At 41.0% G+C, this 57,311-nt stretch carries 58 protein-coding genes (2 of these 58 only partly in view); 41 read left to right on the plus strand and 17 right to left on the minus strand.

The window, feature by feature from the left end:
• The 9 genes from ABJG98_RS11325 to ABJG98_RS11365 all read left to right on the plus strand — a co-directional run.
• On the plus strand, positions 1 to 1,255 hold the 3' portion of the coding sequence (locus tag ABJG98_RS11325; protein ID WP_348279629.1) for a LytTR family transcriptional regulator DNA-binding domain-containing protein. 413 nt of this gene lie to the left of the window's left edge; the window shows 1,255 of its 1,668 coding nt (coding positions 414-1,668); its start codon lies beyond the left edge, outside the window; the stop codon is at positions 1,253 to 1,255.
• 119 nt (positions 1,256 to 1,374) lie between these two features.
• Positions 1,375 to 2,109, plus strand: coding sequence for a LamG domain-containing protein (locus ABJG98_RS11330; protein ID WP_348279630.1), 735 nt, complete (start codon positions 1,375 to 1,377; stop codon positions 2,107 to 2,109).
• A gap of 90 nt (positions 2,110 to 2,199) precedes the next feature.
• Positions 2,200 to 3,465 (plus strand): aminotransferase class V-fold PLP-dependent enzyme, encoded by a 1,266-nt coding sequence (locus ABJG98_RS11335; protein ID WP_348279631.1) that lies wholly within the window; start codon positions 2,200 to 2,202, stop codon positions 3,463 to 3,465.
• Positions 3,466 to 3,476: 11 nt separating this feature from the next.
• Positions 3,477 to 3,821 (plus strand): DUF4260 domain-containing protein, encoded by a 345-nt coding sequence (locus tag ABJG98_RS11340; RefSeq protein ID WP_348279632.1) that lies wholly within the window; start codon positions 3,477 to 3,479, stop codon positions 3,819 to 3,821.
• A 2-nt stretch (positions 3,822 to 3,823) separates the two neighbouring features.
• Positions 3,824 to 4,228, plus strand: a complete 405-nt coding sequence (locus tag ABJG98_RS11345; protein ID WP_348279633.1) for a VOC family protein — start codon at positions 3,824 to 3,826, stop codon at positions 4,226 to 4,228.
• A gap of 2 nt (positions 4,229 to 4,230) precedes the next feature.
• Positions 4,231 to 4,932 (plus strand): glycosyltransferase, encoded by a 702-nt coding sequence (locus ABJG98_RS11350; protein ID WP_348279634.1) that lies wholly within the window; start codon positions 4,231 to 4,233, stop codon positions 4,930 to 4,932.
• Positions 4,933 to 4,935: 3 nt separating this feature from the next.
• Entirely contained in the window at positions 4,936 to 5,946 is a 1,011-nt protein-coding gene (locus tag ABJG98_RS11355; RefSeq protein WP_348279635.1) for a glycosyltransferase family 2 protein, read from the plus strand.
• Positions 5,943 to 7,103: an MFS transporter gene (locus ABJG98_RS11360; protein ID WP_348279636.1), complete on the plus strand. Its 1,161-nt coding sequence runs from the start codon at positions 5,943 to 5,945 to the stop codon at positions 7,101 to 7,103. The genes ABJG98_RS11355 and ABJG98_RS11360 overlap by 4 nt, the downstream gene beginning before the upstream one ends.
• A gap of 73 nt (positions 7,104 to 7,176) precedes the next feature.
• Positions 7,177 to 10,422, plus strand: coding sequence for a PDZ domain-containing protein (locus ABJG98_RS11365; RefSeq protein WP_348279637.1), 3,246 nt, complete (start codon positions 7,177 to 7,179; stop codon positions 10,420 to 10,422).
• Between the two features lie 38 nt (positions 10,423 to 10,460).
• Here the strand turns inward: ABJG98_RS11365 and ABJG98_RS11370 are convergent, their stop codons facing one another.
• Positions 10,461 to 10,910, minus strand: coding sequence for a DUF6265 family protein (locus ABJG98_RS11370; RefSeq protein WP_348279638.1), 450 nt, complete (start codon positions 10,908 to 10,910; stop codon positions 10,461 to 10,463).
• A 27-nt stretch (positions 10,911 to 10,937) separates the two neighbouring features.
• The gene (locus ABJG98_RS11375) at positions 10,938 to 11,408 is read right to left on the minus strand and encodes a BLUF domain-containing protein (protein WP_348279639.1); all 471 of its coding nucleotides are present in this window, start codon (positions 11,406 to 11,408) and stop codon (positions 10,938 to 10,940) included.
• A 75-nt stretch (positions 11,409 to 11,483) separates the two neighbouring features.
• Here ABJG98_RS11375 and ABJG98_RS11380 point away from each other — a divergent pair, with 75 nt between their 5' ends.
• A complete protein-coding gene (locus tag ABJG98_RS11380) occupies positions 11,484 to 12,284 on the plus strand; it encodes a hypothetical protein (protein ID WP_348279640.1) in 801 nt (266 codons plus the stop codon).
• A complete protein-coding gene (locus ABJG98_RS11385) occupies positions 12,274 to 12,786 on the plus strand; it encodes a DUF350 domain-containing protein (RefSeq protein ID WP_348279641.1) in 513 nt (170 codons plus the stop codon). Before ABJG98_RS11380 ends, ABJG98_RS11385 begins: the two co-directional genes overlap by 11 nt.
• Here ABJG98_RS11385 and ABJG98_RS11390 read toward each other — a convergent pair.
• From ABJG98_RS11390 to ABJG98_RS11405, 4 genes are all read right to left on the minus strand, one after another.
• Complete coding sequence (locus ABJG98_RS11390) at positions 12,783 to 13,169, minus strand: DUF6768 family protein (RefSeq protein WP_348279642.1); 387 nt, start codon at positions 13,167 to 13,169, stop codon at positions 12,783 to 12,785. The two genes, ABJG98_RS11385 and ABJG98_RS11390, sit on opposite strands and share 4 nt — an antisense overlap.
• Complete coding sequence (locus ABJG98_RS11395) at positions 13,156 to 13,722, minus strand: sigma-70 family RNA polymerase sigma factor (protein ID WP_348279643.1); 567 nt, start codon at positions 13,720 to 13,722, stop codon at positions 13,156 to 13,158. The genes ABJG98_RS11390 and ABJG98_RS11395 overlap by 14 nt, the downstream gene beginning before the upstream one ends.
• 86 nt (positions 13,723 to 13,808) lie before the next feature.
• On the minus strand, positions 13,809 to 16,421 hold the full coding sequence (locus ABJG98_RS11400; RefSeq protein ID WP_348279644.1) for an ABC transporter permease: 2,613 nt from the start codon (positions 16,419 to 16,421) through the stop codon (positions 13,809 to 13,811).
• A 39-nt stretch (positions 16,422 to 16,460) separates the two neighbouring features.
• A complete protein-coding gene (locus ABJG98_RS11405; protein WP_348279645.1) occupies positions 16,461 to 16,781 on the minus strand; it encodes a PadR family transcriptional regulator in 321 nt (106 codons plus the stop codon).
• 124 nt (positions 16,782 to 16,905) lie between these two features.
• Here ABJG98_RS11405 and ABJG98_RS11410 point away from each other — a divergent pair, with 124 nt between their 5' ends.
• Complete coding sequence (locus ABJG98_RS11410) at positions 16,906 to 17,637, plus strand: DsbA family protein (RefSeq protein ID WP_348279646.1); 732 nt, start codon at positions 16,906 to 16,908, stop codon at positions 17,635 to 17,637.
• Positions 17,638 to 17,757: 120 nt separating this feature from the next.
• Positions 17,758 to 18,750, plus strand: a complete 993-nt coding sequence (locus ABJG98_RS11415) for a hypothetical protein (RefSeq protein WP_348279647.1) — start codon at positions 17,758 to 17,760, stop codon at positions 18,748 to 18,750.
• Positions 18,751 to 18,760: 10 nt separating this feature from the next.
• On the opposite strand, the gene ABJG98_RS11420 is transcribed toward ABJG98_RS11415, so the two are convergent.
• Positions 18,761 to 19,195: a YHS domain-containing (seleno)protein gene (locus ABJG98_RS11420; RefSeq protein ID WP_348279648.1), complete on the minus strand. Its 435-nt coding sequence runs from the start codon at positions 19,193 to 19,195 to the stop codon at positions 18,761 to 18,763.
• An 89-nt stretch (positions 19,196 to 19,284) separates the two neighbouring features.
• On the minus strand, positions 19,285 to 19,467 hold the full coding sequence (locus tag ABJG98_RS11425) for a hypothetical protein (protein ID WP_348279649.1): 183 nt from the start codon (positions 19,465 to 19,467) through the stop codon (positions 19,285 to 19,287).
• Between the two features lie 163 nt (positions 19,468 to 19,630).
• Between ABJG98_RS11425 and ABJG98_RS11430 the strand changes: the two genes are divergently transcribed.
• From ABJG98_RS11430 to ABJG98_RS11445, 4 genes are all read left to right on the plus strand, one after another.
• Positions 19,631 to 20,053 carry an SRPBCC family protein gene (locus ABJG98_RS11430; protein WP_348279650.1) on the plus strand — a complete coding sequence of 141 codons (423 nt, stop codon included), beginning with the start codon at positions 19,631 to 19,633 and terminating at the stop codon, positions 20,051 to 20,053.
• 89 nt (positions 20,054 to 20,142) lie between these two features.
• Positions 20,143 to 21,018, plus strand: a complete 876-nt coding sequence (locus ABJG98_RS11435) for an RNA polymerase sigma factor (protein ID WP_348279651.1) — start codon at positions 20,143 to 20,145, stop codon at positions 21,016 to 21,018.
• 117 nt (positions 21,019 to 21,135) lie between these two features.
• On the plus strand, positions 21,136 to 21,762 hold the full coding sequence (locus tag ABJG98_RS11440; protein ID WP_348279652.1) for an SRPBCC family protein: 627 nt from the start codon (positions 21,136 to 21,138) through the stop codon (positions 21,760 to 21,762).
• A gap of 235 nt (positions 21,763 to 21,997) precedes the next feature.
• Positions 21,998 to 22,786, plus strand: coding sequence for a PhzF family phenazine biosynthesis protein (locus tag ABJG98_RS11445; RefSeq protein ID WP_348279653.1), 789 nt, complete (start codon positions 21,998 to 22,000; stop codon positions 22,784 to 22,786).
• 72 nt (positions 22,787 to 22,858) lie between these two features.
• Here ABJG98_RS11445 and ABJG98_RS11450 read toward each other — a convergent pair whose 3' ends face one another.
• The 4 genes from ABJG98_RS11450 to ABJG98_RS11465 all read right to left on the minus strand — a co-directional run bounded on the left by ABJG98_RS11450 (position 22,859) and on the right by ABJG98_RS11465 (position 29,429).
• Entirely contained in the window at positions 22,859 to 23,479 is a 621-nt protein-coding gene (locus tag ABJG98_RS11450) for a DinB family protein (protein WP_348279654.1), read from the minus strand.
• A gap of 82 nt (positions 23,480 to 23,561) precedes the next feature.
• Positions 23,562 to 24,377: a LytTR family DNA-binding domain-containing protein gene (locus ABJG98_RS11455; protein ID WP_348279655.1), complete on the minus strand. Its 816-nt coding sequence runs from the start codon at positions 24,375 to 24,377 to the stop codon at positions 23,562 to 23,564.
• Between the two features lie 56 nt (positions 24,378 to 24,433).
• Positions 24,434 to 26,491, minus strand: coding sequence for a T9SS type A sorting domain-containing protein (locus ABJG98_RS11460; protein ID WP_348279656.1), 2,058 nt, complete (start codon positions 26,489 to 26,491; stop codon positions 24,434 to 24,436).
• A gap of 73 nt (positions 26,492 to 26,564) precedes the next feature.
• A complete protein-coding gene (locus tag ABJG98_RS11465) occupies positions 26,565 to 29,429 on the minus strand; it encodes an FAD-linked oxidase C-terminal domain-containing protein (protein ID WP_348279657.1) in 2,865 nt (954 codons plus the stop codon).
• A 192-nt stretch (positions 29,430 to 29,621) separates the two neighbouring features.
• Here ABJG98_RS11465 and ABJG98_RS11470 point away from each other — a divergent pair, with 192 nt between their 5' ends.
• The 14 genes from ABJG98_RS11470 to ispF all read left to right on the plus strand — a co-directional run bounded on the left by ABJG98_RS11470 (position 29,622) and on the right by ispF (position 40,897).
• Positions 29,622 to 30,173, plus strand: coding sequence for a sigma-70 family RNA polymerase sigma factor (locus tag ABJG98_RS11470; RefSeq protein WP_348279658.1), 552 nt, complete (start codon positions 29,622 to 29,624; stop codon positions 30,171 to 30,173).
• Positions 30,174 to 30,265: 92 nt separating this feature from the next.
• Positions 30,266 to 31,060, plus strand: a complete 795-nt coding sequence (locus ABJG98_RS11475) for a HEAT repeat domain-containing protein (RefSeq protein WP_348279659.1) — start codon at positions 30,266 to 30,268, stop codon at positions 31,058 to 31,060.
• 35 nt (positions 31,061 to 31,095) lie between these two features.
• Positions 31,096 to 31,902 (plus strand): DUF4097 family beta strand repeat-containing protein, encoded by an 807-nt coding sequence (locus ABJG98_RS11480; RefSeq protein WP_348279660.1) that lies wholly within the window; start codon positions 31,096 to 31,098, stop codon positions 31,900 to 31,902.
• Between the two features lie 29 nt (positions 31,903 to 31,931).
• Positions 31,932 to 32,747, plus strand: coding sequence for a DUF4097 family beta strand repeat-containing protein (locus ABJG98_RS11485; RefSeq protein WP_348279661.1), 816 nt, complete (start codon positions 31,932 to 31,934; stop codon positions 32,745 to 32,747).
• A gap of 73 nt (positions 32,748 to 32,820) precedes the next feature.
• Entirely contained in the window at positions 32,821 to 33,732 is a 912-nt protein-coding gene (locus tag ABJG98_RS11490; protein ID WP_348279662.1) for a bile acid:sodium symporter family protein, read from the plus strand.
• A 112-nt stretch (positions 33,733 to 33,844) separates the two neighbouring features.
• Positions 33,845 to 35,677 (plus strand): SurA N-terminal domain-containing protein, encoded by a 1,833-nt coding sequence (locus tag ABJG98_RS11495; protein ID WP_348279663.1) that lies wholly within the window; start codon positions 33,845 to 33,847, stop codon positions 35,675 to 35,677.
• Between the two features lie 89 nt (positions 35,678 to 35,766).
• On the plus strand, positions 35,767 to 36,027 hold the full coding sequence (locus ABJG98_RS11500) for a DUF493 family protein (RefSeq protein ID WP_348279664.1): 261 nt from the start codon (positions 35,767 to 35,769) through the stop codon (positions 36,025 to 36,027).
• Positions 36,028 to 36,039: 12 nt separating this feature from the next.
• Entirely contained in the window at positions 36,040 to 36,273 is a 234-nt protein-coding gene (locus ABJG98_RS11505) for a 4a-hydroxytetrahydrobiopterin dehydratase (RefSeq protein WP_348279665.1), read from the plus strand.
• A 176-nt stretch (positions 36,274 to 36,449) separates the two neighbouring features.
• Positions 36,450 to 37,130, plus strand: coding sequence for a 16S rRNA (cytidine(1402)-2'-O)-methyltransferase (rsmI, locus tag ABJG98_RS11510; protein WP_348279666.1), 681 nt, complete (start codon positions 36,450 to 36,452; stop codon positions 37,128 to 37,130).
• On the plus strand, positions 37,127 to 37,912 hold the full coding sequence (locus tag ABJG98_RS11515; protein ID WP_348279667.1) for an inositol monophosphatase family protein: 786 nt from the start codon (positions 37,127 to 37,129) through the stop codon (positions 37,910 to 37,912). The genes rsmI and ABJG98_RS11515 overlap by 4 nt, the downstream gene beginning before the upstream one ends.
• Positions 37,913 to 37,992: 80 nt before the next feature.
• Positions 37,993 to 38,724 carry a hypothetical protein gene (locus ABJG98_RS11520; RefSeq protein ID WP_348279668.1) on the plus strand — a complete coding sequence of 244 codons (732 nt, stop codon included), beginning with the start codon at positions 37,993 to 37,995 and terminating at the stop codon, positions 38,722 to 38,724.
• A 120-nt stretch (positions 38,725 to 38,844) separates the two neighbouring features.
• Positions 38,845 to 39,447 carry a helix-turn-helix domain-containing protein gene (locus ABJG98_RS11525; RefSeq protein ID WP_348279669.1) on the plus strand — a complete coding sequence of 201 codons (603 nt, stop codon included), beginning with the start codon at positions 38,845 to 38,847 and terminating at the stop codon, positions 39,445 to 39,447.
• Positions 39,448 to 39,492: 45 nt separating this feature from the next.
• The gene (locus ABJG98_RS11530) at positions 39,493 to 40,329 is read left to right on the plus strand and encodes a DUF4349 domain-containing protein (RefSeq protein ID WP_348279670.1); all 837 of its coding nucleotides are present in this window, start codon (positions 39,493 to 39,495) and stop codon (positions 40,327 to 40,329) included.
• Between the two features lie 79 nt (positions 40,330 to 40,408).
• Entirely contained in the window at positions 40,409 to 40,897 is a 489-nt protein-coding gene (gene ispF, locus ABJG98_RS11535) for a 2-C-methyl-D-erythritol 2,4-cyclodiphosphate synthase (protein ID WP_348279671.1), read from the plus strand.
• A gap of 4 nt (positions 40,898 to 40,901) precedes the next feature.
• Here ispF and ABJG98_RS11540 read toward each other — a convergent pair whose 3' ends face one another.
• Positions 40,902 to 41,399, minus strand: a complete 498-nt coding sequence (locus tag ABJG98_RS11540) for a DinB family protein (protein ID WP_348279672.1) — start codon at positions 41,397 to 41,399, stop codon at positions 40,902 to 40,904.
• A gap of 31 nt (positions 41,400 to 41,430) precedes the next feature.
• On the opposite strand from ABJG98_RS11540, the gene mnmD reads away from it, so the two are divergent.
• Together mnmD and ABJG98_RS11550 are read left to right on the plus strand one after the other, a co-directional pair.
• Positions 41,431 to 42,093: a tRNA (5-methylaminomethyl-2-thiouridine)(34)-methyltransferase MnmD gene (mnmD, locus tag ABJG98_RS11545; protein ID WP_348279673.1), complete on the plus strand. Its 663-nt coding sequence runs from the start codon at positions 41,431 to 41,433 to the stop codon at positions 42,091 to 42,093.
• A 61-nt stretch (positions 42,094 to 42,154) separates the two neighbouring features.
• Positions 42,155 to 43,801, plus strand: a complete 1,647-nt coding sequence (locus ABJG98_RS11550) for an AMP-binding protein (RefSeq protein WP_348279674.1) — start codon at positions 42,155 to 42,157, stop codon at positions 43,799 to 43,801.
• A 64-nt stretch (positions 43,802 to 43,865) separates the two neighbouring features.
• Here the strand turns inward: ABJG98_RS11550 and ABJG98_RS11555 are convergent, their stop codons facing one another.
• Complete coding sequence (locus tag ABJG98_RS11555; protein ID WP_348279675.1) at positions 43,866 to 44,177, minus strand: NIPSNAP family protein; 312 nt, start codon at positions 44,175 to 44,177, stop codon at positions 43,866 to 43,868.
• A 178-nt stretch (positions 44,178 to 44,355) separates the two neighbouring features.
• Here ABJG98_RS11555 and ABJG98_RS11560 point away from each other — a divergent pair, with 178 nt between their 5' ends.
• Positions 44,356 to 44,688, plus strand: a complete 333-nt coding sequence (locus ABJG98_RS11560; RefSeq protein WP_348279676.1) for a PadR family transcriptional regulator — start codon at positions 44,356 to 44,358, stop codon at positions 44,686 to 44,688.
• 22 nt (positions 44,689 to 44,710) lie between these two features.
• Positions 44,711 to 47,365, plus strand: coding sequence for an ABC transporter permease (locus ABJG98_RS11565; RefSeq protein WP_348279677.1), 2,655 nt, complete (start codon positions 44,711 to 44,713; stop codon positions 47,363 to 47,365).
• 39 nt (positions 47,366 to 47,404) lie between these two features.
• On the opposite strand, the gene ABJG98_RS11570 is transcribed toward ABJG98_RS11565, so the two are convergent.
• A complete protein-coding gene (locus ABJG98_RS11570) occupies positions 47,405 to 48,514 on the minus strand; it encodes a hypothetical protein (protein WP_348279678.1) in 1,110 nt (369 codons plus the stop codon).
• Between the two features lie 107 nt (positions 48,515 to 48,621).
• On the opposite strand from ABJG98_RS11570, the gene ABJG98_RS11575 reads away from it, so the two are divergent.
• The 5 genes from ABJG98_RS11575 to ABJG98_RS11595 all read left to right on the plus strand — a co-directional run bounded on the left by ABJG98_RS11575 (position 48,622) and on the right by ABJG98_RS11595 (position 54,171).
• Complete coding sequence (locus tag ABJG98_RS11575) at positions 48,622 to 49,875, plus strand: hypothetical protein (protein ID WP_348279679.1); 1,254 nt, start codon at positions 48,622 to 48,624, stop codon at positions 49,873 to 49,875.
• Positions 49,872 to 50,378: a hypothetical protein gene (locus ABJG98_RS11580; RefSeq protein WP_348279680.1), complete on the plus strand. Its 507-nt coding sequence runs from the start codon at positions 49,872 to 49,874 to the stop codon at positions 50,376 to 50,378. Before ABJG98_RS11575 ends, ABJG98_RS11580 begins: the two co-directional genes overlap by 4 nt.
• Before the next feature lie 20 nt (positions 50,379 to 50,398).
• Entirely contained in the window at positions 50,399 to 51,454 is a 1,056-nt protein-coding gene (locus tag ABJG98_RS11585) for a helix-turn-helix domain-containing protein (RefSeq protein WP_348279681.1), read from the plus strand.
• A 95-nt stretch (positions 51,455 to 51,549) separates the two neighbouring features.
• The gene (locus ABJG98_RS11590; RefSeq protein ID WP_348279682.1) at positions 51,550 to 52,965 is read left to right on the plus strand and encodes a WD40 repeat domain-containing protein; all 1,416 of its coding nucleotides are present in this window, start codon (positions 51,550 to 51,552) and stop codon (positions 52,963 to 52,965) included.
• 99 nt (positions 52,966 to 53,064) lie between these two features.
• A complete protein-coding gene (locus ABJG98_RS11595) occupies positions 53,065 to 54,171 on the plus strand; it encodes a DUF2911 domain-containing protein (protein ID WP_348279683.1) in 1,107 nt (368 codons plus the stop codon).
• 7 nt (positions 54,172 to 54,178) lie between these two features.
• On the opposite strand, the gene ABJG98_RS11600 is transcribed toward ABJG98_RS11595, so the two are convergent.
• Positions 54,179 to 54,601 (minus strand): GNAT family N-acetyltransferase, encoded by a 423-nt coding sequence (locus ABJG98_RS11600; protein WP_348279684.1) that lies wholly within the window; start codon positions 54,599 to 54,601, stop codon positions 54,179 to 54,181.
• Between the two features lies 1 nt (position 54,602).
• Entirely contained in the window at positions 54,603 to 55,142 is a 540-nt protein-coding gene (locus tag ABJG98_RS11605; protein ID WP_348279685.1) for a TetR/AcrR family transcriptional regulator, read from the minus strand.
• Positions 55,143 to 55,245: 103 nt separating this feature from the next.
• On the opposite strand from ABJG98_RS11605, the gene polA reads away from it, so the two are divergent.
• On the plus strand, positions 55,246 to 57,311 hold the 5' portion of the coding sequence (gene polA / locus ABJG98_RS11610; protein WP_348279686.1) for a DNA polymerase I. Its footprint extends 694 nt past the window's final position; 2,066 of the gene's 2,760 nt are visible here — the first part of the coding sequence; the start codon lies at positions 55,246 to 55,248; its stop codon lies beyond the right edge, outside the window.

Below are 57,311 nucleotides of genomic sequence, written 5' to 3' on the forward strand. Positions count from 1 at the left end.
TGATTATTCATTAGAGAACTATGATTATCTAATCGAGATTGCTGGCATTTTTGACAAATACGTTGTTTTTTCAATTAACGCAGGATATCCATTGGAACCCAGAGCCATTTATTCATTTAATTGGAGTACTAAGAAATTCAATAGAACAGAGGATGAAGGATCGTTAGTACTTAATCCCTACTTTTTTGATCTTGACAAAGATGGAACTCCGGAGATCATTACTCGATCTTTTGCTCCTGAAAACATCCATTATGATGTTCCTTTTACAGATAGCTCATCTTGGCTTAGAGTATTTGACTTGAATCTTAATCACTTCTTTGAGCCAACTGAATACTCACATAGTTCAAGTAAGATTACCGTACTTCCGATAGAGACTGATTCCAGTAATTACCTTGCTGTTTCATCGAGGTATGGACGTAATGAGGAAATCGATCCTTCTATATCGCTGATAGACACTAACGGAAAAATCATTAAGGAAAAAGAGGGACAAGAGAGCAGTAAACTTTTTCAATACGGCAATAAACTCTTTTCCTATAATGAAACAACTAAAGAGATCTATGAACTAACTGCCAACCTCGAACGAAATAAGTTTATGGTTAAAGCGGAGGTGCCTTTAAATCCAAGTGGTAGTAAAAATAGAATTGCAGCCTCAAGCGACTTTCTTGTAGCGTCAAAGCGTGAACAGTTACTTTCTGTGATAGCTAATGATTTACGATCTGAAACAATTTACCAGATTGACTATCCAATAATTAATCATCCAATATGGAGCGGATCCAATATTATTGTCCACACGGCAGAAAAAATTTACTTTTTTAATTATAAAGCCCGTGATAAATCAATTAAATGGCTCATCATTTTATGTTTCATCTGTGTACAATTGACGATTATCCACGTTCTGAAAAAAAGAGCAAAACTTGCAGGCACAAAGAATAAAGATTTTATCATACTGAAATCTGGAAAGGAAAGAGTCAAATTAAAATTCAATGAAATTCTCTATTTGAAGTCTGCTGGTATAGGCCCATACACAGATCTTTTTCTAGCCAATCAGGATAAACCTTTGGTTATTACCAAAACTCTTGGAGCAGTACATGTAGAATTACCTGATCAATTTATTAGAATATCAAGATCCATTGTAGTTCGAGAAGATTTGATCAAAAAAGTTACTAGAAGTGATCAGTTGGTTGTGATCTCTATTAAGGGTGAAGAGATTCACATGAAAGCGTCCAGACCAAGATTGGATGATTTACCCTTTTAAATATTTGCCCCTTAAGTTTTAGCGGGCATTAAATAAAAAAAGCTATTGGTTCCTTAATTAAGTATTGCACGGCTTTATAATTAAGGGTTATAAAGATTCAATTTGAAAGAAAAAAGATTATGAAAAAATTAATTTTGTCTTTCATAGTAGTGTGCATATGCTGTCTCACTAGTTGCTTCCAAGACTACTTTCCGCCTCACGGGGGAGGAGGTGGTTCTGACCCTGAATTACCGGATCCTGTTGCATATTATAAATTCAATGAAAATGCCTTAGACGAAACCTCCAATAATGACGGAGAGGTCAATGGCGCTAACTTTGTTGCTAGCCAAGCAGGCGAGGAATCAAGCGCAATCCAATTTGATGGTATCGATGATTTTGTGCAGATTCCACGTTCTGAAGATGTAAATTTTGGTAATGAGGATTTTACTATTTCTCTGATGGCGAAAACAAGTACGTCCGATGAGGGAGTACTTCTATCGACAAGAAATACATCAAGTTGTTCGCAAGCCAGCGGCCCAACAGTAACGCTAGCAATTGGTTCTGATAGATCTTTCCGGGCAACTCTGCGAGGTTCCAACAATGTAAAATACGGCATCATTAGTAGCATACCAGTTAACGAAGATGAGTGGACACTTCTGACATTGTCTCGAGAAGGGGGATTAATAAGGATGTACGTGGAGTCAGAAGAGACTCAACTAGTCATTAGTGAAACTACAGATTTTACTACGTCAAGTGATTTATACTTAGGCCGAACCATATACTGTAGCGGTAATTATCTGAATGCCACATTAGATGAGCTTCAAATATTTGATAAGTATGTCGATATTGACACTATTATTAAGATTTATGATTAAATGAAAAGGGGGTTATTTTGACCCCCTTTATTATTTGAGACGGCAGATACTAGTATCTTTATTGGTGGTAATTGACCTAAACCTGAAGAAATGGATCGTCGAAAAGTATTAAAAGGGCTGGGGCTTGCTGCAGCCAGCCTTCCATTTATATCTGCTAACGCTCCCCGCCCAGGAATTACTGAATATCAGCATTTATTTAATGATGATCTGACGGCCGATGAAAAATTCTGGAAGAAGTTTAGAAAGGACTTTTATGATGTCCCAAAGGACTTTATTAACTTAGAGAATGGATATTTTGGTGTGCAGCCACTGCCTGTTTTTGAAGCCTATATCAAAAACATTGAACGTGTAAACGTCAATTCATCGCGATATCTTCGAACAAAGTACAGTGACGATTTTAACTCGATTGTTGAAGATCTTTCAAGCTTTACCGGAATAGATAGTGGTGAGGCATTAATCACCAGAAACGCCACGGAAGCTCTAAACATTGCCATCCAGGGTTTGAATTGGAATGAAGGCGATGAAGTCATACTTTCTGGTCAAGACTACTACAGCATGATTGAGACTTTTGAAATGCTGGAAAAACAGAAGGGCATTAAGATCAAGCGCATTAAGATTCCATTGCTGCCGCAAACGGATGAAGAAATTCTGGTGAGTTATGAGAATGCAATAACACCAAAAACAAAAGCGATTCTGGTGACACACATGATCCATCTGACTGGGCAGATTATGCCTGTCAAGAAAATTGCAGATCGGTTCAGGGCCCAAGGCATTGAGATCATTGTCGATGCTGCACATAGCTTTGCTCAAGTAGATTTTAAGCTAAGAGACCTGGGCGCCGATTTTGTTGGAGTAAATCTGCATAAATGGTTTGGGAATCCATTGGGAGCTGGCTTGCTTTATGTCAACAAAGATCGCGTGAAAGATTTAAGGCCACTCTTTGGTGATAGCGGAGATAATGAAAATGACATCCGGAAGTTGGGCCATTTCGGTACGCTTTCCGTTCCTACAGTAATTACAATCCCGGTAGCGTTGGAGTTTAATCAAATGGTGAGTTTGCCGCGGAAAGAAAAGCGCCTTCGATACCTGCAAAACTATTGGACTTCTCAGGCTAAGGACCTTCCTGGAGTGATGATAACAACACCTTCAGATTCTAATAGAAGTTGTGCGATTGCCAGCTTTAAGATAGAAGGAATGGAAACCAAAGAGGTTATTTCAAAGCTGTATGAAAAGACAAAAGTGTTTACAGTGATTAGATACCTGGAAGATCAAGAGGTGGTCCGAGTGACACCAAATCTGTATAACCTAACCGGCGAATTAGATATATTCTTAGATGGACTAAAGTCAATTACTTAATACTCAGATTTATGAAAAACCTGTTAAAAATGGAAGAACTTGCCATGTTTCTTCTATCCATTTACCTCTTCAGTTTGCTCGATTATGCCTGGTGGATTTATTTGTTTTTTATTCTAACTCCAGATATAGGAATGCTTGGTTATCTGGTAAATCCAAGACTTGGAGCTACAGCTTATAACCTGTTTCATCATAAGGGAATCGCTTTGATTGTTGGATTTTTGGGCTTTTGGTGGGGAATTGTGGAACTACAACTTGTGGGTGTCATCCTTTTTGGACATGCAAGCATGGATCGAATCTTTGGGTATGGATTGAAGTTTAGTGATAACTTTAAACATACACACCTCGGAAATTTATAACGATGGAAAAATCACCGTTCCCAACAGAAGATATGGCGCTCACTACTATTTTGGTGGTGTCAGAGATGAGTAGGGCGAAAGATTTCTATCAGGATGTGTTAGGCGCAGAGATCTATCGGGAATATGGTGGGGATTCTTGTGTTATACGGTTTCTAGGAAACTGGATCTTGCTTGTGACAGCTGGTGGACCAACTGATGATAAACCGGATACTCAGTTTGTTCCTCCGTTAAACCCCGAGAACGTAAGTCATTCATTTACCATACGAGTAAAAGACTGTATGGGATGCTATGAAACTTTGAAAGAGCGAGGCGCAGACTTCCTTACACCTCCGGTAGATTGGGGAGCTGAAATCCGTGCTTTCTTCAGAGACCCTGATGGGCATTTATTTGAGATAAGTCAGGCATAGCTTTGATCTCGATAGTAATTCCCACACTCAACGAAGTAAGCAACATCAGCTCAACCATTGAGCACACCATTCGTTGTGCGTCCGAGCCTAATAATTTGGCGTTCATTGTAGTAGATGCCGGAAGCGAAGATGGAACGCTCGCAAGCATCAGCAATTCGATGATTCTAAAGTTTAGCAAACCTGATTTCAAACTCAGAAAATACAAGAGTCTCAATTATGGGTTACAGAAGTCTGCAGGTGATGTAGTCCTTTTTCTGGATGCAGACACCTTATTGCCAGCGCATTTTGATGCATCTATTCTGAAAGCACTGGAAGATAAAAAAGTAGTAGGCGGAGCATTCGAATTTTCATTTCAAAAACCGGATTGGAAGCTATGGCTGCTTACAATTGTCAATCGAATACGGTATCGGTTTGGCAAGATTTACTATGGTGACCAAGCAATTTTTGCCCGCAAAGAAGTGCTAGATCAACTTGGTGGATTTCCTGAAGAAGCTTTGATGGAGACGGCTTACTTATGCAAATCACTTCGAAAGAAGGGAAAGTTGGCACTGATGAAACCCGGCATAGTAACGTCTCCTCGACGATTTAATGAACATGGCTTTTTTAAAGTGGCCTGGTTTGACCTCAATATGTTTATTCGTTTTAATTTAGGACTTCCTGTCTCCAGCTATGCCAATAAATACTGGGGCAAAAACCTTAATTAATAGATGAACCAGCCCCTTGTATCTATCATTATGGCAGCTAAGGATACTGCTCCATACTTACCCAAATGCATCGATTCCATTATTCGTCAGACCTACAAAAACTGGGAGCTAATTGCAATCAATGATCATTCTTCTGACCGCACTCCCGAGATACTCAATTGGTATGCTGAAAAGGATGATCGTATCAAAGTGGTGCATAGCAGGCGCCATAAGCTTATACCGGCATTGAAGGAAGGATATATCCAAGCCAAAGGAGAGTTGATTAATCGCATGGATTCGGATGATAAGATGCCGGATGACAAGCTGGAGGTTTTAGTGAATGAATGGATGAAATATGGAAAGGGTCACATCATAGCTGGTGGCACAGAACATTTTGTAGATAAGGGCGAAGTTGGCGATGGTTTTCGTCGGTATGAAGTGTGGCTCAATGAAGTAGCGAAAAACGAAACGCATTATCAGGAGATTTATCAGGAATGTGTGATCCCATCGCATTGCTGGATTATCCATAAAGATGACTTTGAAGCAGTAGATGGATTCAACCCAGAGGTGTATCCCGAAGATTATGATTTATGCTTTCGATTTTACAAAAAGGGTCTCAAGGTTCACGGGATTGACAAAGTACTCCATTATTGGAGAGATCGATCCGATCGGATTTCGAGGACATGGGAAGAATACAAAGACAACCGCTACTTCGATATGAAGTTGCGCTATTTTTATCTGATTGATCGTAAAAGAGAGCGGCCTCTCGTGCTGTGGGGGGCTGGAAGGAATGGAAAAGATTTGGCTAAGCTCTTACTTGAAGAGGAAGACACCTTCCATTGGGTGTGCGACAATGAACGTAAAATCGGTAAGGATGTCTATGGAATAAAAATGGAGCACTTCAATGAAATTCCTTCATTTAAGAATGCGCAGATTCTTGTTGTAGTGACCTCCCCGGATGATAAGACTGCTATCAGGAATCAATTAGACCAGTGGGGGAAAAAACCTGTTGATGATTATTGGTTTTTCGCATGAGCAACACTCCCAGGCATATTCTCCCAATCATCGTTATAGCTCAGTTCTTTTGCACCTCTCTTTGGTTTGCAGGAAATGCTGTAATGCCTGACCTGGCGATAAAGTTGGATTTACTCAATGCAGATATCGGTCATATCACCTCGGCGGTACAACTTGGCTTCATCATTGGGACCCTTATATATGCAGTTCTAACCATTGCAGATCGTTTCAACCCGTCCAATGTCTTCTTTGCAAGCGCGATCTTAGGTGCTGCATTTAATATGCTCGTCCTGCTGGATGTATCCTTCAGTCAGATTCTTATTTATCGTTTTGTCACGGGGTTTTTTCTGGCTGGAATCTATCCCGTAGGCATGAAAATCGCAGCAGACTATTACGAAAAAGGGCTTGGCAAAGCGCTTAGCTTTTTGGTTGGGGCATTGGTGCTGGGGACTGCTTTACCTCACTTGATTGCGAGTTATGATACTTCGTTTGATTGGCAGGTGGTGATAGTAGCTACTACTTGTTTGACTGTTGTCGGCGGTTTGCTAATTAAGCTCCTTGTCGGCGAAGGTCCTTATCGCAAAAAAGGACAGAAGCCTCGTTTCAGTCAGATGAAGCAGGTGTTTCAAAACAAACCCTTTCGCGCAGCTGCTTTTGGCTACTTCGGACATATGTGGGAACTGTATGCATTTTGGGCATTTGTACCGGTGGTGATTCAAAACAATGGCCACCTTCGTCTATACGAGAGTGAGGTGATTTCTTTTCAGTCATTCCTGATTATCGGAAGCGGAACTCTGGCGTGTTTTCTGGGTGGATATATTTCTGAAAAATTCGGAACTCAAAAAACAGCAGGAACCTTCCTTTTTCTATCAGGTCTTTGCTGTTTGATATCTCCATTCGCTTTTGAAATTGGCAGGCCTTATTTTATCGCTTTTATGGTTTTTTGGGGAATGGTGGTCATCGCAGATTCCCCTTTGTTTAGTTCATTAGTAGCGCTTAGAGCTGCTCCAGAACTGAAAGGTACCGCATTAACGTTGGTGAATAACATTGGATTTACCATTACCATCTTCAGCATTCAATTATTGAGTTATCTGATGGTTAACCATGATATGAAATTCATATTTATGGTGCTTGCTATCGGGCCATTTTTCGGTACGATCACACTCACACGTAAATAAGCTACTCACACGTAATCTTTCTTACGTTCGAGTATTCTTAGTAAATTCAATTTGCAATCAAACCCTATCACACATGAATAACAACCTAATCGTTACACTTCTTCTATTTTTTTTAGGAAGTGAAATAGCGGCTCAGATCAATGCCCGTATGCTTCGGGAACCAGATGTATCACAAACCAACATTGTCTTTGTTTACGCAGGCGATATCTGGACAGTTCCAAAAACGGGGGGCACAGCAAATAAGTTAAGTTCTCCTATGGGAGAAGAAAAATTCCCTAAATTCTCACCTGACGGAAGCCAAATTGCCTTCACAGCCAACTACGATGGCAACTGGGATGTGTATGTTATTCCAGCAAATGGAGGTATTCCGAAACGATTAACGACGCACGGAGGCTTTGATCAAGTTTTAGAATGGCATCCTGATGGAAGCAAAATTCTATTTGCTTCATCTCGTGAAAGTGGACGTCAGCGATTTTCACAATTCTACGAAGTAAATATCAACGGTGGGTTGCCCAAAAAATTGGTTTTGCCATATGGTAGCTTGGGATCATATTCTCCAGATGGTACAAGTATCGCATTTAATTTTAAATCGAGAATAAATAGAACCTGGAAGCGGTATAAAGGTGGCTGGGCCCCTGATATATGGACGTATGATCTAGCCACAAACACTTCAGTTAACATCACAAATAATGCATCAAGTGATGAATTTCCGATGTGGGGAGATGGTAAAATTTTCTATTCTTCAGATAACGGACCAAATAGCAGATACAATCTATGGTCTTACGATCTGGCTTCAGGAAGCAATACACAAATCACAGATTATTCAGATTTCGACATTCATTTTCCTTCCATTGGACCAGAAGAAATTGTTTTTGAAAATGCTGGGAGGCTTTATCTCATGGATCTCTCAACTCAACAATCTCGTGAGGTAGATATTGAAGTCATTACAGACCAGCTTTCATTAACGGAAAAGATGGTCGATGTCGGCGATAACATGAACTGGTTTGATGTTTCACCGGATGGGAAACGACTTATCGTTTCTGCTCGCGGAGATGTCTTTTCTGTTCCATCTGAAAACGGAGTAACACGTAATATTACCAATAGCGACGGAGCGCACGATCGCTTACCAAGTTGGTCTCCAGATGGCAAAAAGATTGCCTACTGGAGTGATAAAAGCGGTGAATACCAGCTGATGATTTATAACACTGAATCACAAATTACTGAGACGTTGACAAAATATACTTCAGGGTTCAGGTATCAGCTCTTCTGGTCACCAGACAGCAAAAAATTAGCATTCGTCAATCAGGCAATGGAATTCAACTATTTCGACCTGAACACGCGGCAAACTTTCAAAATGGACGAGGGGCTTTTCATGTTTCATGGAGCTTTGAGGAATTTTTCCTTCTCATGGTCTTCCGATAGTAAATGGATTGCGTATTCCAAAGACAATGCAAACTATAATCGATCGATTCATCTATATGATACACAGTCAAAGCAAGGGTATAAAGTCACCGGAGAATTTTACAATGATTTTTCACCGACGTTCGATCCCGATAATAACTATCTCTTTTTTCTCACAAATAGGAATGTCAGTCCAGTGTATTCTGACTTTGACAACACATTTATCTACCCAAATAGTACCATTATGGCTGCTGTGCCATTGACGCAAAAGACTGATAATCTATTGAAGCCAAAAAATGATGAAGTAGAAATCAAGAAAGAAGATGCAGACGATGAGAATGGCGATAAAAAGAAAGGCAAAAAGAAAGGAGACAAAGAGGAATCCAGCACTCCTGTGAAAATTGATATAGATGGGTTTGAACGGAGAATTATCCTCTTACCAATTGATGCTGGAAATTATGGTGGATTGGAAGCCGTATCAGGAAAAATTGTTTTTATGCAGTTTCCAAATTCTGGGTCAGCTGATAGAAGTTCTGCGATTAAGTACTATGACATTAAGGACAGAGAGGTAAAGACTCTGATGGGAAATGCTAATGGATTTGAGATAGCTGCAAATGGTGAGAAAATAGCAGTTTCAAGTGGAAGCAAAGTCAGTGTGGTGAGCATTAGTGAAAGCCAAAATATGGATAAACCTGTAAGCATGTCCAATATGAAAATGACAATCAACCCAATGAATGAATGGAAGCAAATATTCCGTGAGGCATGGAGATTGGAGCGTGACTATTTCTACGACAAAGAAATGCACGGCTTAGATTGGGTAGCTGTAGGCGAGCAGTATGAAGCACTCATTGCACAATGTGTGACACGATGGGATGTCAATTATGTGTTAGGTGAATTAATCGGCGAATTGAATGCTTCACATACGTATCGTGGAGGTGGAGATCAAGAAAGATCCTCAAATGTGAATGTGGGATATCTTGGAATTGATTGGAAGAAAAGTAACAACTTCTATCAAGTGGGTAGAATTGTACGTGGAGCCTCTTGGGATGCCGAAGTACGCTCTCCGCTGGATGAAACGGGAGTTAACATCAATGCAGGGGATTACATTCTGGCGGTAAATGGAGTGCCAATTGATGGATCTAAAGATCCATTTGCGTCTTTTCAAGGGTTGGCTAATGAGACAGTAGAGCTGACAGTGAACAATACAGCCTCAATGACAAATTCGAGAAAGGTTTTAGTAAAAACCATGCCAAGTGAATCTCGCCTTAGACATCTTGAGTGGATCGAGGCAAATCGCAAAAAAGTAGACGAAATGACCAACGGTCGTGCCGGATATATTTATGTTAGAAGTACAGGTATCGATGGTCAAAATGAACTGATAAGACAATTCACCGGACAATTACATAAAGAAGCTTTGATCATCGATGAAAGATTTAATAGCGGCGGTCAGATTCCAGATAGATTCATTGAAATGCTTAACAGAAAGCCACTTGCATACTGGGCTGTCCGCGATGGAGAAACCTGGTCATGGCCTCCTGCTGGAAATTTTGGTCCAAAAGTCATGCTGATCAATGGATGGAGTGGATCCGGAGGTGATGCATTTCCTGACTATTTCAGAAAAGCAGGCTTGGGACCCTTGATCGGATCGCGCACATGGGGTGGGCTGATTGGAATCTCTGGTGCACCATCACTAATAGACGGAGGAGGGGTTACTGTCCCTACCTTCCGAATGTTTGATCCAAGTGGCGAATGGTTTAAAGAAGGTCACGGAGTGGATCCGGATATTGAAGTAAAGGAAAATCCTGGCCAGCTTGCCCAAGGAAATGATGCTCAGCTACAACGAGCCATAGATTATATCAACGAACAACTTAAAAACTATCAAGGAAAGCCAATGGCTCCTACAAAAGAGGATAGGTAAATATCACTGAGAGGTTGTCTTTATAGGCAACCTCTTTTTTATTTACGTTTCATCGTAAACACTTCCGTCCACTTCTTGTCTCCATCTTTGAGATCCAACCTGATCTCTAACTCCGTGTCTGACTTAAGCTCAAATACCAGACCTTTTAAAACGATTTTGTTTTCAGTAAACTCAATCAACTTAAAATGGACAAAGTCTTCTTTGGTTTCCCAGGCCATCATATCAGGATTAAAATGTTTTAATCTGAGCCCGGTAGAATCCATGACCATAAACTCGTAGAAATTAAGACTTCCATCACCTTTGTGATGTCTATAGGTACCCATCATTGTTCCATCAGCAGAAGGCTGAGACCACATTTCTTCAGAAGTACCACCGAAACCATCTCCAGTCCATGTTCCGGCGAGCCAGGCATAAGGAACAGACTGCTGTGCAGAAGCAGCAGAACCTGTAAGGATAAAACCAATAAAAAGTATTTGTAGCTTCTTCATTTTTAGGAAAAGACGAATTATGGGTATTTAACTGGACAATTCATCTCGTATTTTCTTAAGTCGCTCAGGTTCGTGTGCGATCCATGTTTTCAGCAAATCATTCATCATTGCCATAAATTTTTTTACCTGGAGCTCATCGTTCATCGGATTATCAAGAAATTTTTTCAAATCGGCTAAAGCGGGATTGGTTTTCAGTTCGTCATTGCTGAGCATCCACGAACCCATTGACCACTCCTTGAACACACGTGCATCCGTAAAACCTTTGATCCATTGGGTTACGTTCTTGTGTCGAGGGTCTCGCCAGATTTTATCAAACAGTTCGTTCACATTCTCTTCTGATCCTTCAAAGTACTGCATGAACTTATTTTCTATGCCTAATAGGATGCCCGTGATGTTATTCTTCAGATTATTTTTTTGAGAAGTTTCAGTGATTTCCATCAAAGTCTTCAAAGTCAATTTTTCCCTTGGAGTGCTTGTGTAGATGGTAAAGTAGGTCATGGCTGAATTCGGTGTAAATGGAATTTAATAAAAATGTGTTCTTAAATGCCATTGTCTTTATGGATATTTAGCCCAATGAAAGCAATACTGCGGTTCATCTTTTTTGTTTTTGTCATTTTTTTGATCTTTTCAGGGGTCATTGATTTGTTCCAATCCGAAGTAGGGGATCTCCCTGTTTGCGAGGATAGCTATATGGTAATTAATGTCAGCAATGATCGTTTGCACCAGCGAGAGTGGGACATGGTGGATTATTCAAGATCGTTCTGTACGAGGTATGAATCAGAAGAGGAGGTGAGCCTTTTGGCAGGGAAAAAAAGGAATGAAATGACCATTAACCTGGATTCTTATGAAAATCTATGGGGTAAAATTTATGCGGAGTTGGTTAAGGAAAGTAAGCCTCAGATTGAATTTTTGGCAGATTCGTTGGTTCGAATTTCCAAAGAGAAAAACTTTTCTAGAAGTGAGATGGCAGAGTTGATAGTGACCTTTGTTCAAGACATACCTTACAGCTATGTTCGTGTAGAAGACTGCTCTGAAGCCAACAATAAAGGAAAACCCTGTATTGGACATATTGCCTTTGGATTGCTCTCGCCGTATGAATTTCTACATTCACTATATGGTGATTGTGACACACGGGCTGTTCTCATCTATTCCTTGTTGGAGACTCTTGGCTTTGACCCGATGATTGTGGTTAGCAATGAATATGCACATGCGATGCTGGCACTGAACATTCCAGCATCTGGAGATCATTTGAAACATCAAGGTAAGAACTACTACTTTTGGGAAACAACAGGAAAGGGGTGGCCCATAGGAATGTTGCCACCAAATTCAAATAATATTAATTACTGGAAAATCGCATTAGTCAATGGACGCTAACATCGCACTTTTGGCCATTATTGAAATTATCTCAGCTATCACGATTGGGATTTTTATCCTTGCATTGACATACAAAATCGTTCAATGGGTAGGCAGGAAGTATTATAGGATACAAGACTATAATTTGTCTTACAGCATCTTTGTTTCGGCAATAATCCTATCTGTTGGAATCATGATCAGTGGGATTGTTCAGCCATTGATATCCTCATTTAGGCTCTTAAATCAACGTGCAGATAGTTTCAGCTTAGCCTTCGAATACATTGCCACAGGTGCCATTTACATTGCTATTGCCTATACAGCTACAGTGCTCATTGGATTGATCAGTACGTTTCTTTATAGCAAGCTCACACCAATCGATGAGTTTGAAGAGATTCGAAAAAACAACGTTGGTGTTTCTTTGATTATAAGCAGCATTTTGGTCACACTCACCCTTCTTACAAAGGATGGTGTGATGTTACTAATAGAAGCAATTATTCCATATCCTGAGCTGCCTCCACTCTAGTTTTTCTTCAAGGTTGATGCCAGAACAGATACTTGTAGCTCTAAGCGCTTGATTTCTCTAATAGTTGCATTTTTATTCATTTCAATGAAATGGAAGATCTTGATCATGGAAACTCCCATCATCATGGTAAAGAATCCCGCTCCAAACTGGATCATTTCTCTGGTTTCGGATGTTCCAAAAAAGCGATACCCAAAGTATACAGCAAAGCCGAGCATCACGAGTTGAATAAAAAAGGTTAGGCCATTAAGCCATTTCATTTTACCGTGAAACAATACGCCAAACATTTCCAACATGCCTTGCTCATCGTAGGAGTCAAACAATTCTTTCTCATCTTCAGACAATGCTTCTTTTATCATTTGATCGATTTCTTCATTCTTTTTCATCTTGATATAGTTTTTGTTCTAAAATGTTTTTTAAGTATTCGCGTCCACGAAAGAGGCGTGATTTGACGGTCCCAAGTGGCAAATCCAGTAAGCCACTAATTGTGATCATGGATAAATTTTCTTGATAGAATAGTTTGATCACGACTTGTTGCTCCTTTGGGAGCTGATCGATGGCCTGTTTGAGGGCACCAATCGTTTCTTCATCCGGGCGGTTGGTTTTTTCGGCAAATTCTATTTGGACAACTTTTCGAATTTCTTCCCTTTTACGATTGGTCTGATTGGACCTGATCCAATCAATAGCCATGTTGGTGGCGATTCTTAGCGACCAGCCCTGGAATGCGCCGGGATCATGGAGTGTCTTTATTTTTTTGATAATTGCAATCCAGGCTTCCTGTACAATGTCTTGAGAGGCCGAAGCGTCTTTCGTTGTATGGTAGACCCTGCCAAGCATTTTGGGATTCCAGCGTTTGACCAAAAGTTCAAAGGCTTTACGATCCCCAGCCTGGCAATTAATCACCAACCATTCCTCGATTATTTGATCCGAAGTTTTCATTTACTAATCCTTAGTCGAAGCAAATCGAAAAAGGTTCAATGAATTTTTCTCAATCTACAGATTGAATACGAATCAAATACTATCAATTATTCATCACGAAGTACGTCGGCCGGATTCGTTCTGGCGGCATTCCATGTTTGAGTAATGATCGTTAAGAAGCACAACGACATCAGAAAGAGAATGCTGCCGCCTACTTCCATTATGGTGATCTCTGTGCGATAGACTTGCTGGGCAAGAATCAGTTTATCAAATAAGAAATAGCAGATAGGTGAGCCTATGAGCACAGCTATGGCAACCATCTTGAAGAATCCTTTTGATAATAAGAAAATAAGCATGCGCTCTGAAGCTCCAAATGTTTTTCGTATGCCAATTTCTTTCATCCGTGTTTGAGTAGCGTAAAGAGCCATGCCAAACAAACCAAGTGAGCTAATTGAAATAGCAAGAAATCCAACAAAGCCAAAAATCTTCATGAAGTCTACAAGAAACTTAAAATAATCTTCGATTTGCTGATCCAAAAAGTGAGCTTCGAATCGATGTTTCTTATCTACCGAATCCCAAACTCCTTCTACTTTATCGAGTGTCCCAATAACATCTGTGCTGGAAATTTTTAAGTTGGCGTAATGATAACGTTTGCCATTTCTCAGCACAAAACTGTTAATGTGTTCTTCCAAATTGGCATAAATGATGTCCCGAATCACTCCAACAATTTCTACAGATTCATCTTCTACTTTGAATATGGTTCCAATTGCCTCAGATGGAGAGCCAAGCCCAAAATTTTGCACAAAGGTCTCATTGACAAGAATGGCAGACTCTCGAATCTTGTTTTCACCCGTTTCAAAGTTTCGTCCTGCGAGCAACTCAATGTTCATGTTATCCAGGTAGGAATGGTCCACAAATAGGTCGTGGACCCATACGGTATCTTGATTTCTGGAATCAACCAATTGAAGATTGTTCCAGGTGCCAACGCCGGTGATGTACGAGGAGAATGATACTTTAGACACGGCGGGCAGTTTTAGAAACTCGGCACGCAAAATTTCAGGGTCGTTTCCCTGCATACTCACATTCAGGATATTTGACTTATCAAATCCCATATCCTTATTAAGCGAGTAGCTGTATTGCTTGTTAGTAATAACCACCGCCATGACGAAGATGATGCTCAAAGCGAATTGAGTGACGATTAAGCCTTTTCGGAAATTAATTCCCGATAGCGTTTTCAGCATCTTTCCAGATCGTAAAGCATTGAGAGAGCTAAGTCTTGCAAAGAAAAGTGAAGGACTCAATCCTGCAATCAATCCGGCGAGTATAGCAAACACCACAAATAAGCCAATGAGTTCTGCAGACAGCTCTAATCTGACCATCTCCTCTGCTCTTGGCAGCAATGCAATAAATCCATTTCGCAGCATACGAAAGAAAACAATGCTCAACCCAAGGGAAAAGAGTGAAAGGATGATTGCTTCTACTGTGAACTGCCCGAAAATAGACGATCTGGTAGCTCCATTCAATTTTCTTACGCCCACTTCTCTTGCTCTACGCAGCGAACGCGCCATCGACAAATTGGTATAATTGAAGATGGCAGAAAGCAGAATGGCACCAGCAATCACTGATAAGATGATGATAGGTAAGTAGATCATTTTAGGGCCAATGGAGTCACTGATATCAGGCCCGGGCACAATCTTGTTTATAGGCTGAAGCTCGAAGGAAGCAGTGAAGTTTTTCTGATCTTGAAAAAATGTAGGTGCAGTGGTTTCTAGCCAGGACTCTACGTTTGCTTTTTGCTCATTGTTCGGGATATAGATGTAGTTGTAGTAACGATCGAGATTTTCCCATTGATCATGGCTTTTAGCTAAGACACCTTGGTTTGCCAGCAGAGGAGTGGTGCTTATGGAAACAACCGCTTCAAATTGTAGATGAGAAAACTGAGGCGGATCGGCTACGATCCCTGTAACGATGAATGTACCTAACCCTTCAATATCAATAGTTTCCCCCAAAGGATCTTCTTCTTTAAAGGTTTTATCAACAAAACTCTGAGAGAGAAGAACAGAAAATGGCTCCTTGAGCGCTGTTTTTTTATTTCCTTTTGTTAGTTCAAAAGAAAGAAAATCAAAGAAGTGCTCATCTGCATAAATTCCTTTCAGGAATAGATTCTTCTCATTGGCGGTTGCTGTACCCTGCATTCTTCTGCCAAGGTTTGTGACGTGTATTCCAGAAATGTGTTGCATCATTTCCTTGCCCAAATAGCGCGGAGAAGAGGCTTGAACATCAAGCGTTCGGGATTGATAAACGGGTGAAGAAATGACACGATAGATCTCGTGTTTATGCCCGTGGAATTCATCAAACTTGAGCAAATCAGTGATCATCCCGATCACCAATAATCCAGCCGACATAGCAACAGACAAGCTGAAAATGTTAATGAATGAAAACAGTTTTTGCCTTTTAAGGTTTCGAATCGAAATAGTAACATAGCTACCTAGCAGAGCAGCTTGGTATCCGGGTCCTGATGTGGGCTTGCTCAACACGGAAGGTCGAATCATTTTCAAAATTTCCCTTGTGTAAATACGCCTGGCCTTTTTCAGCCCAAACCTTTCTTTGTTTCGCAAGAAAGTCTCCTCCAGATCACCTTCCAATTCTTCAAACAGTGGATCTTTGCAAAACCACTTAAAAAGCCTGTAAGCAAATGATGGTATCTCCGGATGTTTCATGATTAAGTCTTTTGAGTTTAGTCCTTTAATAGTAATTGATTAGGTGAGTTTGGGGATAAGACCCCACATGCCTTCTCGAAGCTCTTTTGCTTCCTGAAGTGTTTCCAGTCCTTTATTGGTTACTTCGTAAAAGCGCTTTCGCCTCCCACCTCGTTCGGAGGTAGGTTCTCCATAGTCGGAGCTGATAAATCCTTTTTCTTCCAACCGGGTAAGTGCGGTATGTAACGCTCCCCGACTGATTGATCGCTTCATGCGTCTATCTATTTCATCCTGAATCGTCACACCGTAAGCGTTCTTTTCTAATATGAGTATGCTCAGCATTACGATCTCTTGAAATTCTCCCAGGTTTGTTCCTTTCATGGATTGATTTTTAATTAGTTACTTAAATGGAGACGTAATAATAAGTGATATGTTTCACAAATGGAGATAAAATAAATCAGAACCTTAAATATCTTGCATGTGTTGCTATTCAAACGAGGAGAAAATGAACCCATATTGCGATCCGGAAACAGGTATTTGTACCCCATCCTCTTTTGAAGATCTTCAGACGATTGGACAAAATAAGCTGACAGATAAAACCGAGATTATCTACATCGGAGACCCGATGTGTTCTTGGTGCTGGGGAATTTCACCCGACCTTATCAAGCTGAGAGACTACTATCGGGATAAAGAAGTAGGCTTCCGTATTGTGGTAGGAGGTTTGCGGCCGGGAGGGGGAGAGCCTTGGGATGATCAGATGAAAAATTTTCTAAAAGAGCATTGGGGACATGTAAATGAAATGAGTGGCCAGGCGTTTGGATATAAGCTGATGGAACTGGATAATTTCAATTACGATACGGAACCTGCATGCCGGGCCATTGTGGCTGCACGACCTTTGATTGGGCCTCATGAAATGGAGTTTTTCGAGGAGATCCAACGAAAGTTCTATGTGGAATCGGAAGACCCTGGAAAAGTCGAATTCTATAAAAGTATCTGCGAAAAACTCAACGTTGACTTCCAAAAATTCATGGCTCGATTTGAAGATGAAGAAGTTCGGTATGAGACGAGAAATGAGTTTGCACTCAATCGTCAATGGGGCGTTAAAGGGTATCCAACTATGGTGCTGCTTCATCAAGATCAGCTTTTCATGATCGCTCACGGATATGCTACTTTCGATCAGATGAAAGATCAAATAACCAAAACCATGGAGGAGGTTGATTCAAAAAAAGCGACTTAGGCAGTCGAAAAAATGAGTTCCCCCAAGCACTCAAACTTTATTTTCACTTTTAGTTAAAACCCTTAGGGGAGACTAAAAGCGGTCAGGACTTAGCATCAACCAATTGATAACTGACCCAAAATGAAAACTAAAATTTCGATTATCACATTAATTGCATTCAACCTCTGCTTCGCACAGAAGGTCGTTTATTTTCCAGGCTTTGAATTGATAAACATGGAGCCAACCAACGGACTTCAATATTCCACTTCCAAGCTCATCAAATCTTACATAGAGGATAACCATGACTACACAATCTTCCTGGATGAACGTATCGGAGTGAATGGCTACCTGGATCGAGAGCCTCTTTCAACTTCGGTAGCCAAGGCAACGGAAATGAATACTCGCTATTTCATGACGGGAGAAATACATTTCCTACAGGGTGTATATATCATTTCATTAGGCGTCTACGAAACGACAAGTCGGGAGCAAGTCTGGCATGACATGGCCAAGGGTGCGGCGGAACAAGACCTGGATCCCTTGCTTTCACGGTTAGGTCGCTCGTTTTTTACCAATCGCACAGCAAAAACAGACATTGAAATAGACGAGGTTACTGAATACGACCAACAAGGTGTGGAACTTGCCCAGATCAAAGTGAACCATTTCATGGGCATCATGCTGGGAGGAAAAGCGATTCCAAACGAAAGCATACTATCAGGATTTGGCGTAGCCTATACCTATGACGCATCAACCTTCTTATTCAACTTTGATTTTGAGTTGTTTCCCTCATCTAACCTCTCTGTCAACCACCGCTCACCCGATCGTTCGCTGCATAGCGGCAATGTCAGCCTGGGTGTCACCTATCCACTGTCGAGAAAGCGTACCACCTTTTATATAAATGGCGGTATGGAATATGGGTATACACAAATCAAAGACTCTCAGTACGACATTGACTATCACACATCACAAGCAGGCATTGGTGCTTACTTCGGAGGAGGGTTGATGATCAATCGAAACTCTACGGTAAATCTCAGGATTTTCACAGCAGTCTCAGTTCCGTTTTACCGCGTAGATGACACCAATGTGACAGGGATCAAATTTGGTATAGTGACCTCATTTGCCAGAAAAAGTAAGTGATAAGCATAACCTATTGTTTGATCACAGCCGGCCAGTTGGTTTCAGCCTTCTTGATGAAATCAGCCTGGTTGGCCTCCCATTTTTTCTGGATGCCTTTGCTGTAGTTGAGATAGAGCTTTCCATCTATGATTTTCCATGCTTCGGGTTCGATCTTGTATAGCCCTCCTTTCGAAACGCCGAAAGCACAATATCCGCCAAACTGGGGTGCATACTTTTCAGGGTCAGCCTTGAATGCATCAAGGTTCTCTTGAGAGCTGAAATACCAATCAGCTTCTTTCCATTTTAAGGTGAATGCTTCATTGCCTTTTATCGCCTCTGCTTTTACGAAGTAAGCGACTGGATCGTAACCTTTGATGGCACCAGCATTGGTGGTGTAGATTGGGCTTTTCTGAGCAAATGTCAGAATGCTGATCAGGATGAAGCATGTAGATAGAAGTGTTTTCATATTACCCTAATACGCAAGCTGGAGCTGAAAGATAGATGGATAGAATGGTTTGTCGCTGGCACGTCTCTATGCCGATAATTAGAGGTTGATTAGGAAAGTATCCTCGCCGGCAACATAAACAGCGCATGAATAAACCCAAATACACCTTCCACAGCAAAACCTAAAATTCTAAATGGCAACAACACCAGCCAGATAATGGGGTAAAATAGCAATACCACCAGGGCCAGCGGCCAGCAAATAACGAGAAGAATAAACCAGAGGAGTAGTTTCATATCAGCGGAATTTTCTGTGATGTATACGCATTACAAATCCATGTAGTTATCTGCTCGATCATGTACAGTCACCGTCCAAATTCGCTCAATAAAGCCTTCATCGTCAAATGTGTAACACATGTGTCTGTCTCTAGTCCAAGATGCAGAATTAAAAATGATGACAATGAAAAAACGAATTGAAACAAATCACACCTTAAACGCGAGTTTGGATCAGGTGTGGAACAACGTGCGAACGGGCGCAGAGTGGGAGCGATGGCTACCCATTCTTTCTGGTAGCACCATTGATGGAGAAGGAAAAGGAGCCAAGCGCGTATGCAAAATGCATGATGGCAATGAACTATTTGAGACCATCCTCGAATCGGATGATAAACAAAAGATATTTCAATATCAGATTGATAAGCAATCCTTTATGCCGATATCTGATGTGATTGGCACGATGAAGTTCACAAGGAACAACGAGGAAACCAAACTGGAATGGACCGTGGAATTTGAAGTGGAGAACGAAGAGATCTTCGCGCAGGTAAAGCCGGGAATCGAGGAGATTTATACCACTTCTTCCCAAAAGCTTGCGGAGCTATCCAAATAGTATTTGGTCTGCCTAATATTTATCAAAATACTGGGCAGACTCTTGTAACACATCCAACTTTTTAAGGTCAAAGCGTATAAAGGAATACCATGAATCCATTTCAGCAAGAATATCAAACGGACGAAGACGACAAAGAATTGATCGAAAAGGCTTTGAAAGGGAGCAAAGCAGCACTTGAAAAGTTACTAAAAAAGCACCAGCCGTTCATTTTCAATATTGCCTGGAAGATGGTGCAAAATCCCAATGACGCACAGGACATCACGCAGGAGGTGCTGATAAAGGTGACAACCAAGCTCGCGCAATTCAGGGGCCAGGCAGAGTTTAGAACCTGGCTCTATCGTATTGTTGCCAATCACTTTTTAAAGATGCGAAAGATCGGTCGCGAAGAAGTGGTCACCGATTTTCAAACGTTCGGCAACATTCTGGACTCATTTGAAAACATAGAGCTGACTGAACTGGAGCAGGAAGAAAAGGAAAATGAAATCAGAGAAATGAATCTTGCTTGTATGTCGGGAATGCTACTGTGCCTCACACGAGATCAGCGCATGGTCTATATCCTGGGAGAATTGTTTAATGCAGATCATACCATTGGGTCAGAGATTCTGGGTATCAGTAAGCAAAACTTCAGAGTGCGACTGTCTAGAGCCCGCAAAGACCTTTTCCAGTTCATGAATCATAAATGTGGGTTGGTCAATAAATCAAATCCGTGCCGCTGCTATAAGAAAGTGACCGTGATGATTGAAAACAAGCGCCTTGATAGCAGAAACCTGCTATTTAATCGGGAGGAATACTCCAACTTTCAGAAACATATTTCCAAAGATGCAGATGAAGCCTTGTCGATTGTAGAAGATCAGTATCGCCAGTTACATGATAGACTGCCTTTTAAAAAAGATTTTGATCGTAAAACATTCCTGGATGAAGTGATCAGTGATGAGAAGGTAGTCAGGTTGTTCAATCTGAATTGATTTTCTCCGCAGATTTAAACAAGCTGCGACAGCAACTTTTTTCAGGTTTTACCTTCTGAAACCTGTAACACATAGTAGTATGTGTGGTCTAAGCAACATAACTAAAACATTAGAATAATGAGAAAGACAATGCGAGTACTGGCACTGGGCATACTGGTGGCACTATCAGGGAATGTGGAGGCGCAAAAGCAGAAGAAACTCCAGAAATTTCAAATAAGTAAAGTGATGGACATACCTGCAGATCAACTATGGGAGGTTGTTGGTGAAGACTATGGCAGAATTGCCTATTCACACCCAAAGATTATAGCATCTGACTATATCAATGGTACTTTAAAGGCAGGAGAAGGAGCGGAACGTGTTTGTTATTTCAATGAAAAGCAGACCCAGTTTTTAAAGGAGAAAATGGTGAATTATTCACCTGAAAGTATGTCATTTACGAATACCGTTTACCAGGCCGGTAAATTCCCGGTAGATCCTCAATACACGCATGCGGTGTACAAGGTTAAAGATTTGGGCAATGGGACAAGTGAGTTTTCTTTTGACATGCAGTATCGAACTAAGCCGGCAATAATGGGACCAATGGCCAAAGGCAAATTCAAAAAGCTCATTCGGGATTACTTCATAGCTGTGGAGCATCATGCAAAAACTGGCGAGAAGGTAACCAAGGATAACTTCAAGCAAATCAAAAAGCAATATGTACAAGTGAAGCGAGAAGGACGAAATGCAGTTGCTTCAGCTAAATAACTCTTCTTTTGAAAGTTGTTAAGAAAAATGGGGCGTGAGCCCTTTTTTTATTGACCTAAGGTGTCCGTATTGCTCCTATACTTTTTCTCACTTTTCATCCGCTGTATTCCGACCCTAATAGAATCATCCAAGTGATAATCCGCTAATAATTTGAAATAAATGTGTCCATAGTCTTACGAATGCTTTAACTTTTTAGAAGCTAAAAGATGTCAATTTTTTATAAAAGCCACGAGTCATGAAGCTACCATTCTATCAAGTCGACGCATTTACTGATCATTTGTTTGCAGGCAATCCTGCGGCCGTTGTTCCCATTGGAGATGAATGGCCCATGGACGATGTGCTGCAAAAAATTGCCATAGAGAACAACTTGTCGGAGACAGCCTTTTTTCAAAATCAGGGAGACTTTTTTGAGTTGCGATGGTTTACTCCTGAGTTTGAGATAGACCTCTGTGGTCATGCAACACTAGCCTCTGCGCATGTTATCTATAATCATATGGGATATGGCAAAGATCAAATTGACTTTGAGACGATGAGTGGCCCTTTGATAGTGAAGCGGAAAGATCATTTGCTACAACTCGACTTCCCCTCTCGTAAACCGGAAGCTGCTGAAATGAAGGAAGGCCTATTGAAAGCCTTTTCTATCTCCCCGAAAGAAGTACTAAAATCCAGAGACTGGGTGTTGGTATACGATAGTGAAGCAGACGTGCGGGCGTTAAAAGTCAATGCAAGCTTACTCAGTCCAAAACAGTTTGAAAAAGGCGGAATTATCTGCACAGCAAAAGGGGATGGAGTAGATTTTGTTTCCCGTTTTTTCTTTCCGGGGGGAGCATTGTTTGAAGATCCGGTGACTGGCTCGTCACATTGTTCACTCATTCCTTATTGGTCCGAAAAGCTGGGTAAAAAAGAAATGATCGCGTATCAGCTGTCTGAGCGAAAGGGCTACCTTAACTGTACCGATCTGGGGGAGCGCGTACTTATCGCCGGGAATGCCGTGACGTACATGACAGGAGAGATTGAGATTTGAAAAAGGCTGCTGACCCAAAACAGCAAATGATCCTGAATTGACTCAAGCAGCCTACTCTACTATATGACCAACTCAAATGGGAAAGTCCGGATTAGCCAATACTTCATCCAGCTGCTTGATGTGTCTTTGGGTGTGTGCACTGATAAACACCAACCAGTGATACCCGCTGATTTCGCCTAGTGGACCAAAGTCTTTGTAATACCCTTTCAGCGGTTTTTCAACTGAATTTACGTAAGCCATCGTTTCGCTTCTCTTCTTTTTGAATGAAGAGATAAAATCTTTTGAGGTAGCAAATTGACCTTCAGGCTGAATATGCTCAGGGGCCTTAAACTTCCGCTCCCGATTTTGAAGGAAATCGACAATGAAATCAACCTTTTCCTTTACATACTCTTCAGTCTGAGGCTTGAAAGTGGTCGTGTCCATGGCATCTGCCCGACTCACCAAAGTAGTCTCAGTTTTAAAAATATGCTCACAAATTTCGGCTGGCGACCAGGCGGTTTCACTGACCTTAAATGTCCACTGATCTTCGCTGAGGTTTTTGATTCTGCTGAAGAGTTCTTTCTGTGATTGCTTCAGATAATCATTGATATACTTTCGATCTTCCTTGGTTAGGTCCCCTTCTTTCAAAGTAGAAAAGGATGAGCCAATGATCCAAACCATCATCAGCAGGGTTGTGCTTAAAATCTTTTTCATGATACTTTTTTAGCCAATCCTACGACAGGTAAGATTTGACAATCATGAAAATGGAGAAGTATCGCTTGAATGGTAGCTATTTTCAGGCTGAATGGTCAGATGAAAGCCAGGTTTTTAGCTCCGGGCTTTTGTAGCGACTCACAGAAATAGCATCTGAAAAATGATCGAGTTGCAGCTTTAGCTTGTTATTCACATCCTTTTGGATCGAGCGAATGGCCGCTCTTGACACAATTGTTTGCCTGTTGGCACGGAAGAAATGTACCGATAGTTTTTCTTCCAACTCATTTAGCGATTCGTATTGTGTTACAATTTTATTGCCACCATGATCGACCATGAACACACATCCATTTTGATGCAGGAAGTAAGCAACATCATTTTCGTCGATGGTTCTGAGTACACCATTTCTCACTATGCTGAGATGGCTTCTTGAGGCGGCAACTTTGTTTAATGTCAGCTTGGATTTTTTAGCATACCCCCGGAGGATAAACACCCCCGTCTCGATCAATGAAATCATTAGGCAAACACTAAGCAATCCTACAAACCGGAAAGGGTTCATGATGTATTGAAAGAGCGCCATTTGAAGGATACCGAGAATGGAGAAAATAATGGTGCAATAGAAGAGGTTAGTTCGGACAATCAACCAAACGGAATTAAGATCATAGTTGATTTTGCACTTACGTGAAAGTCTGCGATAGTTCCACGTATTGGTTTCGCAAATGCACAATCCATAGATCAAAAAAATTAAGAACGGAATCAACGGAAATCGATATTCGGATGAGAATGGTAGGCGCTGATAGGTGATGAGGTGCGTCATGACAAACGCGAGCACTACCATCAAGCTGCGACGAATAGTATTGTCGCTCAGTTTAATTTTCTGATGTGGAAGTGCTATCGTCATGGTATTAATTTAACACCAGACGACTCAGGAAGTCCACGAAAATTACACGAAAGGCATTAACGTGACGCCTTCAATACTTTGAATGTCCGACCTGTTTCTGCGTGAAGAAGGTAGTAGATACCAGATTGGAGCTCAGCCATGGGAATGCTCAGCCGAGTTGCATTTATGTTTCGTGAGAGGATCACTTTACCTGTAGCATCCATTAACTCAATAGTTCCACTCAGTGCTTGATTTAAAAATTCAATTGTTAGTTCATCAGTGACCGGATTGGGATAGATTCGAAAGTTGGTGTCATCTTCTAATCCCAGCGCATCTACAATAGTTAGCGTTTGTTCGACATCCGTTGCAGCCAGATAGTTTGCATTGCCGCTCTGAGATGCTGTAATAGTGGTAGTCCCTACTCCTGCTATAGTTACCGTTCCTTCTGATGTTACGGTTGCTATAGCAGCATTTGAAGAGGCGAAGGTTACATCCAAACTCGAGGATGCCGTCGCAGAAAGATTGAATGTATTGTCACCAAGCTCCTTCACCGCTAGCGCATCAAATGTTATTGACTGAGAAGCTTTGTCGACTGTTAATGTTCGCACCACATTAGGAGCTGCGTTATACTCACCGTCTCCTGATTGAGATGCCGTGATGTCACATGTTCCAGCGCCAATAATCGTCACAGTATTCCCATTGACTTCAGCGACTCCATCATCTGAGCTGGAAAAAGTCACGCTTAGGTCTGAGGTACTACTTGCGGTTAAGTTGAAATCACTATCGCCAAAGGTTACATTGGAAAGCTCATCGAAAGTAATTGTTTGATCCACTTTGGAGGTAAGATTATACTTCCACAAATCATATTCGTCTTCTACATCGTCGCTACCTATGAAGTATAATTCTTCTTTGAAAATGGTTTTGAGATCATGTACGTAAAAATCAGGCGCTGTTGTAATAACAGAAGCGCCATCAGTAGGATTGTAGATGCCGAGATTGTTGCCTATTCGGTAGTATAAATTAGATCCGTCGGACAGGATCTCTGTTCTGCTATTGACATCAGGCACTACAATGGTTGTGCCTCCTTCGGTCCCGTCCGATTTCCAAAGATCAGTTTCAGCGACAAAATAGATTTCGCCCATGTATTCAATGAAGTTTTCGGGAAAACTATCACCAGCTCCCACATCCAGATCCTTGACAAACCCGGTTCCACCTGCAGTCCCATCCGATTTATAAAGTTCAATACCTACGTCATCATCTGCAGCACGAAAAAAGAGATTGTTTCCAGCGGCAACCATTGGGTCATTTATCGGCCCACTGGTGAGGATATCAGTCAATTTTTCAGTTCCTTCTACCGTTCCATCAGAAATCCAGAATTCATCCATTGTTGGATCGCTGCTGGTGAAATTGTAGAATAAAATATTTCCCTGATGAAACGTGACATGTTCAGGATTAGCATCAGCGCCAAGGTCTGAAAGTTTGGTGGTGCCGCCATTAGTCCCATCCGATTTCCATAAGCCAAACTCTGAAGCATCAGCTGCAATGAAATAGAGTGTACCATTAGCATTAGCAATGTACCTCACAAGTGAACCTGTAGATCCCGCTTTTATGTCCTTTACCTGAACGGTCCCTTCTTCAGTCCCATCTGATATCCACAGCTCCTCCCCATCTTCATCCTGACCAGTAAAGGCTACTCCCCCATCAAACTCCACAATGTATTCCGAATCAAATCCGAAGTTGACCCCAGCGTAAATATCCTTGATCAGGACAGTTCCAGCTTCTGTTCCATCAGATTTCCATAGCTCCTGACCAGTGGATGTCCCTCCATTGCCAGCAAAATATAACATTTCACCCACGACAACACCGATAGGTGTGGTAGGAATCCCATTGCTAGAGGGATGGATATCTTTTATCATTCCTGTACCAGATTGTGTCCCGTCTGATTTCCATAGTTCTCTATCATTTGCGGAAGACCTTGTAGCAAAAAAGATGAGGTCGCTGTTTTGATCTATGTATATCCAGCTGGATCCATTAGAGGCATTTCCATCAAAAACTAAATCGTATTCTTCTTGAGCTTTAGTATATAAAAACAGACATAGAGCAATGCAGAAGCAGAAAATTTTGTGATGTAACATGGTGGGGGTGAGTTGATTAGCCTCAATTTAGATAAAAAAAAGAATATTTTGTGTTATTCTCTGTTTATCAAGATCAAAGAATCTCCACTATATGCCTTGCCACCTTGCCGGTTCCATCCCAAATTTGATGACGACACGAGGTGCCGGAAGCAAGAATAATGGTGTCCTCCTCTGCTTCACGCACTTTGGGAAATAAGACTAACTCACCGATTTTCATAGATACATCAAAGTGTTCTTTTTCATAACCAAAGGAGCCAGCCATGCCACAGCAGCCACTTGGGATCATTTGCACTTTGAAGTTTTCCGCAGCTTTCAGCACTTTCATGGTAGGTATCATAGACGAGAGGGCCTTTTGATGACAATGTCCATGAACCAGTATCTTTTTCTTTTCATGCGAGAAATCTTCTGGCTTCAGTCTGCCATCTCCCAACTCCTTTGCCAAAAACTCTTCTATCGTGAAAGTTCGCTCAGCTACTTTCAAAGCTTGCTCTTTCTCCTCACCTCTAAGCAGGTCTGGGTATTCGTCACGAAAAGTGAGAATAGCCGAAGGTTCAATGCCAATTAGGCAAACATCTTTTTTTAGTAAAGAATGGAATAGACTCACATTCTCTTTGGCCAGTTCCCGAGCCTCTTCCAACATTCCTTTGGACAAATAGGCCCTTCCACTTATTGCATGATTAGCAGCCCGCACCTCATAGCCCATACGGTCTAAGAGCATGATAGCTTTCTTCCCTATTTCTACATCCAGATAGTTCGTAAACTCATCAAAAAAGAAGTAAACTGTCTTCTTCGATTCTCTTTGCAATGAATGAAATTTTTTATCAAACCAGGAGCGAAGCGTCTGACTGGCCATTTTAGGAATAGATCGCCCGGTAGCAAACCCAAGCATTGGCTTTGAAAGGTTTCTGGTCAGGTTATATGCCCATGGAGCTTTTTCAAATCGCTGAATACTCTTCGCATAGTTGCCAATCATCTTAGTTCTGAAAGGCACACCATTATCCTTCATGGATTGGTATTGCCACTCGGCTTTTAGCTTACCCATATCCACGTTGGAAGGACACTCTCTTTTGCAGCCCTTACATGAAAGGCATAAGTCCATTACTTCTTTGATCTCCGGCTGAACAAAAGGATTGGTTTCTTTAGAGCGCGTTAGCATCTCACGCAAAATGTTGGCTCGTGCGCGTGTGGTATCTTTTTCGTCCCGTGTCGCTTGATAACTCGGGCACATCGTACCTCCATTAAGCTCAGATTTACGACAATCGCCAGAACCGTTACACAGCTCCGCTGAGCGGAGAATTCCCTGATCATTGGAAAAGTCCAACAACGTGTCGTATTCGGGAATTTCCTGATTTTTCTCGTAGCGAAGGAAAGTGTCCATAGGAGCAGTACCCACAATCTTGCCAGGATTGAAGATGTTGTCTGGATCCCATGCCAGCTTCACTTTTTTCAGGAGTTGATAATTTTCCTCACCGATCATTCTTGGAATAAACTCTCCGCGCAAGCGGCCATCTCCATGCTCTCCTGATAGAGAACCTTCATATTTTTTGACCAATGCGGCAATTTCCTCAGCAATCGTTCGAAAGAGTTTTACACCTTCTTCCGTTTTCAGATTGAGGTAAGGGCGAAGGTGTAATTCACCCGATCCGGCGTGCGCATAGTGTACACTATAGAGATTATGCTTTTGCAGGATTTTGTTGAAGTCACCTATATAGTTTGGTAAGTCTTTGACAGCTACTGCAGTGTCTTCAACAACTGGGACAGGTTTGATGTCACCTGGAATATTTGATAAAAGTCCAAGCCCTGCTTTCCGCAAATCCCACACTTTCTTAATATCATCACCTCTAATTATTGGGAAAGCATAGCCTAGCCGTTGCTTGCCCAGCTCTGTCAGGAAATTGAGAATACGGATGTCTACTTCCTTCTCTGTCTCTCCGATCAGCTCTACAATCAGAATTGCTTTTGGCTCGCCCTCTACAAAAAACCTATTGGCTGCCTGCTCTTTGTTTCTGGCTGTTGCTTCCAGGATGTAATGATCCATCAGCTCACAGGCATATGGCTGATAGTTGAGTGCGATGAGATTTGCTTTAAGCGCATCGTCAATGCTCTTGCAATGAATACAAACTAGTCGCTTAAAGCCATCTGGAATTTTGGTGATCTTGAGTTTTGCTGCGGTGACAAAAGCCAATGTTCCTTCAGAGCCAGCAATTAAAGAACAAAAATTGAATGGTTCACCCTCCGGATTGAATGGCTGCATGCGGGCCAACATATCTAAAGCATAACCGGTGTTTCTTCTTGGAATATTCGGTTTTGGAAATTCTTTTTTGATGCGTTCTACATGCTTTTCAGCAAGGAGGATCTCGGAGATATTTTCATATAGCTGTATTTCAAGCTCCGTCGATCCTCGCAAATCTTCCGTCTCTTTAAAATAGACGTGAGTACTATCGGAAAGAAAAGCCTTGACTTCTAGCAGGTGCTCGCGTGTGCTTCCGTAAACCACTGAATTTGAACCGCAACTATTATTACCAATCATGCCGCCGATCATCGCACGATTGGCAGTGGAAGTTTCCGGAGCAAAGAAGTAGCCATACTTGGCAAGCTCGCGATTCAATTCATCACGTACGATACCTGGCTGCACCCAGACATATTCCTTGGCAACATTGACTTCAATGATTTTTGTAAAATGCTTTGAAACGTCAACAATGATTCCTCCGCCCACGACCTGTCCGGCTAAGGAAGTACCTGCGGTTCTGGGAATAAGTGAGGTTTGATTTTTTTTGGCAAACCGAATGAGCTTTTCAATATCCGCATCCGATTTTGGAATGGCTACTGCTAAAGGAACTTCACGATAGGCAGAGGCATCAGTGGCGTAGATGCGCTTGATGGCTTCATCTGTGTAGAGTTGGCCTTTTATCTCTTTTTTGAGGTCAGTGAAGTTCATGGTTCAAACCTAGTAGAGAAATCCTAAAATCTGTGCGTCATTCCTGACGGAGTGAAACAAAGTTCAGGAATCCCAACAAAAGTTTCCGGCATTTCTCATTCTTTGAAAACCGAAATGAAGGATTAAAAAATAATTTCCAATCCAGATGTAACCTTCCGAAATTACTTCAGTTTCCCCGTCAGAATGCACCGAATGAACCTACTGGAAGACCACAACTTGATGCTGAAAGTAAAAGAAGGAGAGGTAGAAAAACTCAACCTACTTTATAAGAGATACAGTCGAAGATTCTTTGGATTCTTTTATGGAATGACCAATGATGGAGCGACAAGTGAAGACCTGGTGCAAAATGTGTTCATGCGAATTTTGAAGTACAAACACACTTATAAGGAAACGGGAGATTTCGAAGTGTGGGCCTTCCAGATGGCGCGTAATGTGCATCATGATCACTATCGGAAGAATAAGCGGTATGCTTTTCAGGAGGACATGAACCCATATGAGGAACGCTTGAGTGAAACCAAAAATCAGGAGGTAGAAATGGAACGATCAGATGAATTGAATTACCTAAAGAAAGCATTGGCCAGTCTTTCAGATGAAAAGCGGGAGCTAATTGAACTGGTAAGATTTCAGAAGGTCAAATATGCAAAAGTGGCCGAGATGCTTGGTGTAACTGAAAGCGCCATTAAGGTGCGAGTGCACCGAGTATTGAAAGAATTACGGGAGTCCTACATAAAACTGGACGCATAGCAATGCAATGAGCATAATTGAAGAATATGAAAATTAACCTGATAGAATTTATGCGAATTCCATGTGCGCCATGGAAATAAATTGAAAGACACATGAAGATAAATAAGAAAAAAGCGGAAGAACTGTGGCAGGATAAGCTAGCCGGGGACATCAGCGCGAATGAGGAAAAAGCCCTTGCTGAGTTTTTGGAAGCAAACGCTGATGTGGCTTCTGAGCTGAAAGAGCTGAAGCAAACCTGGGATCTTTTTGAGAAGATCGAGCGACCAGAACCTTCTGAAATGATGGATGCCAAATTTGATGGAATGATGGCAGCCTATGCAGAAAAACAAAAGACAGCCCTACCGAATGTACTAGACTGGATAGTGGAGCGGATGACCAGAAGCTGGCAAGTGGGTTTAGCATCACTAGTGATGGGCCTATTCATCGGATGGTGGATGCTTCCATCTCAAAATCAAAAAGAGGATATCAGACAACTAAGTAGCGAGATTCAAAGCATGAAAGAAATGATGATGCTCACGCTTATCGAACAACCGAAAGCCCAAGAACGAATTCGTGCAGTAAATCTAGCAGCCGAACTTCCAAATGCAGATGAAAAAGTAATCAATGCATTAATCACTACACTCAACAACGATGAGAATGTAAATGTGAGATTGGCGAGCCTCGAATCGCTGGTTCGATATGTAGACCAGTCCAATGTGAGACAAGCATTAGTAGATGCACTTACAACACAAGACTCACCATTGGTATTGGTGGCTATTGCAGATGTACTGGTAGCCATTCAGGAGAAATCTTCTGTTGAAACACTGGAGAAATTGGAAGAAATCACAGAGGAGGGATTTGTAAAAGAGAAACTCAACGAAAGTATAAAAACGCTAAAAAGCACATAAACTCAGGAAGGACTATGAACTATTTAATCATATTAATGGCACTGATATTCCCCGACCTCAAGGAGGACAAAGTGGAAATCAACAAAACATATACGCTGACAGATCCAGGTGAAATGGCAGTAATAATTAACAACATAAATGGAGACGTTGTGGTGGAAACCTCTAATGACAACAAGGTATATCTCTCGCTGGTGATTGAGATGTCAGCAAGCACAGATGCGCTGCTTGCCAAAGCAAAAGAGGAGTTGAAATTAGGTGAAGTGATGACTGACGACTCATTGATTTTTTATACAAAAGCACCCTTCATCAAAAAATGTCGATGGGGAAACTACACAGGATATGACATGAGAGATCATCCGAAGTACGATTTCAAATATCAATACAAGCTCAAGGTGCCTAAAAATGTAAAGTTGGAAGCCAAGACAATAAACAATGGAGATGTGCTGGTTCAGAATGTAAGCGGAGCCGTGAAAGCCTGCAACGTAAACGGAGCAGTAGAAATCAAAAACGCCAGAAAAGTCTTACAAGCATCTACCGTAAACGGTGATGTGACAATCAACTTTCTGGAAAGCCCGAAGGAGCCTATTGACTTTAATACTGTGAATGGAGATTTCAATTTCAAACTTCCAAAAGACTTTAGCGCCAAGGTGTATTTTGATACCATGAACGGCGACATGTTTACAGCATTTGATTATCAAACGATGAGCCCAAAAGTGGAGAAAAGCAGTGAGCATGGAAAGTTTAAAATAGGAACTAAAACAGGAGTAGAGATTGGATCCGGAGGTCCAGAGTTATCCTTCCGAAGTATTAATGGAAATGTGTATTTGAAAAAAAGTGAATAACCGCACGCAAGTGCACAAAAATATAGCATATGAAAAAGTTACTAATAATAGTATTTCTGATATCCGCAGGCAGCGTCCTGGCACAAGAATTCAACGAAAAGATTACTGTACCATTGAGCTCTCCCGATAAGAGAGGAAAACTGGAAGTCGGTCAGGTAAGAGGAAACATTATCATCGAAGCGTACAACGGCAAAGAGGTAATTATCCAGGCCACAGCCGGCAAAGACGACTGCAAAAACTGTGATCACGATCACGGAGATAAAAAAAGTAGCGCCCCAGCAGGAATGAAGCGCATTGCCAGCAGTCCACTGGAGTTGGAAGCATCAGAAGCTAACAACAACGTAGAAATAGAAACTAATTCGTGGAAAAAAGCGATCAATTTGGATATCAAAGTGCCAGCAAATTTTGACCTGGAAATATCCACGGTTCACGGTAAAATTGAAGTAACCGGATTGAACGGAACCCATGAAATCTCTTCAGTAAATGGAACACTTACTTTAAAGGACATGAGTGGTTCTATTGTTTCCAATACGGTTAACGGAACCATACTTGTGAACTTTAAATCTGTGAAGCCAAATGAGCCTATGTCCTTCGTGACTCTCAATGGCAATGTGGATGTGACTTTCCCGGCCAATGTAAAAGCTCGGGCAAAAATGAGGTCTGATCGGGGAGAGATATTTACTGATTTCGATATGTCTGTCGACCGATCCAAGCCAGAAGTGAAATCTGACGATGGCGAGTACAAAGTATCCATCAACTCGTGGGTATTTGGAGACATCAACGGAGGAGGACCAGAATATACCTTCAAGAATATGAATGGAGATATCATCATTAGGAAGCAATGATAGAAGAGCACATTTCTAAAAAGTAAGAGCCCGCTTTTAGCGGGTTTTTTTATTCCTTCTTATCTTTCCTCCCATGGAAACCATTGATCAGGTCACACTCAACTTTAGTGAGGCTAATCTCTTTTACCTCAATTTGAGTCTTGGCTTCATCATGTTTGGAGTTGCAATCAACCTTCACTTAGATGACTTTCTGCGGGTGATCAAAAACCCAAGAGCAGCACTTGCGGGTATTTTTTCACAATTTTTGGTACTTCCGGCTCTCACTTACCTTTTGATCCTGATCATTCAGCCCAGACCCAGTTTTGCACTTGGGATGATGTTAGTAGCCGCATGTCCAGGGGGGAACATTTCAAACTTTATGGCGGCGATGGCTCGAGGTAACACGGCTCTATCGGTCAGCCTTACTGCTGTTTCCAGTACGCTGGCAATTGTAATGACACCTATCAACCTAACAATTTGGGCCAATCTATACGAACCCACGGCTACTATTCTCACAGAAGTAAGTCTGGATTTTTGGCAATTATTAAAAACCATCACAATGCTTCTACTGGTACCAATTGTGTTGGGTATGTTACTTCGAGGCTGGAAGCCAAAGTTGGCAGACAAGCTTCATCCGGTTATGCACTATAGCTCTATTTTCATTTTCGCAGCGATTGTATGCCTAGCATTCAGTGCCAACTTCAACCTATTCCTGGAATACATCCATCTGGTTCTCCTGTTGGTATTAACTCACAATGCTGTTGCACTTACTGCAGGCTATCAGATGGGCAAGTTATTTGGATTGAAGCAAGCGGACAGAAGGTCTATTGCCATTGAAACAGGGATTCAAAATTCAGGACTCGGTCTGATCCTTATATTCAGCTTTTTCGAGGGATTGGGAGGTATGGCCATTGTAGCTGCTTGGTGGGGGATTTGGCACATTATTTCCGGTTTAAGTATCGCATATTTCTGGAGCAGAAACCGAGATTTGGCTACAGCCAATTAGTTGTGCTGATTATCAATACATTAGGCGATTTAATTCAATTGTCGACCTAATAGCCAATAGCAAATTATTTCCTTATTTTTGCCGACCTTATTTAAAGAGCATTTAGAATAATATGGCACTAATAGGCATACTGAGAAACAAGATGGGTAAGATCGTGGTAGGGGCAATCATGGTAACCATGGTCGCTTTTATAGGAACTGATCTTATCGGAAATTCTTCATTGATTGGAGGAGGAGATAACCCGGACATTGCAGAGATCGCTGGAGCAGGGATTTCTAATACACAGTTTCAAAACAAAGTGGATGAGCTTTCATACAACTTCGCGCTCAATACGGGGAGAAACCCACTTCAACAAGAAACGGATCAAATCAGAAATCAAGCATGGAATGCCCTAATACTTGAAAAAGCGTATGGTGAGCAGTTTGAAGAGCTTGGAATTGTAGTTACTAATGATGAATTGGTAGACATGGTCCAGGGGAGCAACATCAGCCCACAAATCATACAGTTTTTTGCAGATCCGCAAACAGGACAGTTTAGCAAAGAAAATGTGACAGCATTCCTTGGGAGTTTGCAGCAAGCGCCACCGCAGCAAAGAAATTCATGGATTTCGTTTGAACAATCCTTGGTGCCAAGCCGCAAACTTGAGAAGTACGCAAACTTATTTACCAAGACAAACTATGTGACTAAGTACGAGGCAAAGGATGAATACATCAATCAGAATTCAACTGCCTCGATTGATTACATGTATGTTCCTTTTTTGAGTGTATCAGATTCATCTGTGAGCGTTACAGACAAAGAACTTCAAGCTTACCTTGATGCGCATAAATCAGAATTTCAAAGAGAGGAAACAAGAAACCTTTCGTATGTAATATTTGACATAAAACCCTCAAGTGCAGATTCTGCTATCGTGATGGATGAAGTGGCGGACTTGAAAATGTCACTTGCAAGCGCAACTAACGATTCAAGTTTCGTAGTGATCAATTCGGATGATCCATATCCATTTATCACATACACTTCCGACAATCTTCCTGATTCCTTGCTTGGAAAAGAGGTTGGATACGTTTCATCTCCAACCATTGTAAATGGTTCATACGAATTTTATAAGCTCTCGAGAAGAGATCAGATCACTGCTGACAGTGTCCTTTTCAGAGTGGCAAAAATGAAGAAAGAGTTCTTTGTTTCGGATGAGACAATTAATGAGTCTTACAGAGAAGCGGACCTGTTTGCAGCATCAGCTGGAAATTTGGAAGAGTTTAAGCGATTAGCAGACGAACAAGGATTGACAGTAAGAGAAGCCAATCGAATAGGAAAGAATGCACAGCGTGTAGGACCAATGGTAGAAGCAAGAAGTCTTGTGCTTTGGCTTTACAATGATGCAAGCACTGGAGCAGTATCAGATGTAAAAGAAATTGGCGATAGGTATATTGTCGCAACAATGACTGCTGCTCAGAAAAAAGGTGTAGCTAATCTGGATGAAGTAAGAAATCAGGTAGAGCGAAAAGTGAAAAATGAGAAAAAAGCGCAAAGCATTCTTAGTAAGTTAAGCGGTGTAGATGCAGCGGACGTAGAATCACTTGCCATAGCCTATGGTGAAGGAGCAAAAACGGGCAGTGCAGACTTCCAGATGTTCTCTAGCAGCATCAATGGAGTTGGGTACGCACCAGAGGCTATCGGCCTTTCGTTTGCGCTTGACGAAGAAGAAATGACTCAGGCTTTCACAATTCAAGATGGAGTGATTGCAGTGAAACTTACTGCAAAAGACATTCCAGCTGATCTCGATGACTATTCTCAATTTGCACTTCAGGTATCGCGTCAGCGATTGGGACAAAATGCAATGATTGCAGATTTTCCATTATCATACTTCAGGCTGTTTGTACCAAGAAAGATCGACCAGGCTGTTAAGGAGTTTGCCGAAATTGAAGACATGAGATATAAGTTTTTCTAAGTAGAAAAATGGAAATTTAGAAAGCCATTCCGAACTTTATCGGGATGGCTTTTTTTATATATCTCGCAGAATAGATTTAAATTAAAATTATGAGCTGGGACGAAAGATCATTTTTGGAGAAGCTGGAGGGAACACATCAGTTTCCTGAGCATTATACGTTTAAATTCATCGTGAAACCAGAATATCAGGCTCAAATAGAATCGTTGCTCCCTGGTGCTGAAATCAGGCTTAAACCAAGCTCTGGAAACAAATATGTTAGCGTTACACTGAGACGATTGATGGACACCAGTCGGGATGTAGTAGAGGTATACAAACAAGCCAATAAGATTGAAGGAATAATTGCACTCTAAAATTCACAAACTATGAGTTGGATAGAAGAAGACAACAAGCTAAAGAAGACATTTGAATTCAAAGACTTTGTGGAAGCGTTTGGTTTCATGAGTCAGGTAGCCATCATTGCCGAAAAAATGAACCACCATCCCAATTGGAGTAACGTTTATAACACAGTTAGCTTTGAGTTGAATACTCATGACGCTGGTGATGTGGTCACCGAGAAAGACCACAGACTGGCTGAAGCGATAGATGCTCTCATCTAACGGCATTGTTAGGGGTAATACGAAGCAATCTCATGCTATGGAAAAAGTTGGCAGCGCTTACTGATGTCTAAAATGAACAGCAATACGATTGCTTTTATTTCTCTGCGATCTATTAGTCGCACGAGCAGCCTGATTCTTAGATTGTCATAGCCGACTTTAAATTCTAAATTAGCTGAATGACCATCGAGCCCGGAAAACTTTACTTAGTCCCGACACCAATCGGCAACCTTGCTGATATGACCTATAGAGCGGTCGAGGTACTCAAAGGCGTTGACCTGATTCTGGCAGAAGACACCCGAACCTCTGGGTTTCTCCTTAAACATTATGAGATCGGTACACCAGCACAAAGCTTCCATGCGCACAACGAACATAAGAAGGTAGAAGAAGCCATTGAAAAGTTGAAGAGAGGAAGCTCAATAGCCCAAATATCCGATGCAGGCACACCTGGAATTTCAGATCCGGGCTTCTTGTTGGTTCGGGCTGCATTGGCCAATGACATTCCTGTGGATTCACTTCCGGGAGCCACAGCCTTCGTGCCAGCTTTAATTAAGTCAGGCTTTCCAAGCGATCGCTTTGTATTCGAAGGATTTCTTCCTCACAAAAAAGGGAGACAAACACGAATAGAGGTGATGAAGGAAGAGAGCCGAACAGCCATCTATTACGAATCACCTCATCGTTTGCTAAAAACATTGCAACAATTCAAAGACATTTTGGGGGATCGCAACGTTTCAGTTTCCAGAGAGTTAACAAAGAAGTTTGAAGAAACCGTCACCGGAAGTATTGAAGATGTGATGGCCTACTTTGAATCCAAAAGCATTAAGGGAGAGTTTGTAATTGTTTTGGAAGGAACTAAATGAATTTAGAAGAGATCACACGAAAAGTTTCTGCTATTGCTTATGACACTGGCGCATTTATCCGTAAGGAGCGTAAAAGATTCACCTATGAGTCAGTAGAGTTTAAAGGTGTTAGCGACTTGGTATCTTATGTTGACAAAGAGTCTGAGCAACGTATAATCTCCGGATTGGAAAAGATCATACCAGGAGCTGGCTTCATTACGGAAGAAGAAACAATTGAGCAAGGACAAAAAGAATACACCTGGATCATCGATCCATTAGATGGCACCACCAATTTCGTACATGGTATTCCTAATTACTGTGTAAGTATTGGACTCATGCATAATGGCAAGATTGTAGCCGGAGTTGTGTACGAAGTGGCAAACGACGAGTGTTTCCATGCATGGAAATCTGGTGGAGCTTACCTAAACAATGAACCAATTCACGTCTCTCAAGCTAAAGCATTTTCAGATACGGTTTTGGCAACCGGTTTCCCATATTATGAATTCGAACGACTTGATGAATATTTGAAAATCCTTCACCAGCTCATGGAATCTACCCAAGGTCTTCGTCGCATGGGAAGTGCTGCAGCAGATATGGCGTATGTCGCTTGTGGCCGATATGGTGGATATTTTGAATACAATCTTAATTCATATGATATAGCAGCAGGAGTAATTCTCGTGCAAGAAGCTGGAGGTACAGTCTCTGATTTTAAAGGCGGAGAGGACTATATATTCGGAAGGGAAATAGTAGCTGGAGGAAGAGTTCACGCCACACTCCTGGACGTCATCCAACGATACTGGTAAAAAAATTGTATAAATAGTTAGGAAACCTAACAAAAAAAACTATGTTTGTGTAATAAGTTAGGATTCCTAATTAAACAAACATGAAAAAGTTACTATTTCTATCGCTGATCGCCATGATTAGCTGTAAGTCATTTTCTCAAGGAGAAAATGAAAACGCTGAGTTTAAAAGCTCAGGAGATTTAAAAATCACGAAAGCCCAGGTGGTGCATGATGGCTCACTTGAACACCTTGTGTTTAGTATTACGGTAAAAGGCACTGCTGGAAAATCCGTTCCTACTCCTGCGGGACAACTAGACGGAGCTCCGGTTCTTGGCTATGTATTCCCAACCAACCTTAAGTCGACAGATGTTGGATTTGGTGAAACAGCCGGGATAGTGGCTCTTGCGCTGACGTCACATCCAGACTTTGATGACACGCCCCTTTGGGATGAAAATTTTGATCAGAATTACGCAAACGATGGGATCATCTGGCATCCACATTGGGTTGTGCTCATAGAAGATAAACGTCTTGCTGGAGGTCTTGCGGTTAAACAATTTGACCCTGAGAAAGAAGATGTGACACTACCTCCTACAAACCCTGGAATGCCAATGTATATGGATTCACCGGGATTCCATGTAGTAAGTCAGCGAAACCAAATCAAGGTTATTGTACCGACCTATAGAGTAAGTGGAAAAACAGACTTTATGTTTGATGGTGTAGCCGCGTACATGCAGGTCAATACATCAAAAACAGATTTACCAATGCTTGGGGTATACGCAGTATACAGTGTAGCATCTGGTGATCTATCACTTCCATATACAGTGGAAAAATGATATAAATGTAGATTACGTGTAGTTGAAAATGTTAAGAGGAGAGTTCAACTTGAATGAGTTGAACTCCCTTTACTTTCAGGTCAATACAATGGATGTAATTAGGATAACTAACTTTGTAGAATGGCAAATTCATTTGATCCTAAAATTCAAGTTGCAGATTTAACGAGTAAAGTGGTTGTTGGAATAGAGCGGTTATCTGAAGTATTTCGAGTGCTCCTTTGGGAAAAGGCAAAAGAGACAGGCCTGAGTCCTATACAAATTCAATTGTTGCTTTTTATCAGACATCATGATCGCTCGTTGGCTAACGTCAGCCATCTCTCCCGAGAGTTCAATTTGAAAAAACCAACCATCAGTGATGCCATCAAAGTTTTATATGAAAAAAAACTAATTGAGAAAGAGACTGGCGAGGACGCCAGGGCATACACCATTCTATTGTCTACAGTAGGAAAAAAACTGGCAAGCAAACTAGAAGGATTTGATATGCCATTAAGAGAAAGCATCAATGGTCTTGATAGCCCAGCCCAAGAGATGCTATATCAAGGGTTGGTAAAAATGATTTTTAAACTGAATCAGGCAGGAATAATAGATGTTCAACGAACATGTTTTGGGTGTACCTTCTACACTAAAAAGGGCACAGGACACTACTGTCAGTACATCAAAAAAGATCTTTCTGATTCTCAGATTCGCTTGGATTGTGAGGACTTTCAGTTGACAGCCAGCTGAAATTGGTAAGATTCTTGTAGAAAACTTCAGCTAAATTTAATTGATATGAAATCACTCACTATTCTTATCGTGTTCTTAATGGCTACCTGTGGTGGTTCAGATTCCAGTACCGCCGACTATGAAGCAGCTCCAATGTTGGAAGAAATGGATGTGGCCGAAAGCTCCATTCGCAAGGTGTCTGCACCTCTTGCGCAACAACCAAATCAAGACTATCAAAAGAAGGTCATCAAAACTGGCGGTCTTTCTTATAGTGTAGCGAATACTAAAGAAGAATATAATCGCATCAGCACAATGCTCGATAAGTATGACGCCTACATCAGCTCTGAAAACGAAAGCAAAGGCTATGATCGCATCAATTATAATATCAGCATTAAAGTCCCACCGCAAAACTTTGATCCACTGATAGGTGACCTTACCAGCGATAAAAAACTGGACAATCGTTGGGTGAATACCGATGACGTAACAGAAAGGTACTATGACCTACAGTCTCGCATTGCCAATAAAAAGAAATTGGAGGAACGCTATCAGGAGATTCTCAAGAAAGCCGACAATGTGCGCGATATTCTGGAAGTAGAGCGAAATCTTAACCAGGTACGCACAGAAATAGAGTCACTTCAGGGACAATTCAAATTGCTCGGTCACAAAATAAGCTACAGCACCCTGGATGTTGCTTTTTATGAGTTGATTCCTTACGAACTGGACCAGGAGCCTCGTCCGGGTTTTGGCACTCGGATGCTAAATTCCATTTCTGCTGGGTGGCAAGGCTTCCTTACATTCATGGTTTATCTTCTGGCACTGTGGCCATTCGGTTTGCTGGCTGTTGGAATCGTTTGGGTAGTGAAAAAAGTGAGAGCGAAGCGAAAGGCTGACTCGAAACAATAACTAACCAGAAACAACTCACCCTTCAAAGAGGGAGTGTAAGCACGTGTGATGAACGGAGGATGTTTCCTACTTTTGCCAGATGGCTAAACCCAACATACGCGTAGGATACGGATACGATGTACATGCACTTGCTGAAGGTGTGGATTTTTGGATCGGAGGAATTAAAGTCCCACATAGCCACGGTGCATTTGGGCATTCTGATGCGGATGTGCTTATCCATGTGATTTGTGATGCACTACTGGGAGCGGCCAACTTACGTGATATTGGTTTTCATTTCTCAGATAAAGATCCTCAATACAAAGGAATCGATAGTAAGATTCTGTTGAAAGATGTAATTAAAATCATTGGAGAGAAAGGCTATAAGGTAGGAAATGTAGATTCCACTGTTTGCCTGGAAATGCCGAAACTGAATCCTCACATTCCAATGATGAAAGCGTGTCTGGCCGAAGTAATGAACATTGCAGAAGACGACATTTCAATTAAAGCAACAACAACAGAGAAGCTTGGCTTTGTAGGCAAAGAAGAAGGAGTTGCTGCTCATGCGACTGTGCTGATTTATAAAGACTAAGTAGCTAAACGGATCGCGAAATCACCTCTTCAGAAGTCAAACCGTATAGAGGAGGTGTTTCAATACCAAGTATTCCTAAGTACACATAAAGTTGTCCCCTATGATGAACCTCATGTTCCACCAACGCTCTAAGCCATTTCCAAACCGTTATGTCAATGCCACCTGGAGTTGTGCATTTCCTTTGCATATGCTCATTAGTTAGCTTTTCAAAAACTTCCCTGGATTCTTTCTGCATTTGCAAGTAGAATTGTACAATAGCCTCTTTACCTTCCGCAAGATCCTTTCCACATCCTTTGTATCTAGATTGCCTGAGCTGCACATTTTCCACATACATGAATCGTTCGATTGCGGCCAGGTGCCGAATTTGATCACCGATGGTAAATTTTCCTTCCTGATAGGTCCACTCTATCTTGTCTTCTGGGATAAAGTTGAATAATCTAGGTGTTCTTGCTTTTACTTTGTCCAGATATTTGACAAAGGATTGGCCATCGTATATTTCCATTACTGCATTTTTTAAACAATTAAGATAGCACATGATCAAGATCATTACTACCGAAGATGGTTCTCACAGCCTATTTGATGAGGAGCTAAATGAGACCTATCACTCAACGAGAGGAGCCAGAGGAGAATCCATGCATGTGTTTATACGAGAGGGACTGGAGCAATGGTTATCTGGAAATCAAGTGGAGGAAATCAGGATTTTGGAGATTGGGCTAGGAACTGGGCTGAATGCTTTCCTGACCGCTCAGTTTGCGGAGATACAAGGTGTAAAAGTTCATTTCACATCTTTAGAGCCATTTCCAATTAAAAAAGAAATTTATGAGAATCTGAATTTTCACCGATCTGAGCAAGAAAGAGAATTGTTATTAAAGATTCATGAATGCGATTGGGAAAAAGAGCTGGGCATGACAGCTTCATTCATGCTACATAAAACCATCGCAACACTCGAAGACTTTGAGACATCTCAGCTGTTCCAAATTATCTATTTTGATGCATTTGCACCAAGCAAACAGCCAGAAGTCTGGTCGCTAGAAAATCTAAAAAAATGCTTCTCCCTGTTAGAAAAAGGAGGAATACTCACAACTTACTGTGCTCAAGGACAATTCAAACGAAACCTGGCAGAAGCTGGGTTTGATGTCGAGACACTGCAGGGAGCCATGGGAAAGAAAGAGATGGTAAGAGGCTTGTGCAAGTGAGTTGCTGGCCTGGAATCAAGGAAAAACTGTATCTTTAATAGGTTACCAGTAACCTATTTTCATGAGCACCTTCCAGACACCCTTAGAAGCCTTTCAATATTGGCTAAATAAAGACCCCAACTTCATATTTCTTCGGCAACCGATCAATCGAAAGTTCATTGAATATTCCCGCCAGCATGCTTACGATCAAGCAATAGCTCTTGCAGCATCTCTCCACAATATGGGATTGAAAAAGGGCGATCATGTAGCGTTGTTATCCAAGAATTGTGCACATTGGTTTATGGCGGATCTTGCCATCATGTTAGGAGGTTTTATCTCTATACCGCTATATCCTACGCTTGATAAAGATTCCATCAATGAGATTTTGGTTCATAGTGAATCTAAAGCCGTTATAATTGGTAAACTCGACGACTACTCAAAGCAAAAAGCTGGTGTTCCGGAAGATATTATACGTATTGGGATTGAACTATACGGTGTAGAAGAGCAGCACGCATGGGAAACATTGATCAAAGCAGATTATACCAGTTTCGATCCACCAGGCCTGAATCCGGATGACTTACTTACGATCATGTATACCTCGGGAACAACCGGCAATCCAAAAGGAGTCATGCACAAGGTGAGTTCATTTAATCTCATGGGGAATACTACCGTTCCGACTTTACAAGTGCCCGTAAATTGTACGTATTTTTCCTACCTCCCTTTATCACACATCGCAGAGCGAATAGGCATTGAAATGGTTTCTTTCTATTGTGGCGGACGAGTCAGTTTTCCAGAGTCATTAGAGACATTTGCGGAGGATTTGGCAAGTGTAAATCCAATATTCTTTATAGCGGTACCTAGAATCTGGCAAAAGTTCCAGGAAAAAATTTTAGAGAAATTCACTCAAAAGAAACTTGATACGCTTATATCACTACCGCTCATTGGAGGTCTTGTGAAAAAGAAAATTCGACAAAAATTGGGACTGAAAAACGCCAAGCTATGCTATACAGGAGCAGCTCCGATAGCTGTGAGTCTCTTGGAATGGTATGATAAACTCGGGATAAACATTTTACAAGGATATGGGATGACTGAGGATTGTATCCTCTCACATTTTAACATTATCGGTTCGAATAGATTTGGCACAGTCGGTCAACCAATGCCTGGAGCTACCGCCAGACTTTCGTCAGAAGGAGAAATACAGGTAAAGAGTGATGCGCTTATGGTTGGGTACTTCAAGGAACCCAAAAAAACGGTTGAAGTATTTACTGAAGATGGATTCATTAAAACTGGAGATATCGGTGAGTATGATCATGACAGCTATCTTTCAATTACTGGGAGGATTAAAGATCAGTTCAAAACTGACAAAGGCAAATACGTCACACCATCTCAAATAGAGCTTAAGCTTTCAAAAAACACTGATATTGAACAGATATGTGTTGTGGGCATGGGCATTGCCCAACCAATTGTGCTGATCGTGCCTTCAGAAACAGGCGAGGCAAAGGAAAAGCAAGGTTTTAAAGATTCTATCCTGCAGACGATAGATGATGTCAACCCCACCCTTATGAGTCATGAGAAACTAGCAAAAGCAGTTATCATGAAGGAGCAGTGGACCGTAGACAATGGACTCATGACACCTTCTCTTAAGGTAAGAAGACCAAGAGTGGAAGCTATTCATCAAGACATGTATAAGTCATGGTTCGACCAGGAAGAGAGACTGATTTATGAGTAGAAATAATGTTTTATAAACATTTGTTACCATTTTAACTTTCTGTTTTCACAACTACGATATTTACTTAATCAGCGTCAAATATCGGCTTCATAAAACTTCGCTCATAGCTAACAATACACTTGGTTTCCTGTGCATGCGCATATGCTGCTTGACAAACTACATCATCCATACTTTCCGCTCTATAGATTTCATATGCAGCTAAGGAGTCAAAGCTAAACAAAGCCACTGCAACGGTATTGGCTCCTTCATGTGGGAGAAAATAGCCATGATGCGTTCCCCCAAATTTGTTCACCAAAGGAATCCACATTTTGGCGTAGGCCTCAAAAGCTTGAAGTTTATCGGCATCGATGACGTATTTGATGTAGCAGGTAATCATGGCATACTTTTTCCCAAAAGTCAGGAATAGAAGTGATACTAAAAAAACAAGTAATTGAAAAAGATACATCGGCACCATGAATTTTATTCATAAGCGGTTGTAACTTTTATTTACAAACATGAGTATTATCATCTATAATATTTACATTTATGAGGAATAACCTCTTAAATTGAAATAGATGAAGGGAAATAACCTTGGCGAATTTGAAGAACTGATCCTGCTAGCAGTAGCATCGCTGGAAAAAGAAGCATATGCAGTATCTGTAAAAGAGGAGCTCAAAAAAAGAGCCAACCGCGCTACCAATATCAGTGCCATCCACTCGTCACTTTATCGGCTGGAAGATAAAGGCTATCTCGTTTCTGAATTTGGCGGAGCTACTCAAAAACGTGGAGGGAAGAAGAAGCGCTATTTCCAGGTAACAAATGCTGGTTTTGAAGTTTTGAAAGAGGCAAAAGAATTGAAAGAAGGTTTTTATAAAACCATTCCTCAACTGGCAATAATTAGCATCTGATTTGGCTACAAAGCAGTACCATATGAAGCCTCCTCTAATTGCTGAAAAGCTACTCAGAATCATATATGATGATGAGCTGCTGGATGACATCCTCGGAGATCTTCAGGAGATGTTTCAGGATCGCGTGGAAAGTAAAGGACTATTCAAGGCACGCATGCACTACTTCAAAGATGCCTTCCTCTCGATTCGTAATTATGATTTAAAAAGAAAACGAAAGGTCACTCACAACAACTCAATCCCAATGTTAAAGAACTACATCAAAATCACATTTCGTACGCTTGCTAAGAATCGGGTGTATTCTGCTCTTAATATCTTCGGGCTTGCCCTGGGTATTGCAGCATGTTTGTTCATTGCGCAGTATGTAGCTTATGAATACAGCTACGATAAATACCATTCCAATCATGAAGACCTCTATCGGGTCAAGTATTTGGTATACCGTGGGGAAGACTTACAAATTAATTGTGCTGCAGCAGTACCTCGTGTTGGTCCGTTTATGAAAGAAAATATGCCGGAGGTGGTTGATTTTGCCAGAGCATTCCCAATGTCTGGAATATTCGAGAAAGACAACATCCAGTTTCGGGAAAAACGGGTTCAGATTGCAGATCCTTCATTCCTAAAAATATTCGATTACCCATTGATCCATGGGGATATCGAAACGGCACTCACTGAGCCGAATGCAGTGGTCATTACCGAATCAATTGCCAAAAAATATTTTGGGAGAACAGATGTAGTCGGTGAGAGTCTAAATCTGTATACCTGGATAGAAAAAACACTCGAAATTACTGGAGTAACTAAAGACGTTCCTGAAAATTCTCATTTGAAATACAATTTTTTGATTTCGTATGAGACCCTTAATAGTGAGACCCGAAATGATGACGGAACAGCCTCTTCCGAAACCGCCTGGGGATGGTATGATTTTAATACGTACGTCCTATTAAAAGAAGGCACAGATCCGAAAGCATTTGACGCAAAGTTTGAGGAAATATTGTATGCAGAAAGAGGAGAAGATTTTGAGAAGTACAACTTCAAATCGGAATTTCCTTTGCAGCCAATAACTGATATTCACCTCTATTCAAACCTGCTGCAAGAATCAGAACCAGCTGAGCAAGGTGACGGAGACACCGTTTTTTTCCTGGCAATCATTGCAGGATTTATATTAATTATAGCTTGGATCAACTACATAAACCTCTCAACTGCAAAGTCCCTTGAGCGTGCCAAAGAGGTAGGAGTTAGAAAATCAATGGGTGCCTACAAAAAGCAATTGGTTAATCAGTTTTTAACCGAATCTTTTGTTTTAAATCTCATCGCGCTGACACTGGCAATTGTCGTTGTGGTGATCACCACACCAATGTTCAATCAATTGGTTGACTCACAACTGAGCAGAGCATTCTTTTTAAGGGGAGATTTTTGGCTTGCAGTGCTAGGAGTATATGTCATTGGATCACTCCTGTCTGGCCTATATCCGGCATTCATTTTATCTTCTTTCCGGCCTATTCAAGTTCTCAAAGGAAAAATGACAACCAACAAGTCAGGGATCATGCTTCGCCGGGCATTAGTCATATTTCAATTTGCTGCTTCAGTTACACTTATAGCTGGCACAATCATCGTGTATCAGCAACTCAGTCACATGAAAAAACTTGATGTTGGATTTGACATGACCGACACCATGGTGATGAGAGGTCCACAAGTTTTTGCGGTAGACTCCCTATTCGGAACCGCACTGAATTCCTTCGAAAATGAACTCAGAAGTAATCCGAACATAGAGGCCGTTACCAATAGTTCTAATGTGCCAGGAGACGAAATTTTCTGGACCAGAGGAATGAGAAAACAGACGGATACTCAAGACAAGAACTTTACGGTGTATCTGGTAGGCGTAGATCAGGATTATTTTCCTACCTACGGAATTGATTTTCTCGCAGGTAGAAACTATGACAAAACATTCACAACCGACACGGGCAATGTGATTATCAATAGAGCGACTATGGAGTATTTGGAAATTGCCACTCCGGAAGAAGCGATTGGGCAAAAAGTGCTGTATAGTGGAAACAAACGAACCATCATTGGTGTAGTTGATAACTATCATCAGCAGTCGGTAAAAAATAATATTAACCCGCTTGTATTTCCTCTGACTGAGAGCAATGCCTCTTACATTACAGTAAAACTCAAAACGGATGATTATCAGACAGCATATGAAACAAGCAAAGCCACCTTTGACGATTTTTTTCCGGGCAATCCATTTGATACCTTCTTTTTGGATGAGTTTTACAATAAGCAATATGCCAACGAGGATAACTTTAGCAGAGCATTTACACTGTTCGCCCTGTTCGCAATTATCGTAGCTTGTCTTGGTCTGTTTGGACTTACTTCATTCACGGCACTACAAAGAACCAAAGAGATAGGAATCAGGAAAGTGTTGGGTGCAGACATTTCTCAAATTGTAATGATCCTGTCTAGGGAATTTTTGATTCTGGTAGTGATTGCAAACGTGATATCATGGCCAATTGTATATTTCCTAATGGATGGCTGGCTGGACAACTTTACCAGTAGAATAAGCATCGGTGTTTCGGTGTTTTTAATATCTGCTGTAATGGTAATTCTGATTGCATTAGTAGCTGTTGGAAATAAAACTCTCTCGATTGCTAAAACTAATCCGGTGAAAGCCTTGAGGTACGAATAGAGATTGAGGTTGGCTAATAAAAGCCAACCTCAACCATAACTACTTGATTTTAATTCCTTTCGAATCTGTGAATCTTCCTGTAATCAACCATCCACCAAAATCTTCGGATACAGCCATTAGCAGTTCATTTTTGCCCTTTTGAAGATTTAAATAAATCCCATCAAAAAGCCCAACGGTGCCGAGGTAGCGATAATCTCGTGAACGCCATTTATTGTTACCCCAGTAAATTGGTTCGCCATTGAGAATAGCAACCACACGGTCGCTATATCCAAATTCAAACAGTTTAATTTGATCTTTATCTGACGTAATTGTGATTTTGGCTAAAACCGTATTACCCGGCGTACCATCTCTTAAGTTTTGTATTCTTGAAATGTTGGCGGCTGTTCCTTCTTCAACCTGAATCTTACCTTGCCACGATCTGTTTTCCAGCACTTTACCAAAATCATTGGGGTTGTGCAATAGCTTTTCTTCAAACATGTCAGATACTTCCCACTCCTGGATCAAACTGGGAATAGCCTCCCTTTCAACTGGTTTGAAATCGATAAGCTCTGGAGTGTCAGAAGAGATTTTTATGTTGGCAATATGAAACCCTGAAGAATTTCCGCCTCTCAGAATGATCTTGCCAGATTCAGGTTTATGAAACAATTTCCAGGACAGATTTGGTTTGTCACTGTGATCCATAAAAATCTGTGCATTCTCTTCATTTACTAGAATTTTAATATGTGTCCATGTATCGTAATTGTATTCGTATGGGAATGAATATTTTGGACCAAAATACAATTGCCACGGCGATATATTCTTCGTGGTTGGTGCTGCTTGGTTTGCATCGGGATTCCCAGATTGGTGTGGCCTTACGTAAAACTGCTCCGAATCTCCAGAAGTATTATTTGCACGAAAGTAAACACCCGGAAAGGCTTGTTCTTTCTTAAGATGGATGTCAAACTCAATGATACCATTTTTAAATTCTTTGTCTTTAAGTGTCATCGCTCCGGCCTGTAGATATATGGCATCAGTACCCATATGCTTTTCCAGCACATAAGCACGCGCTTGAATTTTCCAGTTGTTGGTATCAATAGGGATGAGTTCTTGAGAGCGCGCATTGAAACTGACCCAGAGTGACAATACAAGGAGATTGATTCGTGTTTTCATAACACAACCTTACGCTGGTTGAGCAAGTTGATCCATCCATTTTCATGTCATCTTCGTTCAAACCCATTCAGAGTTGTTCAGTAGAAAGATCTTTTAGACATTTGATCATGGCTGATAAATTTTCAGAACGCAATTTGAACCAACTTCAGAGCAAGATTGAGAGCAAACTAGGATGGGGAGATGCTTCTTCATGGCATAGTTCCATGTTTGATGAGTTGTCGGAAAAAGTATTCGAGACTACTCAGGTGATACTTAGTGTTCCGACACTGAAGCGTTTTTTCGGAGTAGTAAAGCATACGGGAGCTCCAAGCATCACCACATTGGATGCACTATCCAGATTTGTAGGAAAGGAAAATTGGCGTGAGTTTAAACAAGTTGAATCAGCCGCTCAGTCTAGTGGATTAAAGAAGCCAGGTAAGTCTGTTTATGTGACCATCGGTTTTATTCTTGCACTGGTCACCATCAGCCTGATAGGAAACAAAAGGCCGGAAGTTGTCATCAACTCATCCGAATTCACGTTTGCTAGCAAAGTACTTAGCAAAGAATATCCGAATTCTGTTGTATTTGATTTTTCGATTCCTCAAACATTGAGAGTGGATAGTCTCAAAATTCAGCAGTATTGGGACCCAACAAAAACCATAGCTATCTCCAAAGAGCAGACGCAAGCCACAGGGATCTATTACTTTCCGGGATACTTTGAGGCAAAACTGCTGGCAGATGGTCAGATTGCAAAGTCTCACGATCTCTTTTTAAAAAGTAATGGTTGGTTGGGAATGATTGAGTACAATCCTGTACCCAAATATTTTCAACCACAATTAGGTTCAGAATCCGGAATCAACTTTACAAATGAAATCATTGAAGAGGTTCAAAAATTAGAAGAGCCAGTTGAAATTTCATTTCATTTTATCGATGATCTGGGAGATGTTTCAGGGGATAATTTCCAGTTTTTAACAACGATTAAGTCGACATTTGATGATCGTTGGGCGGTGTGTCAATCAGCTCGAATTTATTTCATCGGAACTTCAGGCGCCATGATCATTCCTTTCTCAAAAATTGGGTGCACGTCGGATAATAACCTCATGCTAAACGACGTGTATCTGAGAGGTAAAGAAAACGACCTGTCAGCTCTGAGCGCCGACTTCTCAAAAGCAGTTAATTTATCATTTAAGTTAAAGGACAAGCAACTCACTGTTTTCATAGAAGAGGAGGAAGTTTACAGCCAAACTTATAATGAATCCATGGGCAGATTAGTTGGTCTAAGATTCAAGTTTCGGGGACTTGCTGAAGTTTTAGATTATAAAATTACCGATCAAAACGGCAATATTGTTGAGCTAATCACGCCTAAAAATAAAGTATTATGAAGCACAAACTTACCCTACTGTTTTTACTAATCAGCATCGCTTCAATAGCCCAAAAATCAGGTTATGAAGAAGATGCTGTATCAGTAGAGAGTCTTACGTCAGCATATTATGATTGTGTGTCTGGGCCCATTGGTCAGACAAGAGATTTTGATAGATTAAGAAATCTATTTCACTCCAATGCACAGCTCACCTATAGCTATTGGTCCGAAGAGGAACAAAAAAATAAGTTGATGCATATGGACATTGAAGAATACATCGAAAAGCTAGACTATTTGGACAAAAAAGGCTTCTATGAAGAAGAGTTGTTCAGCAAGGTCGAAATGTACGGCTCAATCGTGCAAACCATAAGTACATATAAGTTTTGGATGGAAGATAAATCGGCAGAAGGCAGAGGGTTTAGTAGTTACAACCTGTTTTATGATGGAAACAGGTATTGGATTCTCTCCATGTTTTGGATGATGGAGAGTAAGAAGTATCCAATACCAGACGAATTTTTGGATTAAATAAAATTTTTCACTTTGTGATGTCACTCTCTTTACCTCTTATTCTTGGAGCGTTTCAGGGTTTTTTACTTGCTTTGGCTTTGGCATTTAAGAAGGCATCAAAAGTGCATAGGTTGCTAATCTTACTGTTGATTCTTTCAGCACTTTTTCTGACTTACGAGCATTTTGTTTTCAAAGGATACCTTCTCAAGTATCCAAATCTAATTGGTGTTTATCTCCCACTACTTTATACGATACCACCAATATATTTGCTCTTCATTAGAGAGGCTTGTGCACCTAAAGGTCTTAAAACAAAACAGCTAATCCATTTTATTCCGGCCTTATTGGCACTCTTGATTATGCTCCCCTATTACAGCATTCCGGGTGAGGAGAAGTTGTTGATTCTTTTGGATCACCGATCTGCTGGTGATTTATACCCTTTGCGAAATTTGTTGACAATAGGATTCTGGATTTCGGCCTGTATATATGGATTGCAATCGTACAGAACAACATTAAAAACAAAAAACAAAAAAAGTAGTTGGATTCAGTCACTTACTAAAGTCTGCCTCTTGCTGATCATGGCGATCACTATTACATGGGGCTTGAGCTTTTTTGACGAAAACATGCATAGAGAAAACATGCTAGCCTCGGTGTTGATCTTCTCAATATTTATTCATTTCATAGGCTATTCCGCATTCAAAAGCACATCTTTCCTACCTGAAAAAAAACGAATAAAAAAACTGTCATGCTCTGAAAGTAGTGCACTTAAAACAAAGATCATTGATGTAATTGAAAAACAGAAGTCATTCAAGAATAGCAGCTTTTCTTTACGAGAACTCAGCAAAAAACTACACACAAATACCAAATACTTATCAAGTATCATCAACGAAGAATTCGATTGCAGTTTCACTTATTTAGTCAACACTTATCGAATCAAAGAGGCAGAAAACATGATTCTCGATAAACGGTTTTCACACCTCAATTTTTTGGGAATTGCCAATGCTGTTGGTTTCAGTAATAAGAACTCTTTTACGAGAACTTTTAAGCGGCATAAAGGCTTGACACCATCTCAGTTTAAAGCTGAAAAGAATCAGTAATAATCCACTCATACTAATGAATCTACAATTCATGAATTGAGGCCTGATCAACTAAGTTTAACTTTAGTTTAGAGAGTGTTTAGCTCAACTCGGATATGAAAAAACTTACCCAATACACCGGCCTTTCAATACTATTAGCACTTTCAAATCACCTATGTGGTCAAATGAAGGTGTTAGACTCGTTAGCATTTGGAAATACAATCTATGGTATCGACATGTCTGTTGATCAAAAGAAACTATTCATCGCTGGGAAGGACTCTATCGTTTATATCACTTCTATTAGTGGAAAAATTACTCATGAACTCAAGGGTCATACCAGCTCTGTCTCTTCCGTAGATTTCTATCCAGAAAAGGGAACAATTCTATCAGGATCCTATGATAATTCGGCCATCCTTTGGGATGAATCGGGAAGGCTGATCACGCGTTTGTTGGGCCACGACAAAGCGGTTATTAAAGTGTCACAATCCGACAAGCTACTCGCAACTGCAAGCAGAGACAAATCGGTAAAAGTTTGGGATCGAAATGGTGAGCAAATTTTCACCCTAAATCATGATAAGCAAGTCAACGACCTCTTCTTTGTAGAAGATAAAAACTGGATTGTAACTGCCGGCTTTGACAAAACAATTAAAATCTGGGACTATCAAGGCAATCTTTTTCAATCAATCTCTCTGGCATCAGGAATCCGGTCCATTTATTATGCAGAATCGAAAGAGCTTTTAATTGCAGGACATATGGACGGTAGCATTTCTATGGTGAAACCAAATGGAGAAATACTTCAGGTAATCACTGCACATGGAGTAAATGATGAAGAATATAAAATGATTAACAGCATAGCTGTATCTAACGATGAATCTTATTTTATCTCTGGCTCTGCAGATGGGTTTGTAAAAGTCTGGAATTTTGATGGCGAACTACTATTTGGTAGAAAACTATCCAAAATCAAACATTCCTATGTTTCTGGTATTCGCCTCATTGGAAATAAACTTGTCACTTCATCCGGTGGTGGGGATAATTATACACGTGTTTGGAAAATGGAGATTTTCAGACCTGGCTATCCTTGCCAAAATTCAAATTATGAGTACTTGTCGCGAATCATTGGAAAGTGGGAAGTTCAAACAAAGGATCGACTTAGGCCAGGCGAGTACGAAAATAATACTGGAATAGCGACAATAGAACCATTAATTGATGGTTGTGGGATTTCCATACGTTATCGAGGATTTTATAGATCCAAATCCTATGCGAGAGAGATCAGCATTACGGGTCAGGATTCAACCATCCAAATGGTAGCGCTTGATTCGGAACACGGAAAATTTTCATTATTAGAGGGTTCCATTTCTAACGGTATTTTGGAAGTCATCTGGTTTAGAAATAAAGAAGTGGGGAGACTGAGATCTAAATATGTGATGACCTTTAAAACCGAAAATTCATTTGAATTCTCATCTTATCTCACAACAGATTATGCGGAAACATGGTCATTAACCCACCAGCGAATTTATAAGCGGATCAAGTAGCGAGTAATGAGTTTGAACGACTTTGAATCAGCTTGAATGTGGAGAGTTATCCTTCTTTAAACTTTGATCGTAGATTGAAGCCATAATAAATTCGATCTCATGAAGTATTACCCAATTGTACTTTCCGTGTTTCTTCTTTTTTCTTTGGATGCATTTACACAAGATGTTGGAGCAAAGACGCTTGTAAGCCAATCTCGAACCACCATTGCCAATATCGGCAACAACGATATTACCATCAAATACCACAGCCCATCGGTGAATGGAAGAAAGATCTTTGGTGGAATTGTTCCCTTCAATTTCGTGGTAGATGGAGTAGAGTATCCATGGCGGGCGGGCTCCAATCAGCGTACCACAATTGAATTTAGTCGTGATGTAGAGGTTGAAGGCAAAAAGCTATCAGCAGGTATATATGGTTTTCTTGTTTTGGTAGATAAGGATGAATGGATACTCGTCTTCTCGACGGGAACAAGTTGGGGTGCATTTAACTACGACAAAGCTAATGACGTCCTTAGAGTGCCGGTTAAAACTCAGAAGAAGCCTTTTCAAGAATGGTTAAGTTATGATTTCGTAAATCCGAAAACTGAGTCGGCGGAAGTGCAACTTAGTTGGGAAGAAACAGCTATAAGTTTTACTGTTTCAACCAATGCGCTAGACAATATACTTGCCGATCTTCAGGAGAAGGAAGAAAAGGAAGCTTCAGATTATCAGGAACTATTTATCCGAACACTTGAGAAAGATGAGAACAAGAAGCAGGAAGCCATGGCATATCTTGAAAAGTCATTTGCCAAACTGCCAGAGATCGAAAATGAATACTTGCGACAAGCGTATGAATTCAACTATAAAATATTGAAGTCCGAGGCGCTATTGCAGGAAGGTAAGAAAAAGGAATCCAATAGGTTGAAAAATGAAGCATTAAGAAGTGCCAGCGGCTTCAATACGTACTATTACGCGTTGCGAAAATACACGGTGGAAGGTAAGAAGGACGAAGCTTTTAATATCCTGAAACAGCAAATAAAAGCACAACCCGACAATTACCAGAATCACTTTGCATTTGGCGAATTTTACCTAAAAGAAGAGAATCAGGAAAAAGCAACAGAACACTTCAGGAAAGCCTATGAAATGACAGTGAAGCAGGAAAGCAGGTGGGTCAATTATGCAAGGTATTTGTATCTACAGAATAAGCTGGTTCTTGAACGAGAGGACTAATTCAGAATCAATTTCTTCTCATTCTCAAAACAACCTGATCAGCTCCTTCCATGAAATACTCTTTTATTGTGCTGAAGCCAATTTTTTCATAAAACGGCTTTCCTATTTTGTTTTCTTTAAACACTTCGACTTCTAACACATTATGCATATGATCAACATACGCTACCAGTGCTGTTCCAATTCCTTTTGAGTGCGATTGAGGGTCAACAAACAATCCTCCAATTTCATTTGCAGCCATGGATATAAATCCAACTATTTTGCCGGACTCTTCATATACCCACGTGTCAGAATTGGGTAAATACTTTTCGGCCATCATTTGCTTTACCATCGCCTGGAAGTCGGCAGTTAAAAAAGGATGAGCAAGTGAGGAAGCGTCCTCCCAAATCTCAAGGAGAGTAGGTATCTCGCTTTCATTATATTTTCTGATCATATTAAAGACTTTGATATTTTGATACTAATTGGTCCTTGATTTCCAGGAGAGGATAATCTTCGAAAATGGATAGAAAGCTAAGTGCAATACCATCCAATTCTGCAATGAACATGAAACTCAAGGCATTACTTTTTTCCTGATCGATTTGATCAAAAATCTTTTTAACTGACCCATAAAGAAGTGAAGATCGCTCTTCGATTTGAGCCTTTAGAAACTCCCTTGTCGAAGGTTGAAACATGACATTCAGGTTTAGCCTTAAGGTCACTACATCTTTTTCAAGTTGCGAGAAGAAGTTTTCAATTATTGTTAGCAATTGATCCGAAGGTGATTCATTAGAAGATAATGAGCTGATATTCTTCATTTGCTCTGTTGTATTCCTAAAGATTTCAACTAAGATTTCATTCTTCGAATCGAAATGATGGTAGACCAACCCCTTAGAGACATTTGCTGCATTACATATTTGGTTCATGGAAGTATTTTCAAATCCATTCTCACTAAAAAGGGATGTAGCAGTTCTTAGGATAAGTTCTTTTTTGTTCATAAACCGACTGTTCGGTCTGTAATTTAGTTGATATATCTAAAACTCCAAACCATTGCTAATATTTTTCTAGTGTTGAAATAAATGAGTCTGCTACCTTTACCTCATGTCCGAAAAGAAACTCTTCCTGCTTGATGCTTTTGCCCTGATCTACCGTGCGCACTTTGCAATGAGCCAAAACCCACGATTGACAACTAATGGTATCAATACCGGAGCAATCCTTGGCTTTACCAACTCCCTTTTGGAGATCATTACCAAGGAAAAACCGTCACACATTGGCGTAGCTTTTGATACTCACGCTCCAACCTTCCGGCACGAATCTTACAAAGAATATAAAGCCACCCGGCAGGAACAACCAGAGGAAATCAAAGTAGCAATTCCTTACTGTCTGAAAATTGTTGAAGGCTTTAACATACCTATCCTTATGAAGGACGGATATGAAGCAGATGACCTCATTGGCACCATTGCTAAGAAGGCTGGTAAAGAAGGCTTCAAAGTGTATATGATGACACCCGATAAAGACTTTGCCCAGTTGGTTGATGAGAACATTTCCTTGTTCAAACCACGAAGAATGGGCAATGGCGTGGATATCATGGGCATTCCCGAGGTATTAGCCAAGTTTGACATAGATAAAGTAGATCAGGTGCGAGATGTGCTCGGCCTCAAGGGAGATTCTGTTGATAACATCCCTGGAATCCCTGGAATAGGAGACAAAACTGCATCTAAGCTCCTCAAAGAATATGGTTCTGTAGAAGGCATCATTGAGCATGTTGATGAACTAAAAGGAGCATTGCAGAAGCGAGTGGAAGAACATGGCCAGCAAGGCATCATGTCCAAGGAGCTTGCAACGATTAAGGTTGATTCTCCTATTGAGTTCAATGAAGAAGACCTAAAATACGGGGATCCAAATCCAGATATTCTAAAACCGATATTTGACAAGTTGGAGTTTAAGACCATCGCTCGCCGTGTTTTTCAGGAAGAAAATGACATCAAGAAAGGGGACACACAACAGCTTGGATTATTTGATGGTGGGGGAGCAGCACCAGAGCCTGTAGATGACAAAGCGTCCTTTGCAACAGCAAAGCCCAAGTACCACCTGGTGCAAGGAGCTGAGGCAATAGCTAAACTTGTGGAAAAACTAAAGGCACAAAAATCTTTCTGCTTTGATACAGAGACTACAAGTTTGGAAACCAGAGAAGCTAAGCTTGTTGGTATTGCTTTTGCCATTGAAAAAGGAGAGGCATGGTATGTTCCCTGCTTCGAAAATGCAGAAGAGGTAGCCACTGCTTTTCGGGAGGTATTGGAAAACCCAAGCATTCAAAAAATTGGTCAGAATCTGAAATACGATATCCAGATCATGCGCAATTATGATGTTCATGTAAAAGGCCAAATTTTCGACACCATGCTCGCTCATTTTCTGCTTGATCCAGAGTCGAATAACAGCATGGATTGGCTGGCCGACAAATTTCTTAATTATAAGACCATCTCCTTTGAGAGCATCGTCGGATCGAAAGGAAAGAATCAGAAAACAATCGACCAGGTTGAGGTAGAAAAGGTGAAGGATTATGCATGTGAAGATGCTGACATTACGCTACAACTAAAAGAATTGCTAGAGAAAGACATAGCAGAGCGCAAGCTGGAAAAGCTCCTTCATGAGGTAGAAGAACCTTTATCATTTGTGTTGGCCGACATGGAATATCAAGGTGTGAAAGTAGACACTGCCACTCTTGAAAAAATGTCGAAGGAGCTGGATGATGAAACTCGTCGAGTACAGAAGGAGATTTTCGATACGGCAGGCGTTGAGTTCAACATTGGCTCACCTAAGCAGCTGGGGGAAATTCTTTTTGAAAAATTAAAACTGGTAGAAAAACCCAAGAAAACGAAAACTGGTCAATATGCTACTGGCGAAGATATTTTGTCCAAGCTGGCAGATGAACACAGCATTGCCGCTCAGATCTTAGAATTTCGCGAATATCAAAAACTGAAATCTACTTATGTGGATGCACTACCGAAATTGATAAGTAAAGCAGATAGTCGAATCCATACCGATTACAGGCAAACTGTAGCTGCAACGGGAAGATTAAGCTCAAACAACCCCAACTTGCAGAACATTCCGATCCGTACGGAAAAGGGACGTGAGATTAGAAAAGCGTTTATACCGAAAGACGACAG

It is taken from the genome of Ekhidna sp. (genome assembly GCF_039960695.1).
In the GTDB taxonomy this organism is placed as follows: domain Bacteria; phylum Bacteroidota; class Bacteroidia; order Cytophagales; family Cyclobacteriaceae; genus Ekhidna.

What these genes read in the sequence shown, in the direction of transcription:
- ABJG98_RS11490 (WP_348279662.1), top strand. Translation starts at nt 32,821, where the DNA reads ATGGAAACCATTGATCAGGTCACACTCAACTTTAGTGAGGCTAATCTC.
- ABJG98_RS11530 (WP_348279670.1), top strand. Translation starts at nt 39,493, where the DNA reads ATGAAATCACTCACTATTCTTATCGTGTTCTTAATGGCTACCTGTGGT.
- ABJG98_RS11595 (WP_348279683.1), top strand. Translation starts at nt 53,065, where the DNA reads ATGAAGTATTACCCAATTGTACTTTCCGTGTTTCTTCTTTTTTCTTTG.
- ABJG98_RS11565 (WP_348279677.1), top strand. Translation starts at nt 44,711, where the DNA reads ATGAAGCCTCCTCTAATTGCTGAAAAGCTACTCAGAATCATATATGAT.
- ABJG98_RS11455 (WP_348279655.1), bottom strand. Translation starts at nt 24,377, where the DNA reads ATGACGATAGCACTTCCACATCAGAAAATTAAACTGAGCGACAATACT.
- ABJG98_RS11550 (WP_348279674.1), top strand. Translation starts at nt 42,155, where the DNA reads ATGAGCACCTTCCAGACACCCTTAGAAGCCTTTCAATATTGGCTAAAT.
- ABJG98_RS11585 (WP_348279681.1), top strand. Translation starts at nt 50,399, where the DNA reads ATGTCACTCTCTTTACCTCTTATTCTTGGAGCGTTTCAGGGTTTTTTA.
- ABJG98_RS11580 (WP_348279680.1), top strand. Translation starts at nt 49,872, where the DNA reads ATGAAGCACAAACTTACCCTACTGTTTTTACTAATCAGCATCGCTTCA.
- ABJG98_RS11605 (WP_348279685.1), bottom strand. Translation starts at nt 55,142, where the DNA reads ATGAACAAAAAAGAACTTATCCTAAGAACTGCTACATCCCTTTTTAGT.
- ABJG98_RS11470 (WP_348279658.1), top strand. Translation starts at nt 29,622, where the DNA reads ATGAACCTACTGGAAGACCACAACTTGATGCTGAAAGTAAAAGAAGGA.
- ABJG98_RS11435 (WP_348279651.1), top strand. Translation starts at nt 20,143, where the DNA reads ATGAATCCATTTCAGCAAGAATATCAAACGGACGAAGACGACAAAGAA.
- ABJG98_RS11555 (WP_348279675.1), bottom strand. Translation starts at nt 44,177, where the DNA reads ATGATTACCTGCTACATCAAATACGTCATCGATGCCGATAAACTTCAA.
- ABJG98_RS11590 (WP_348279682.1), top strand. Translation starts at nt 51,550, where the DNA reads ATGAAAAAACTTACCCAATACACCGGCCTTTCAATACTATTAGCACTT.
- ABJG98_RS11405 (WP_348279645.1), bottom strand. Translation starts at nt 16,781, where the DNA reads ATGAAAGGAACAAACCTGGGAGAATTTCAAGAGATCGTAATGCTGAGC.
- ABJG98_RS11330 (WP_348279630.1), top strand. Translation starts at nt 1,375, where the DNA reads ATGAAAAAATTAATTTTGTCTTTCATAGTAGTGTGCATATGCTGTCTC.
- ABJG98_RS11505 (WP_348279665.1), top strand. Translation starts at nt 36,040, where the DNA reads ATGAGTTGGATAGAAGAAGACAACAAGCTAAAGAAGACATTTGAATTC.
- rsmI (WP_348279666.1), top strand. Translation starts at nt 36,450, where the DNA reads ATGACCATCGAGCCCGGAAAACTTTACTTAGTCCCGACACCAATCGGC.
- ABJG98_RS11570 (WP_348279678.1), bottom strand. Translation starts at nt 48,514, where the DNA reads ATGAAAACACGAATCAATCTCCTTGTATTGTCACTCTGGGTCAGTTTC.
- ABJG98_RS11445 (WP_348279653.1), top strand. Translation starts at nt 21,998, where the DNA reads ATGAAGCTACCATTCTATCAAGTCGACGCATTTACTGATCATTTGTTT.
- ABJG98_RS11515 (WP_348279667.1), top strand. Translation starts at nt 37,127, where the DNA reads ATGAATTTAGAAGAGATCACACGAAAAGTTTCTGCTATTGCTTATGAC.
- ABJG98_RS11575 (WP_348279679.1), top strand. Translation starts at nt 48,622, where the DNA reads ATGGCTGATAAATTTTCAGAACGCAATTTGAACCAACTTCAGAGCAAG.
- ABJG98_RS11355 (WP_348279635.1), top strand. Translation starts at nt 4,936, where the DNA reads ATGAACCAGCCCCTTGTATCTATCATTATGGCAGCTAAGGATACTGCT.
- ABJG98_RS11450 (WP_348279654.1), bottom strand. Translation starts at nt 23,479, where the DNA reads ATGAAAAAGATTTTAAGCACAACCCTGCTGATGATGGTTTGGATCATT.
- ABJG98_RS11495 (WP_348279663.1), top strand. Translation starts at nt 33,845, where the DNA reads ATGGCACTAATAGGCATACTGAGAAACAAGATGGGTAAGATCGTGGTA.
- ABJG98_RS11430 (WP_348279650.1), top strand. Translation starts at nt 19,631, where the DNA reads ATGAAAAAACGAATTGAAACAAATCACACCTTAAACGCGAGTTTGGAT.
- ABJG98_RS11485 (WP_348279661.1), top strand. Translation starts at nt 31,932, where the DNA reads ATGAAAAAGTTACTAATAATAGTATTTCTGATATCCGCAGGCAGCGTC.
- ABJG98_RS11425 (WP_348279649.1), bottom strand. Translation starts at nt 19,467, where the DNA reads ATGAAACTACTCCTCTGGTTTATTCTTCTCGTTATTTGCTGGCCGCTG.
- mnmD (WP_348279673.1), top strand. Translation starts at nt 41,431, where the DNA reads ATGATCAAGATCATTACTACCGAAGATGGTTCTCACAGCCTATTTGAT.
- ABJG98_RS11460 (WP_348279656.1), bottom strand. Translation starts at nt 26,491, where the DNA reads ATGTTACATCACAAAATTTTCTGCTTCTGCATTGCTCTATGTCTGTTT.
- ABJG98_RS11415 (WP_348279647.1), top strand. Translation starts at nt 17,758, where the DNA reads ATGAAAACTAAAATTTCGATTATCACATTAATTGCATTCAACCTCTGC.
- ABJG98_RS11540 (WP_348279672.1), bottom strand. Translation starts at nt 41,399, where the DNA reads ATGGAAATATACGATGGCCAATCCTTTGTCAAATATCTGGACAAAGTA.
- ABJG98_RS11600 (WP_348279684.1), bottom strand. Translation starts at nt 54,601, where the DNA reads ATGATCAGAAAATATAATGAAAGCGAGATACCTACTCTCCTTGAGATT.
- ABJG98_RS11500 (WP_348279664.1), top strand. Translation starts at nt 35,767, where the DNA reads ATGAGCTGGGACGAAAGATCATTTTTGGAGAAGCTGGAGGGAACACAT.
- ABJG98_RS11420 (WP_348279648.1), bottom strand. Translation starts at nt 19,195, where the DNA reads ATGAAAACACTTCTATCTACATGCTTCATCCTGATCAGCATTCTGACA.
- ABJG98_RS11520 (WP_348279668.1), top strand. Translation starts at nt 37,993, where the DNA reads ATGAAAAAGTTACTATTTCTATCGCTGATCGCCATGATTAGCTGTAAG.
- ABJG98_RS11375 (WP_348279639.1), bottom strand. Translation starts at nt 11,408, where the DNA reads ATGACCTACTTTACCATCTACACAAGCACTCCAAGGGAAAAATTGACT.
- ispF (WP_348279671.1), top strand. Translation starts at nt 40,409, where the DNA reads ATGGCTAAACCCAACATACGCGTAGGATACGGATACGATGTACATGCA.
- ABJG98_RS11345 (WP_348279633.1), top strand. Translation starts at nt 3,824, where the DNA reads ATGGAAAAATCACCGTTCCCAACAGAAGATATGGCGCTCACTACTATT.
- ABJG98_RS11370 (WP_348279638.1), bottom strand. Translation starts at nt 10,910, where the DNA reads ATGAAGAAGCTACAAATACTTTTTATTGGTTTTATCCTTACAGGTTCT.
- ABJG98_RS11475 (WP_348279659.1), top strand. Translation starts at nt 30,266, where the DNA reads ATGAAGATAAATAAGAAAAAAGCGGAAGAACTGTGGCAGGATAAGCTA.
- ABJG98_RS11360 (WP_348279636.1), top strand. Translation starts at nt 5,943, where the DNA reads ATGAGCAACACTCCCAGGCATATTCTCCCAATCATCGTTATAGCTCAG.
- ABJG98_RS11400 (WP_348279644.1), bottom strand. Translation starts at nt 16,421, where the DNA reads ATGAAACATCCGGAGATACCATCATTTGCTTACAGGCTTTTTAAGTGG.
- ABJG98_RS11340 (WP_348279632.1), top strand. Translation starts at nt 3,477, where the DNA reads ATGAAAAACCTGTTAAAAATGGAAGAACTTGCCATGTTTCTTCTATCC.
- ABJG98_RS11480 (WP_348279660.1), top strand. Translation starts at nt 31,096, where the DNA reads ATGGCACTGATATTCCCCGACCTCAAGGAGGACAAAGTGGAAATCAAC.
- ABJG98_RS11390 (WP_348279642.1), bottom strand. Translation starts at nt 13,169, where the DNA reads ATGAAAAAGAATGAAGAAATCGATCAAATGATAAAAGAAGCATTGTCT.
- ABJG98_RS11395 (WP_348279643.1), bottom strand. Translation starts at nt 13,722, where the DNA reads ATGAAAACTTCGGATCAAATAATCGAGGAATGGTTGGTGATTAATTGC.
- ABJG98_RS11560 (WP_348279676.1), top strand. Translation starts at nt 44,356, where the DNA reads ATGAAGGGAAATAACCTTGGCGAATTTGAAGAACTGATCCTGCTAGCA.
- ABJG98_RS11365 (WP_348279637.1), top strand. Translation starts at nt 7,177, where the DNA reads ATGAATAACAACCTAATCGTTACACTTCTTCTATTTTTTTTAGGAAGT.
- ABJG98_RS11380 (WP_348279640.1), top strand. Translation starts at nt 11,484, where the DNA reads ATGAAAGCAATACTGCGGTTCATCTTTTTTGTTTTTGTCATTTTTTTG.
- ABJG98_RS11525 (WP_348279669.1), top strand. Translation starts at nt 38,845, where the DNA reads ATGGCAAATTCATTTGATCCTAAAATTCAAGTTGCAGATTTAACGAGT.
- ABJG98_RS11440 (WP_348279652.1), top strand. Translation starts at nt 21,136, where the DNA reads ATGAGAAAGACAATGCGAGTACTGGCACTGGGCATACTGGTGGCACTA.
- ABJG98_RS11385 (WP_348279641.1), top strand. Translation starts at nt 12,274, where the DNA reads ATGGACGCTAACATCGCACTTTTGGCCATTATTGAAATTATCTCAGCT.
- ABJG98_RS11410 (WP_348279646.1), top strand. Translation starts at nt 16,906, where the DNA reads ATGAACCCATATTGCGATCCGGAAACAGGTATTTGTACCCCATCCTCT.
- ABJG98_RS11465 (WP_348279657.1), bottom strand. Translation starts at nt 29,429, where the DNA reads ATGAACTTCACTGACCTCAAAAAAGAGATAAAAGGCCAACTCTACACA.
- ABJG98_RS11335 (WP_348279631.1), top strand. Translation starts at nt 2,200, where the DNA reads ATGGATCGTCGAAAAGTATTAAAAGGGCTGGGGCTTGCTGCAGCCAGC.